Source organism: Paenibacillus sp. BC26 (assembly GCF_900116125.1).
GTDB classification, from domain to species: domain Bacteria; phylum Bacillota; class Bacilli; order Paenibacillales; family Paenibacillaceae; genus Paenibacillus_Z; species Paenibacillus_Z lignilyticus.
The window spans coordinates 2,883,384-2,941,054 of the sequence record NZ_FPAD01000001.1 but is presented as its reverse complement, the minus strand read 5'-3'; the positions used below and the strand labels follow the sequence as shown (position 1 = coordinate 2,941,054).

General features: G+C 35.8%; 67 protein-coding genes and 1 pseudogene. 66 read left to right on the top strand and 2 right to left on the bottom strand.

Annotated elements, in window-relative coordinates; genetic code table 11:
• Window positions 1-71: 71 nt before the first annotated feature.
• From BM412_RS13055 to BM412_RS12710, 64 genes and pseudogenes are all read left to right on the top strand, one after another.
• Entirely contained in the window at window positions 72-356 is a 285-nt protein-coding gene (locus tag BM412_RS13055) for a hypothetical protein (protein ID WP_091218484.1), read from the top strand.
• A gap of 288 nt (window positions 357-644) precedes the next feature.
• Complete coding sequence (locus tag BM412_RS13050; RefSeq protein WP_143111621.1) at window positions 645-1,187, top strand: hypothetical protein; 543 nt, start codon at window positions 645-647, stop codon at window positions 1,185-1,187.
• A 273-nt stretch (window positions 1,188-1,460) separates the two neighbouring features.
• Entirely contained in the window at window positions 1,461-1,934 is a 474-nt protein-coding gene (locus tag BM412_RS13045; RefSeq protein WP_091218479.1) for a hypothetical protein, read from the top strand.
• 688 nt (window positions 1,935-2,622) lie between these two features.
• Window positions 2,623-3,183, top strand: coding sequence for an immunoglobulin-like domain-containing protein (locus BM412_RS13035; protein WP_091218474.1), 561 nt, complete (start codon window positions 2,623-2,625; stop codon window positions 3,181-3,183).
• 201 nt (window positions 3,184-3,384) lie between these two features.
• Window positions 3,385-4,383, top strand: coding sequence for an aminoglycoside phosphotransferase family protein (locus BM412_RS13030; RefSeq protein ID WP_091218471.1), 999 nt, complete (start codon window positions 3,385-3,387; stop codon window positions 4,381-4,383).
• Between the two features lie 199 nt (window positions 4,384-4,582).
• Window positions 4,583-5,398, top strand: a pseudogene (locus BM412_RS13025) (alpha/beta hydrolase).
• A gap of 116 nt (window positions 5,399-5,514) precedes the next feature.
• Window positions 5,515-6,051, top strand: coding sequence for a hypothetical protein (locus tag BM412_RS31855; protein ID WP_177245819.1), 537 nt, complete (start codon window positions 5,515-5,517; stop codon window positions 6,049-6,051).
• Window positions 6,052-6,217: 166 nt separating this feature from the next.
• A complete protein-coding gene (locus tag BM412_RS13015; protein WP_091218466.1) occupies window positions 6,218-6,904 on the top strand; it encodes an HAD family hydrolase in 687 nt (228 codons plus the stop codon).
• Window positions 6,905-7,111: 207 nt separating this feature from the next.
• A complete protein-coding gene (locus BM412_RS13010; protein WP_091218463.1) occupies window positions 7,112-7,825 on the top strand; it encodes a class I SAM-dependent methyltransferase in 714 nt (237 codons plus the stop codon).
• Window positions 7,826-7,932: 107 nt separating this feature from the next.
• Entirely contained in the window at window positions 7,933-8,616 is a 684-nt protein-coding gene (locus BM412_RS13005) for a DUF2711 family protein (RefSeq protein ID WP_091218461.1), read from the top strand.
• A 120-nt stretch (window positions 8,617-8,736) separates the two neighbouring features.
• Window positions 8,737-9,216: a GNAT family N-acetyltransferase gene (locus tag BM412_RS13000; RefSeq protein WP_091218458.1), complete on the top strand. Its 480-nt coding sequence runs from the start codon at window positions 8,737-8,739 to the stop codon at window positions 9,214-9,216.
• A 180-nt stretch (window positions 9,217-9,396) separates the two neighbouring features.
• On the top strand, window positions 9,397-9,963 hold the full coding sequence (locus BM412_RS12995) for a hypothetical protein (RefSeq protein ID WP_091218456.1): 567 nt from the start codon (window positions 9,397-9,399) through the stop codon (window positions 9,961-9,963).
• 296 nt (window positions 9,964-10,259) lie between these two features.
• Complete coding sequence (locus tag BM412_RS12990) at window positions 10,260-10,754, top strand: hypothetical protein (RefSeq protein WP_091218454.1); 495 nt, start codon at window positions 10,260-10,262, stop codon at window positions 10,752-10,754.
• Between the two features lie 402 nt (window positions 10,755-11,156).
• Complete coding sequence (locus BM412_RS12985; protein ID WP_091218450.1) at window positions 11,157-12,668, top strand: peptidoglycan D,D-transpeptidase FtsI family protein; 1,512 nt, start codon at window positions 11,157-11,159, stop codon at window positions 12,666-12,668.
• Complete coding sequence (locus BM412_RS12980; protein WP_177245818.1) at window positions 12,640-13,269, top strand: penicillin-binding transpeptidase domain-containing protein; 630 nt, start codon at window positions 12,640-12,642, stop codon at window positions 13,267-13,269. Before BM412_RS12985 ends, BM412_RS12980 begins: the two co-directional genes overlap by 29 nt.
• A 1,448-nt stretch (window positions 13,270-14,717) precedes the next feature.
• A complete protein-coding gene (locus BM412_RS12965; RefSeq protein WP_177245817.1) occupies window positions 14,718-15,677 on the top strand; it encodes a DUF3221 domain-containing protein in 960 nt (319 codons plus the stop codon).
• Window positions 15,678-16,021: 344 nt separating this feature from the next.
• Complete coding sequence (locus tag BM412_RS12960) at window positions 16,022-16,498, top strand: UPF0158 family protein (RefSeq protein ID WP_091218438.1); 477 nt, start codon at window positions 16,022-16,024, stop codon at window positions 16,496-16,498.
• Between the two features lie 103 nt (window positions 16,499-16,601).
• On the top strand, window positions 16,602-17,087 hold the full coding sequence (locus BM412_RS12955) for a hypothetical protein (protein WP_091218435.1): 486 nt from the start codon (window positions 16,602-16,604) through the stop codon (window positions 17,085-17,087).
• A gap of 296 nt (window positions 17,088-17,383) precedes the next feature.
• Window positions 17,384-17,599 (top strand): hypothetical protein, encoded by a 216-nt coding sequence (locus tag BM412_RS31850; protein WP_143111619.1) that lies wholly within the window; start codon window positions 17,384-17,386, stop codon window positions 17,597-17,599.
• A 241-nt stretch (window positions 17,600-17,840) separates the two neighbouring features.
• Window positions 17,841-18,149 carry a hypothetical protein gene (locus tag BM412_RS12950; protein WP_256256289.1) on the top strand — a complete coding sequence of 103 codons (309 nt, stop codon included), beginning with the start codon at window positions 17,841-17,843 and terminating at the stop codon, window positions 18,147-18,149.
• 788 nt (window positions 18,150-18,937) lie between these two features.
• A complete protein-coding gene (locus BM412_RS32115; RefSeq protein ID WP_177245816.1) occupies window positions 18,938-19,114 on the top strand; it encodes a hypothetical protein in 177 nt (58 codons plus the stop codon).
• Window positions 19,115-19,286: 172 nt separating this feature from the next.
• On the top strand, window positions 19,287-19,745 hold the full coding sequence (locus BM412_RS12940; protein ID WP_091218426.1) for a hypothetical protein: 459 nt from the start codon (window positions 19,287-19,289) through the stop codon (window positions 19,743-19,745).
• 103 nt (window positions 19,746-19,848) lie between these two features.
• A complete protein-coding gene (locus BM412_RS12935; protein WP_091218422.1) occupies window positions 19,849-20,199 on the top strand; it encodes a hypothetical protein in 351 nt (116 codons plus the stop codon).
• A gap of 1,550 nt (window positions 20,200-21,749) precedes the next feature.
• A complete protein-coding gene (locus BM412_RS12925) occupies window positions 21,750-22,754 on the top strand; it encodes a stalk domain-containing protein (protein WP_177245815.1) in 1,005 nt (334 codons plus the stop codon).
• 87 nt (window positions 22,755-22,841) lie between these two features.
• Window positions 22,842-23,363, top strand: coding sequence for a hypothetical protein (locus BM412_RS12920; RefSeq protein WP_091218413.1), 522 nt, complete (start codon window positions 22,842-22,844; stop codon window positions 23,361-23,363).
• 449 nt (window positions 23,364-23,812) lie between these two features.
• Window positions 23,813-24,376, top strand: coding sequence for a hypothetical protein (locus BM412_RS12915; protein ID WP_143111618.1), 564 nt, complete (start codon window positions 23,813-23,815; stop codon window positions 24,374-24,376).
• A 32-nt stretch (window positions 24,377-24,408) separates the two neighbouring features.
• A complete protein-coding gene (locus tag BM412_RS12910; protein ID WP_091218408.1) occupies window positions 24,409-24,663 on the top strand; it encodes a DUF7660 family protein in 255 nt (84 codons plus the stop codon).
• A gap of 175 nt (window positions 24,664-24,838) precedes the next feature.
• Window positions 24,839-25,600 carry a hypothetical protein gene (locus tag BM412_RS12905; RefSeq protein WP_091218405.1) on the top strand — a complete coding sequence of 254 codons (762 nt, stop codon included), beginning with the start codon at window positions 24,839-24,841 and terminating at the stop codon, window positions 25,598-25,600.
• Window positions 25,601-25,714: 114 nt separating this feature from the next.
• Complete coding sequence (locus BM412_RS12900; RefSeq protein ID WP_091218402.1) at window positions 25,715-26,158, top strand: hypothetical protein; 444 nt, start codon at window positions 25,715-25,717, stop codon at window positions 26,156-26,158.
• 424 nt (window positions 26,159-26,582) lie between these two features.
• Window positions 26,583-26,939, top strand: a complete 357-nt coding sequence (locus tag BM412_RS12895; protein ID WP_091218399.1) for an NIPSNAP family protein — start codon at window positions 26,583-26,585, stop codon at window positions 26,937-26,939.
• 304 nt (window positions 26,940-27,243) lie between these two features.
• On the top strand, window positions 27,244-27,699 hold the full coding sequence (locus tag BM412_RS12890) for a hypothetical protein (RefSeq protein ID WP_091218398.1): 456 nt from the start codon (window positions 27,244-27,246) through the stop codon (window positions 27,697-27,699).
• Between the two features lie 177 nt (window positions 27,700-27,876).
• Window positions 27,877-28,257 (top strand): hypothetical protein, encoded by a 381-nt coding sequence (locus BM412_RS12885; RefSeq protein WP_091218396.1) that lies wholly within the window; start codon window positions 27,877-27,879, stop codon window positions 28,255-28,257.
• Between the two features lie 71 nt (window positions 28,258-28,328).
• The gene (locus BM412_RS12880) at window positions 28,329-28,619 is read left to right on the top strand and encodes a hypothetical protein (RefSeq protein ID WP_091218393.1); all 291 of its coding nucleotides are present in this window, start codon (window positions 28,329-28,331) and stop codon (window positions 28,617-28,619) included.
• A gap of 104 nt (window positions 28,620-28,723) precedes the next feature.
• On the top strand, window positions 28,724-29,074 hold the full coding sequence (locus BM412_RS12875) for a hypothetical protein (RefSeq protein ID WP_091218390.1): 351 nt from the start codon (window positions 28,724-28,726) through the stop codon (window positions 29,072-29,074).
• Between the two features lie 567 nt (window positions 29,075-29,641).
• Window positions 29,642-30,283 carry a hypothetical protein gene (locus tag BM412_RS12870; protein WP_177245814.1) on the top strand — a complete coding sequence of 214 codons (642 nt, stop codon included), beginning with the start codon at window positions 29,642-29,644 and terminating at the stop codon, window positions 30,281-30,283.
• 153 nt (window positions 30,284-30,436) lie between these two features.
• Window positions 30,437-30,829 (top strand): hypothetical protein, encoded by a 393-nt coding sequence (locus tag BM412_RS12865; RefSeq protein WP_091218385.1) that lies wholly within the window; start codon window positions 30,437-30,439, stop codon window positions 30,827-30,829.
• A 21-nt stretch (window positions 30,830-30,850) separates the two neighbouring features.
• On the top strand, window positions 30,851-31,603 hold the full coding sequence (locus BM412_RS12860; protein ID WP_091218382.1) for a TolB-like translocation protein: 753 nt from the start codon (window positions 30,851-30,853) through the stop codon (window positions 31,601-31,603).
• 189 nt (window positions 31,604-31,792) lie between these two features.
• A complete protein-coding gene (locus BM412_RS12855; RefSeq protein ID WP_091218380.1) occupies window positions 31,793-32,713 on the top strand; it encodes a copper amine oxidase N-terminal domain-containing protein in 921 nt (306 codons plus the stop codon).
• Window positions 32,714-32,759: 46 nt separating this feature from the next.
• On the top strand, window positions 32,760-32,984 hold the full coding sequence (locus BM412_RS31845; protein ID WP_177245812.1) for a hypothetical protein: 225 nt from the start codon (window positions 32,760-32,762) through the stop codon (window positions 32,982-32,984).
• Window positions 32,985-33,117: 133 nt separating this feature from the next.
• Entirely contained in the window at window positions 33,118-33,816 is a 699-nt protein-coding gene (locus BM412_RS12850) for a hypothetical protein (RefSeq protein ID WP_091218377.1), read from the top strand.
• Window positions 33,817-34,095: 279 nt separating this feature from the next.
• Window positions 34,096-34,461 (top strand): GNAT family N-acetyltransferase, encoded by a 366-nt coding sequence (locus tag BM412_RS12845; protein WP_143111615.1) that lies wholly within the window; start codon window positions 34,096-34,098, stop codon window positions 34,459-34,461.
• 62 nt (window positions 34,462-34,523) lie between these two features.
• Entirely contained in the window at window positions 34,524-35,057 is a 534-nt protein-coding gene (locus tag BM412_RS12840; RefSeq protein ID WP_091218372.1) for a stalk domain-containing protein, read from the top strand.
• A gap of 43 nt (window positions 35,058-35,100) precedes the next feature.
• Window positions 35,101-35,376, top strand: a complete 276-nt coding sequence (locus BM412_RS12835; RefSeq protein ID WP_091218370.1) for a hypothetical protein — start codon at window positions 35,101-35,103, stop codon at window positions 35,374-35,376.
• A 130-nt stretch (window positions 35,377-35,506) separates the two neighbouring features.
• A complete protein-coding gene (locus BM412_RS12830; RefSeq protein ID WP_091218368.1) occupies window positions 35,507-36,376 on the top strand; it encodes a copper amine oxidase N-terminal domain-containing protein in 870 nt (289 codons plus the stop codon).
• A 65-nt stretch (window positions 36,377-36,441) separates the two neighbouring features.
• The gene (locus BM412_RS12825; protein ID WP_177245810.1) at window positions 36,442-36,966 is read left to right on the top strand and encodes a hypothetical protein; all 525 of its coding nucleotides are present in this window, start codon (window positions 36,442-36,444) and stop codon (window positions 36,964-36,966) included.
• A gap of 634 nt (window positions 36,967-37,600) precedes the next feature.
• Window positions 37,601-38,290 carry a hypothetical protein gene (locus tag BM412_RS12815; protein ID WP_091218360.1) on the top strand — a complete coding sequence of 230 codons (690 nt, stop codon included), beginning with the start codon at window positions 37,601-37,603 and terminating at the stop codon, window positions 38,288-38,290.
• 298 nt (window positions 38,291-38,588) lie between these two features.
• Window positions 38,589-39,326 carry a stalk domain-containing protein gene (locus BM412_RS12810; protein WP_091218358.1) on the top strand — a complete coding sequence of 246 codons (738 nt, stop codon included), beginning with the start codon at window positions 38,589-38,591 and terminating at the stop codon, window positions 39,324-39,326.
• Window positions 39,327-39,745: 419 nt separating this feature from the next.
• Window positions 39,746-40,594: a copper amine oxidase N-terminal domain-containing protein gene (locus BM412_RS12805; RefSeq protein WP_091218357.1), complete on the top strand. Its 849-nt coding sequence runs from the start codon at window positions 39,746-39,748 to the stop codon at window positions 40,592-40,594.
• A 466-nt stretch (window positions 40,595-41,060) separates the two neighbouring features.
• Window positions 41,061-41,783 (top strand): stalk domain-containing protein, encoded by a 723-nt coding sequence (locus tag BM412_RS12800; RefSeq protein WP_091218354.1) that lies wholly within the window; start codon window positions 41,061-41,063, stop codon window positions 41,781-41,783.
• Between the two features lie 598 nt (window positions 41,784-42,381).
• Complete coding sequence (locus tag BM412_RS12795; RefSeq protein WP_177245809.1) at window positions 42,382-43,608, top strand: stalk domain-containing protein; 1,227 nt, start codon at window positions 42,382-42,384, stop codon at window positions 43,606-43,608.
• A gap of 198 nt (window positions 43,609-43,806) precedes the next feature.
• Window positions 43,807-44,010: a DUF6199 family natural product biosynthesis protein gene (locus BM412_RS32910; RefSeq protein ID WP_371264776.1), complete on the top strand. Its 204-nt coding sequence runs from the start codon at window positions 43,807-43,809 to the stop codon at window positions 44,008-44,010.
• A 461-nt stretch (window positions 44,011-44,471) separates the two neighbouring features.
• Complete coding sequence (locus tag BM412_RS12785) at window positions 44,472-44,903, top strand: hypothetical protein (protein WP_091218343.1); 432 nt, start codon at window positions 44,472-44,474, stop codon at window positions 44,901-44,903.
• Between the two features lie 149 nt (window positions 44,904-45,052).
• Window positions 45,053-45,322 (top strand): hypothetical protein, encoded by a 270-nt coding sequence (locus tag BM412_RS12780; RefSeq protein ID WP_091218340.1) that lies wholly within the window; start codon window positions 45,053-45,055, stop codon window positions 45,320-45,322.
• Window positions 45,323-45,501: 179 nt separating this feature from the next.
• Window positions 45,502-45,957 carry a hypothetical protein gene (locus BM412_RS12775; RefSeq protein ID WP_091218337.1) on the top strand — a complete coding sequence of 152 codons (456 nt, stop codon included), beginning with the start codon at window positions 45,502-45,504 and terminating at the stop codon, window positions 45,955-45,957.
• A gap of 240 nt (window positions 45,958-46,197) precedes the next feature.
• Window positions 46,198-46,623: a hypothetical protein gene (locus BM412_RS12770; protein ID WP_091218335.1), complete on the top strand. Its 426-nt coding sequence runs from the start codon at window positions 46,198-46,200 to the stop codon at window positions 46,621-46,623.
• Between the two features lie 169 nt (window positions 46,624-46,792).
• Window positions 46,793-46,999, top strand: coding sequence for a hypothetical protein (locus BM412_RS12765; RefSeq protein ID WP_091218332.1), 207 nt, complete (start codon window positions 46,793-46,795; stop codon window positions 46,997-46,999).
• 92 nt (window positions 47,000-47,091) lie between these two features.
• Window positions 47,092-47,661, top strand: a complete 570-nt coding sequence (locus BM412_RS12760) for a hypothetical protein (protein WP_177245808.1) — start codon at window positions 47,092-47,094, stop codon at window positions 47,659-47,661.
• Between the two features lie 149 nt (window positions 47,662-47,810).
• Window positions 47,811-48,497 carry a hypothetical protein gene (locus tag BM412_RS12755; protein WP_091218327.1) on the top strand — a complete coding sequence of 229 codons (687 nt, stop codon included), beginning with the start codon at window positions 47,811-47,813 and terminating at the stop codon, window positions 48,495-48,497.
• A gap of 135 nt (window positions 48,498-48,632) precedes the next feature.
• Complete coding sequence (locus BM412_RS12750) at window positions 48,633-49,049, top strand: hypothetical protein (RefSeq protein WP_256256288.1); 417 nt, start codon at window positions 48,633-48,635, stop codon at window positions 49,047-49,049.
• 1,079 nt (window positions 49,050-50,128) lie between these two features.
• Complete coding sequence (locus tag BM412_RS12740) at window positions 50,129-50,830, top strand: hypothetical protein (RefSeq protein ID WP_091218321.1); 702 nt, start codon at window positions 50,129-50,131, stop codon at window positions 50,828-50,830.
• 197 nt (window positions 50,831-51,027) lie between these two features.
• Window positions 51,028-51,834: a class I SAM-dependent methyltransferase gene (locus BM412_RS12735; RefSeq protein ID WP_091218320.1), complete on the top strand. Its 807-nt coding sequence runs from the start codon at window positions 51,028-51,030 to the stop codon at window positions 51,832-51,834.
• A gap of 195 nt (window positions 51,835-52,029) precedes the next feature.
• Window positions 52,030-52,464, top strand: a complete 435-nt coding sequence (locus BM412_RS12730) for a hypothetical protein (RefSeq protein ID WP_091218317.1) — start codon at window positions 52,030-52,032, stop codon at window positions 52,462-52,464.
• 334 nt (window positions 52,465-52,798) lie between these two features.
• On the top strand, window positions 52,799-53,239 hold the full coding sequence (locus BM412_RS12725) for an NUDIX hydrolase (RefSeq protein ID WP_091218314.1): 441 nt from the start codon (window positions 52,799-52,801) through the stop codon (window positions 53,237-53,239).
• A 1,175-nt stretch (window positions 53,240-54,414) separates the two neighbouring features.
• Complete coding sequence (locus BM412_RS12710) at window positions 54,415-54,777, top strand: hypothetical protein (RefSeq protein WP_091218305.1); 363 nt, start codon at window positions 54,415-54,417, stop codon at window positions 54,775-54,777.
• An 89-nt stretch (window positions 54,778-54,866) separates the two neighbouring features.
• Here BM412_RS12710 and BM412_RS12705 read toward each other — a convergent pair whose 3' ends face one another.
• Window positions 54,867-55,283, bottom strand: a complete 417-nt coding sequence (locus BM412_RS12705) for a DUF3888 domain-containing protein (protein WP_091218302.1) — start codon at window positions 55,281-55,283, stop codon at window positions 54,867-54,869.
• 244 nt (window positions 55,284-55,527) lie between these two features.
• Here BM412_RS12705 and BM412_RS12700 point away from each other — a divergent pair, with 244 nt between their 5' ends.
• A complete protein-coding gene (locus BM412_RS12700) occupies window positions 55,528-56,115 on the top strand; it encodes a hypothetical protein (protein ID WP_091218299.1) in 588 nt (195 codons plus the stop codon).
• Between the two features lie 212 nt (window positions 56,116-56,327).
• On the opposite strand, the gene BM412_RS12695 is transcribed toward BM412_RS12700, so the two are convergent.
• Complete coding sequence (locus tag BM412_RS12695; RefSeq protein WP_091218296.1) at window positions 56,328-56,849, bottom strand: hypothetical protein; 522 nt, start codon at window positions 56,847-56,849, stop codon at window positions 56,328-56,330.
• 273 nt (window positions 56,850-57,122) lie between these two features.
• Between BM412_RS12695 and BM412_RS12690 the strand changes: the two genes are divergently transcribed.
• Entirely contained in the window at window positions 57,123-57,569 is a 447-nt protein-coding gene (locus BM412_RS12690; protein ID WP_371264773.1) for an NUDIX domain-containing protein, read from the top strand.
• The last annotated feature ends 102 nt before the right edge of the window (window positions 57,570-57,671 follow it).

The following is a 57,671-nucleotide window of genomic DNA, read 5'->3' as shown; positions in this document are numbered from 1 at the left end:
TGGATTGCGGGGTTAAGCTAACGGGTACGATAGCTCACCTAAGTCAGGACAAGGAGGAGGACAACTCATAAATGGAAGTAAAACCAATAGAAACGGAACTTGGTATACTCTTGGGTAGAGACTGCATTTTTTTAGATGAGATAAACCATATTTACAATTCTGCTACGATAGAGTTATCAGGTGAAGTCAATGGTAATTTAGCTACTAATGGCAAAAAAGACACATGGATAAAATATAAAATCAAATTAACAGGAATTTATTACTTCAATATGATTGAACTTGATGTAAGTTCTAAATATATCGATAATCAGTATAAATCCGTATCTTCTTTAACCGAGGTTGTTAAATCTGATTAATTGAATAATATCATAGAGACGAGAAATGAATTTCTAAGACATTTTATTATATCGACTTATGATGAGGTTTTCGAAGTAGCAGCAAGGAATATTGAAATAACGTTTGGTCAAGAAAGAAGTCAATAAAGTTAATGAGCTATTCAAAGTTTATGGATCAAACTTACGGGATTCGGTATAACATTTATAACAGGCTGCCGACATAAACGGCAGCCTGTTCAGCTAACGGGCAGTTTAGCGCAACAAATGTCTCCCATTTTCGTCTGTAATTTTAATTAGAAATAATTGGAGGTGTTTGAAATAAAACGATTATGCTCATTGTTACTTGTATTACTATTTATTATTACTGGTTGTGATGTTGAAGTTGAGAAGCATAGTAGCAATAATGCCAATGCTAGGTCTATTAATTCCAATATATCGACACCGCAAATGGAGCTGGGGGATACACCACCAACGCCTATTATTGAAGCAGCTGGCAAAGCCTTGGCTGTCTATCAAAGTTCTTATTGCTGGGATAATAAAACAAAGGGAACGAGCGTTTGCGCAGATTACGCAAGCCCAAACGAAATGCTTAAAGATAAAGTAAAAGAAAAAGTGAAAGCGAATACACCGATTACTTTTAATTTTGATGTGAAAAAACCAACTGATGTTTCATTAACGATTTATGATAACGGAAGCATAAGTCAGGTAAAAGTTACTGGAAACTCTTTTCAAACACCACCTGAAGAGGGGATTTACTATTACAGCCTATCCGCTGTATGGTTGACGGATATAGAAAAAAGAATTTCAGAAGGGTCTTCTGTATACACATTTGCAATTGAGGTAATCAAATAAACGAATACGATTGATTGTCATATTCTGCTAACAGCTTAAGTAACTGCTCCATTTTCTCGTTCAACTAACGGGCACGATAAACTCAAAAAAAACGCCTCGGCGTTCGGTGACGCCCACCGTCACAAATGGTTATGTCGTAGCGAAAGATAATATTGATAAATCCGATAATTGTATGATATTGTTAAATTAAATCGGAAAGCATCCGTCAAAAAAGCCTTCAGGGACTCCTGAGGGCTTCTTTTGTGCGGATATATCGACAAAGGTGGGGTCATTGTGCAAAATGCATTACTTACTTCTTCTTTCACAGTCGTAGGTGGTCTAATTGTTTTCTTTCTCAGTCAAATTATGTTGAAGTATTTAATTGAACCTCTTTCAGATTATAGAAAGCTTAGAGCACAAGTTTCACATCAACTGATATATTACGCGTATTTTTACGCCAATCCAACTGAATTTAATGATGCAAATAGGCAGAACGAGAAACTTGTTACTGATCTAAACGAAGTTTCAAAATCTTTTAGAAAATTAGCAAGTGAATTAATCGGAGTTATAAACGTCATTCCGTTTTTCTCAACGCTCTCCTTTTGCAGATTGATTCCTAAGCGAGCAGATGTTATGGAAGCCTCAAGTCATCTAATTGGATTATCAAACTCAATTTGGAAGTATAGTCCAGACAATGATCAATTGAAAGATAATTTAAAATCTCGAAGTGAAATAATAAGACTATTACAAATCACATCAATTCATTAAGCCCGTAAGTAGGCGCTCGCCCGATATAATTACCTGGCTATTTGTCTCGTAATATTAGAGGCAATTCATCTATTCGGCTCTATCGCCATGTAGGGTTATTAAACTAACGGGCAGGTTAGTGGAACAATTTGCTTATATTTCAAGATACTATTATCGTGTTAAATTAAAGGTACAGAAGGTTTAATGAAGTGGAGAGTAATCGATGAACAAGAAGGAAGTTGTACTTTATTTTATTTCAGGAACATTTGTATATGGTGCGGCAATTTATATACTACATAGTTTGCAGCAAAGTTTAATTTGGTTCTTATTTTTTTTACTATTTATAAGTTTGTTAGTTACTCTTAGGGTAGCAGATTCGAATCGAACCTTTGGTAAACAATTCTTTAGTGTTTGTATTGGTCTTTTCTTTTTTGGGTGGATTGCTGTAATAATTATAGTGTTAGTTAAAGCATTTTCGTTATATTTATATCATTCATTAAACTAACGAACGGGATATCACAACAACAACAGGCTGCCGACATAAATGGCAGCCTATTCAGCTAACGGGCAGTTTAATGGGTGATCTTACCTGTATTAATAGCAAGCATCCAAATGCTAAATTAAAAACAAAACTAACAAAATTAGGAACGTGTAACATGTTTAATAAACGGAGTGTCTATGAAGGATCAAAGAAAAAGGGGAATGAACAGTGAATTTTCGAATTATTGTTATAATCCTTTCTTTTGTACTTGTTACGACTGGTTGCATGAATGAAGAAGAAAATGGAAGTGAAAATCAAGACATTCAAGACATTACATTGATTAATTCAGTGCCGAAGGGAGAAATTCCAAAAAAAATGATTTTGGGTGAAGTAACGCGCTCAATATCTAAATTTCAAAAAGAGCGAGACATTACATTTAATATATCTAAGATGGAACACAATAGCGTTGAATTTCTACAATACACTATAAAAAACAATCTGGATTTTGAAAAATATCTGGATTTTGGAGTTGAAGTTTATGATATTCAAATAGAAATGTTAAAAGAGAAGAAATGGGTTCTTGTGAGTTTTCCCAACGTAAACTACGGTTCTATCTGGTTGGATGATCGTCATTTAAAATCTGGACAAGAGTCTTCTGGAGGCGTGATAGTTCAAGCTAAATGGCTTGGTACTGGAAAATACCGAATCGTAAAGAGAGTTACAATAAGTAACGATGAGAAAATCGACTTAATAAGCGATAGCTTCAATGTTATTAAAGTTATTAAATAATAAATTCCATTAACGTCCCGAGTGTTTTGACTTGTGGATTCAGATACTTGAAATGCTAAATTAACGGGCACTATTGCTCAATACAACACGACGGCAGCTTGCTTAATTGTCAGCTGCCGCTTTTCATTGAACTAACGGGCAGGATACTATGAATGTAAAGCGAATTTTATACTATCGAATATAAGATGGTGGTGTCTACAATTGACTACTGAAATCTTTTTTTCTTCGAATAAATTGGGCGAGGTAACTAATGAACAGTTACAGATGATGCTTAATCGATTTGAGTTAGGGAACCTCATTTCGGCCGAACCAACATTTAGAGGTGTTGGGAAACAAACCATGTTTGTTAGGTCCACTTCAGGTGAGTATGTACTTAAAGGGAATCCACTTTTTAAGGGGCAATTCATTGAAGAAAAATTCTTTCTCGACAATCTGCTAAGACTAACTAAATTGCCAATTCCTAGCCAATACCTTATTGATGAAACTGAAGATATATTCGGTTGGAATTATTCATTAATGTCTCGTCTTCCAGGCAGACATATTATCGAGCAAGAGTTTTCAGCAGGGCTAAGCGAAGAAGATAAAAAACAAATTGCGTTATTATTAGCACAAAGCTTAAACGAGTTACATAATTGGAAAGTCGACCAATACGGTGAGTTCGAACAGTTTACTCGAACTATACAACCGTTTAAAGGGTCTTATAAAACATGGCTTTATAACAGAATTAGATATTGGTTAGAGGATGCTAAAAAATATTCGATAATTACATTTGAAGATACTGAATGGGTCGAAAAAATACTGGCTACCTCTGAAAAAGTATTTGATGATTTACGTTCGCCAACCTTTGTCATGGGTGACTTCAAACCAGACAATTTCCTTGTACAGCATTTGACTAATGGCTGGCATTTGAGCGGCATTTTTGATTTCACAACTGGCTATTTTGCTGATGGAATTGCAGATTTACCGAAAATGTTTTTACAGTACAGCGATAATGGCGAAAATGAACTGGCACAGCAGTTCATCAATGATTACTGTAATCTCTCTGAATCAAATGTAGCCTTCTCAGAACGCTTTAGAGTCCATATGCTCCACCAACTGGTTTTGAATTGGGGATGTGCATATGCAATAAAGAATGTAAATTGGGATAGAGGAATTTCTTTTTCCAAATGGGCGAAAAGATTTATAGAATTGGGCAATTGATGCCTCAACTAACGGGTAAGATACGATAGCACAACGAAGAGTTATTTTTGAGTATTAATTTTAGTCCATTAATCGTAGAATAGTTCATTTCTTACATAATAAAGATTTAGTAGATTCAATATATACGTTGATTTCATACGTCCAAAAAGGCAAGGTCTTATCTTTGGAATGAACCATCCTATGGAGGCGAAGTAAAAATATGACAGTGAAATCATTGACTATTTTTTCTAATGCATTACGCTCCAGAAAAACTTGCTATATATACCTTCCTCCCAGTTATGAGCATTCGGAACAAAGTTATCCTGTAATTTATTTGTTGCATGGGAGTCACGGTTCAGAACTTAATTGGATTGAGTTTGGGCAAGCAGACGTAACATTGGACCAAGTGATCGGCGCAACGGAATTGCGCGAGTGTATTGTCGTGATGCCCAATGACGGCGAATACGCTCACGGTACTTATTATGCGAATTGGTATGTTGGCAGCGGATCTTTTGAACATTACATTATAGATGATTTGGTGCCACAAATTGATGAAGCATAGCGTACGATTTTAAGCGAGAATATGAGATCGGTGGCTGGCCTTTCCATGGGTGGCTACGGAGCTGTTATGCTTGCGCTGCGTAATCCGAATGTGTTCGGGGCAGCAGCCAGTTTATCTGGAGGACTCAGTTCGTTTGGTCGTATAGAGAAAGATGTGTACGATAGTTTGAACTTCCCCCAAATCTTCGGTCCTCATCGGGGTACTTATGCAAACTCATATGATTTACACGTTCTTGCGGATATGCGAAAGGAAGATGCTAGAATAGATATTCCTGACATCTATATCAATTGTGGTAAAGATGATCGCTTATATCAATTTAACGTTGAATTTCACGATTATTTATCTAAAATCAATTACTACCACGAATACGCGGAATTCCATGGCGGTCATACATGGGAATATTGGATTGAGCATTTGAAAGATGTTTTGTTGTTCTTCGAGAGAAGTTTTATTAAGAAAACAGTCTGCCAATGACAACTAAAAACGACTAACCTAAGTATGTGGTTATACTTGAAAGTGCAATAAACTATAAGGATACGATAGGACAAAAGAAGAACAGGCTGCCGATTAATCGGCAGCCTGTTGCGCTAATGGGCAGATTAGTCCCAATTTGTGGTAATATGTGGACATTAAACCATAAAGGGGGGCTTGGAATTCGTTTTATTATTTTCTTACTACTTTGTTGTCCTATAAGTGGATGTAGTGGCGTTAAGCAGACGGATGTCAGAACCAACTCGATGTTTTATGATTTCACTGAACCTTCAAAGTTCCCATTTGAAGTAAATGAGATTCACACTGAAATTGAAATTGATAACCTTCGCCAATTTGTATTCCATTATAAAAATAAGCAGACTGTCCAAGAATTAAGATACATTTTGAGCAAGGTTATTATTGGTGAACCTGATACGTTATCGGATAGCGAAGAAATGCAGTCTATACAACTCGAAAACGGGATACTTGCCTATTATAATGAAGATGAGGATAGTCAGTCGATATGGTGGGAAAGTGAGAATGGATTTATAGCTCGTTTTGTGTATTACATTAACGCCAACGGCCATCTGGAGCCATTAGGAGAAAATAAACTAACTCAAAATGAACTAATAAATTTAGTTAATCAAGTTGAGTAGCAAGTTGGAAAAGACGATTTGGCGTTCAACTAACGGGCACAGTAGTGCAACAACAGGCTGCCGATATGGCGGCCTATCGTGCTAACGGGCAGTTTAGCGGAACTTTCCAATCAATGGAAACGTATAAAATATCACGACGTCTTTGTGCCACTTAGGAGGGGCCTTTATGATTTTCTTTGATATTGACGACACTTTACTTGACCACGACTATGCAGAAAAAATGGGTGCAATTGATTTCTTCCAAAAACATAGAGATGTGTTGACTCTGGAAGAAGAAGAGTTTGTAACTCAATGGAACGCATTATCAAAAAAATACTATGAAAAATATTTAGCAAAAGAAATCTCCTTTCAGGAACAGCGTCGAATGAGGATGAAAGAGATGTTTGCTTATGTAAATGTACAATTACCGCCAGGAGAAGCAGACATGAAGTTTGAAATATATCTTGCTTGTTATCAGAACAACTGGAAGGCATTTGAAGATGTAATTCCTTGCCTGAAAGAACTTCAAGGAAAGCAATTAGGTATCATAAGTAATGGTGACTACGAGCAACAAATTGAAAAGTTAGATAAGATGGGCATTAGACATTATTTTTCTTATGTCATTACTTCTAGCGGAGTAGGCTTCTCTAAACCAGACCAACGAATATTCAAAAAAGCAAGTCAAAAAGCTGGGTGGAATGTGGAACAATGCTATTATGTTGGAGATAGGCTAGATGTTGATGCTAAGGGTAGCAATAATGCTGGAATGAGAGCCATCTGGCTCAATCGCAAAAATGAATCATCTCCGCTTGATTTAAGCGAGGATATAAAAGGTATCCAGAGTCTTAATGAATTAGCAGAATTAATATCGTAATTAAATAAAAAACGGGATTTCATTGGTTGTTCAACAAGAACGCAAAGAACTATTGCGGTGTAACAGGCAGGCTTCATTGCGCTAACGGGGAACGATAGTTGAACGTAAATTGGAGCAGTTTGCCGTGGCAGCTGCTCCTTTGTTTCATGTGAAGTAACGGGCAGAATAGTATTGTTTAATTTACCTATACGTTGGGAGGTTTTATTGATGAAGGAATCAATTTTAAGTTATGATGATGTCTTGAATATGCTAGATACGTTGTTAAAAGAACAATCACGTTTTAATTGGGATAACTTTTATTCTGACAGGGAAAAAGAAGTCCCTTTTTTTGTGAATTTACCTGATGAAAATTTGGTCCAGTATTTTAATCGAGGATATTTAAAGTCAGGAAAGGTGCTGGAGCTGGGTTGTGGTCCTGGGAGAAATGCAATCTATTTTGCTGAACAGGGTTGTAAAGTTGATGCTGTGGACTTATCCCGAGAGGCTCTTGATTGGGCAAAGCAGCGTGCAGAGGAAAAAAATCTCTCAGTTAATTTTATAAACCAAAATATTTTTGAATTAGATATTGAAGAAGGGGTTTATGACATTGTTTACGACTCGGGTTGTTTTCACCATATCGCACCTCATCGTAGGATGAGTTATCTAAAATTATTGAATAAAGCTCTAAAGCCAAATGGTTTATTTGCAATAACTTGCTTTAAGGTTGGTGGAGCACTTGGGGGCTCGGATATATCTGATTGGGAAGTGTATAGACTAAGGAGCCTCAGAGGTGGTTTAGGCTACACGGACGAAAAATTAAGAGAAATATTTAATGGTTTTCAAGTAATTGAATTACGGGACATGCTCGAAAAGGAAGCATCAAATTCAATGTTTGGTGTTTCAGCTTTACTTACTGCTTTGTTTAAAAAAACAAATAACTGATTGAGCTAACGGGTACGATACTTCAACTACACAGGCTGCAAACATTAGGCAGCCTGTTCGGCTATGGCCGTTTAGTTAAAGACTAAAAAGAATTGAGGAAACCTAATTTGGACTACATTTGGCTTGATGACCAATCACCAATATTGAACCAATTACCAGGTGGTTTCCTATCAGCCGCCATATTACTCCATCCATTTGTACAGATGCCTATTGGATGGGAACAGTCCAAACGTCAATCGGAATTTGAACATGTTTATCCTAATAGGGAAGAGATACTAATGTCAGGCAACTCAGTATCTTGGCAAGAGATGATGAGTGATACAGGATTAAGGACATATCACGAAATGGAATTGGCATTGAAAACATCAATTAGTGCTTTGAAATCTGAATATGCAAGACAGGATTTAGCCAATAAACTTAATGCCAACTGGAAAACGAACCGCTACTATCCCACCGATGACAGTATTTCACCTTTTTTTATTGAAAGCATACTCCGTGTTCTGAGTTCTAATGGCGCAAAAAAAATCAATTTCTCAGCTCCGATATTTGATAAAATTGGTTGTTTGGAGAGCGATGACACGGTACCTTTGGACATCTTAGATTTGTCACCTAATGAGTTGATTTTATCTGATGAAAATGCTGAATTTGTGTTCATGAGTGTGTTTGATTCATTTTTCACAGTGTTTTTATATAAAGGTATAAACATTGAAGAACTTGTTATAAGCATGAAATGGGATGCAATTATATGTGACAAGGACACTAGCATCACGTGGTACCATACAGAATGTTAAACTAACGAAGAACGACAGCTCAATCATGACAACAACTGGTCAGCCGACCTCAGAACGTTCGGCTGCCGTCTTTACGCTAATGGGCAGGTTACCTAATTAATAGTGGAATAATTAAGTAGCATGGCTGAGACGAAGATAGTGGTGAGCGTCGTAGAAACCATAAAAGTAATCAAATTTGAATCGACATACAACAAAGAAGTAAAACAACTAATCCTATCTGTTCTAAGTGAATATGGTTTCAGCTTTCATTCTGAATGGGATTCAGATTTGGATAATATTGAAGCTACATATTCAGGTAGAAGCGGTTTTTGGATTGCAGTAGATGGAAGCAAAATTATAGGGACAAGTGCCTTACTCGAGTATCAAAATAACAATGCAATTCTAAAAAGAATGTATCTTTCAAGGACATACAGAGGCAAAGGAATTGGCTACCGACTTCTAGATGAAGCTATCTCTTTTGCAAGAACAAAGATGTATTCAGAAATATTATTGGATACAACACGAACAATGGTTCAAGCACAAAAATTGTATACAGCATTTGGATTCATTAAAACAAAAGAACAAGATGAACTAATTATCTACAAGCTTAAATTGAAATAGAATGAGCAGCTGTGATTCAACTAACGGGAGACGATAGCACAATAGACCATGACGGCAGCTGGATTGATTATCGGCTGCCGTTTTTCATTAAAGTAACGGGCAGGATTGGGCAACAATACAAGGTTTGCTTCGTCTAAGATTACATATGGGGATTTCCACCATTCCGATGAGGTGATCATGATGTGGAAAAGAATAACGAAGGTGTTACTTATTTATTTTATCGTGCTTGGAACATGCTTTGTGGTTAAACCTTTAACTGTCAATGCATGCTCGTGTGCTGCCCCTCCCAGCATTGAAAATCAGTTGAATCGAAAAACAGCAATTTTCTCGGGTAAAGTATTGAGCTTGACAAAACCGACTAAAGGGAAGATTTGGTCTACTTCAGATTCTGTAAAAGTTCAATTCGAAGTAAAAACGGTGTGGAAAGGAGAGTTGAGTTTTCAAACGAGTGTATACACAGCATTGAGTTCAGCTAGTTGTGGATATGAAGGATTCGAAGTGAATGAAGAATATATCGTATTTGCTTACGGTGATCCAGAGCGACTCGAAACAGGACTTTGTGAAGGTAACAAGACACTTGCATCCGCACAAGAAGAATTTAAAGCGTTGGGAGCAGGTTATGAACCCTTAAAGATAACAAACCCTCAAGATGAAAACCAATCTAACATAATAATTATTTTAGTTCTTGCTAGTGCTATTACATTGTTTATTATGCTGCTCTTATCCTTAAGAAGGAGACGCCGATGAAAGCATCTCCTTTACATCCTGAAGTGTTTGGGCGTATCGCAAACGAGGGACAATATCATAACAAAGACCAGGTTGCCGAAATCGGCAGCCTGTTGTACTAACTGGGCAGTATAGCTCAATAAAACAATGGCACACCTAATTTGGCATGCAGGATATGAATGTTAATATTGCTGTGATTGATTCCAATAAAGATTTGAAATGATAGGATGGACCTATGTACGCAATTTCCAGGTATTGGTATCATGAGAGCGAACAGCTAAACCCGAATTTAATAATGAGGAAGGAGGAGTTTAATTATGAGGAATGTAAAGATTCTGCTGCCATGTTCTGTTTTTCTATTTGCTGTTTCTATAATGTTATTAATCGTTACACACCGAGCTGAGGCTATTGAAGCTCCCGCACAAGAGCCTCATGCCGCAGCAACAGCATATTTCAATGCATACATCTCTAAGAGCGTAGAAGGCATGCTCTCTTATTCAGTTGATAAAAACTATCTGGATAATAAAAGTCGAAAAAAAGCTTATCAAGAGAACGCAAAGAGCGATACAATAATTTCATATAAAATTGTCAATTCAAAAAGTATTAGTTCAACCCAGATGGATATTTCAGTACAGCTTACTTATTCCGATATCGGCACGATACCAGCGATTCCATACAGTGTTATTAGATACGATGATGGATGGAAGGTCCTCGTAAAGCCGATAGAGATTAATATGAATAAAAACTCACCTCAATTCGGTGAAATCAAAGATGGAACACCAATGTATCAAATAAAGTATACCGATAACTAAAAAGTGGAATGTCATGTGCTTTAATTTACAAGAAACGGAACAATAACAACAGGCTGCCGATATAATAGGCAGCCTGTTCCGCAAAGGGTCATAGAACATATTACAGATTGTGCTAAAGGACAATGAACAATTTGCTTTCGCAGTGGGCTGCCGAGAATAAATTCATTAAGTTATGTCCAAAAATCATGGTATTGTCCATTTATTATCTAAGGGTACTTAACTATGATTATTTTGGAGAAATCTACCCATGTCTAATCTGGAAATGTAGCATGGGTATTTTTATTGTATTAGAAGGAAGGATATCGCACCTAACGCATGGAATATATTGGATTCTTAAGGTTCTTGATTTTGGCATGCGTTAGGTATAAAGTAACTTGAGTCAATCTGGAGGAAAGAAGAGTAATGAGGAAATTGATAATTCAAAGATCTTTTATTATTGGTACTTTATTAACTCTTGGCTTTCTTGGTATGGTTGTTCGAGTTTTTTATGTTCAGGTAATTGAAGGAGAGTTTTATTTAACTAAAGCGAAAAACGTTTGGAAAAGAGATGAAATATTACCAGCGAACCGTGGGAATATGCTTGACAGAAACAACAGTATTCTTGCAACAAATGTATATGCGTACAATTTATATTTAAATCCAGATGTGATTAATAGCTTAAGGATAAGTGATAGAATAATCGAGGATTTCTCGAGTATTCTAAAAATAGATAAGTTATATTTGAGTGAACTTGTGAACAAGAAGAAAAAAGATGAATTATATTACAAACAAGTTGAAGTAAGAAAAGGTGGATGGTTATTAGAAAGTAATATTAATAGTAAAATAACCGAACTTAAAACAAAATATCAAAAAGAATTAAAGAGTAAAGAAGTAGGTATCACTACAATTAAGGTTGAAAAACGATTTTATCCAAAAAAAGATCTTGCCTCACACGTATTGGGGTATCTAGATTTAGAAGGTTCTCCTGTGCTCGGAATGGAGAAAAGTCTCAACAGCTTCCTCAAAGAATCCGATGGTAGGATTCAATCGTACAAGGATGGTAATTCTATTGAAGTGGAAAATGGAACTATTTCATATATTCCTCCTAAGAATGGGATGGACGTGACATTAACCATTGACAATCATATTCAATATTTTGTTGAGGAAGCTTTAAGTAGAGTGCAAAAAACGTATAGTCCTAAAAGTGCTACTGTTATTGTAGCAAATCCTACAACGATGGAAATCCTTGCGCTTGCGAATATATCAGATTTTGATCCTAATGCATACTGGGAAACTAAAGATTACAGTGCTTTTATTAACCATGCAATTAGCTCTGTGTATGAACCAGGTTCAACATTTAAAATAGTCACATTAGCTGCTTCAGTTGAAGAGAAATTGTTTAACCCTAATGAGAAATATCAGTCTGGTTCAATAAAAGTTCCAGGGCAAATTATTCATGATATTAAGCCCGAAGGATGGGGTTCAATAACTTACCTTGAAGGATTAAAAAGGTCAAGTAATGTCGCGTTCGTAAATCTGGGATACTTTGGACTTCAACCTGAACGATTGGAAAAATACATTAAAAAATTTGGTTTTGGAGCTATTACTGGATTAGAGCTCCCTTTGGAGTCACGTGGTGTAATTAACTTGAAGTATCCAGCTGACTATGCAGCTGCATCCTATGGACAAGGCATGGTACAAGTTACACCTATTCAGCAAATCGCTGCAATAAGTGTAATAGCCAATGGCGGGAAATTAATGAAACCGCACCTCGTTAGTAAGATTGAGAATAATCAGACAGGTTCAGTTCAACTAGTTAAACCAACTTTTGTTCGCCAAGTTATTTCTAAAGAAACAGCAGCAAAAGTAGGTGAATATTTAGAACAAGTAGTTTCAGATAGAGATATTGGATCGGGGGAAGAACGCATATATTGAAGGTTACCGAGTTGCTGGAAAAACAGGAACTGCTAATAAAGTCGAAAATGGAAAATATGCAGAAGGTAAACACGTAGTTTCATTCATTGGTTATGCGCCCGTTGAAAATCCCAAATTAGCAGCTATTGTCATTGTGGACGAACCAAATAGTAATGTTGCTAGTGGTGGGATGGTAGCAGCACCTGTATTTAAAGAGGTAATCGAGAAAAGCTTAAATTATCTAGCAATAATGCCTTCTGATGTTACAGAAGAGGCATTGGTAAACCATTCAGAACACCAATTGAAGGAAGTTCCGAATTATCTCGGACTATCAGTGAACCAAGCTAGAAATAATAATGTCATTGTGGTTGGGACAGGAAGCAAAGTAATGTCCCAATATCCTCTGCAAAATACAAAGATCAATTTTTCTACTCCAACTTATATATTTACGGATAATTTGAACAACGAGTCACCTCCAGATTTAACTGGAATGCCACTAATCGATGTAATCAATATATCTAGAATACTAGATTTTAAGCTTATAGTTAATGGAGAAGGCTACGTTGTGAGCCAGTCTTTTAGTGAAAAAAACAAAAAACTAACCGTGATTTTAAAACCTTAATTAGAGTGATTTCGTCTTATTTGTCCTAATGTTTTTTGTAGCATTTAAAAAGGCTGCCGAGAAATCGGCGGCCTGTTGCTCTAACGATAGGATATTTGAAGTGTATCTGGTACAAATTGTTAGAACTCATGGGCACATTGATTCAGTCTCTACACCAAAACCAACTGAAAAAACGACCTCTTGATAGCTATTTCTCAGGGGCTTGTAATTTCTCTATTCATGACCTTTATTGCAAACTAAAGTAGTTGCTTCGGCCAACAGGTGGATGAAACAGGAATGGTTCAAAACAAGACCGTTATTAGCCAAGGCACTTATTGAATAAAAGGGGGACTATATGCCGATACTTGTAATCATTTTTTACATACTTGTAATCATTTTGAAACCGAATATATGTTGGTTAGCAAGTGCGGTATGGTATGTCGTAAGCTTTTTGGGGAGTTGGTCGAATGGACTGCTTCTACTATTCTTTCCATTCATTCTATGTACGTTCGCTTTGGCTCATAATATTGGTTTGATTAAGAAGCTTACACACGCGGCGGTATCATTAGTTATTGGAATTCTGCTTTGGATAATTAGCATATCCATAATAGATGATTACTGGCTGTTTTATCCCTTTTCTCGATTTTTTGGATAACATGCATCGATTCCGTCTTATAAATTTGAAATTGATTCGAGAAGCTGAAAGTCTCAATATGAACTTCAGTAATTCGAGGTGATTATTTGGAAAATCGCTATCCATGGTGGAGCGTTACCTATATATCCTGCTTCTTGTTTGTAGTTTTATATTTTCTTACATATTTGATCATAGCGACAAGCTATAACCTATTCTCCTCAGTGCCAGCGGACCAGTTCCGAGAGCTCTCCTCGATCTATTACGGTGTTTTATTCTCCATAATACCTTATCTCCCGATGGGAGCCTTAATGTATTCATTTGTAAAACGATGGACACTCCTTCTGGTAATACATTCGACAGCGATTGGATTTCTCCTGGAGAAGGGAGCCTTTGTCTATCTTGGGACACTCTTGGGAACAGGTTATCAGTGGTATGGACGAAATTATCCTTCGAGTGGACATGCTGTACTTTGTGAGGAATTGCCGATGTTCTGTGGTCCTTACATTTCGAACTACTACATTTATGGAACGATCGCAGCACTTGGAGCTTCTTATTTGGGTATCTTTATCCTAATGGTGATAGAGAAATTTGTACAAGAAGAGTTAAAACAGCGGGTACGATAGCATGTTGAGCCAATGGGGATATGAGAGATTTCAAGTGGATAAAAACAATTCAGAAATAGTCGGAAATGGCAGCCATATTTATTGAACGAATAGGCTACTTAGCGCAACTCCTGTAACGCTTATTTCGTCAATCTACTATATAACGGGTATTTTTTACAATTAAAGATTAGAGTAAAACGATGAAGGTTATCTGGTTACGAAAGGAGTTGGTTATGAAAATGAAATTTTCAATTAGGAGTTTATTAATCGTAGGTTTATTGGCCGTTCTGATCTCGGGTTGCGGTGCTCGAATGCAAGCAAGCGGCAGTGGTGGGAATGTCTATAAAGGCAATGGTACATTAAATGCGATGAACGATCCGAACGAGGTTCGCCAATTTCTAGCTGAGAATCATATTGCGAATGGTGATATTTATTTATTAGAGGGCAAAGTTTTTATTAACATTGTAGGTATGAATGATGAAAAAGGTCGTTTACTTGCGAATCGATATAAAGCAGGAACTTATCGAACTGTCAGTGTCGCACATTCGATTGAAGAACTGCAAGCTGTACAGCAAAAGTTGATGGATCTCGATCTTTATAGCAAATTAAATTTGGATTCCTCGGGACTTGATACGATAAATAACAGAATAGTCATAACGATGCCTGATACAAACGAAGAACAAGTTAAATTGGAAATTCAACAGTACATCAATCCAGACTTGCTTTCATTTGTCATTCAAAAAGAAAGCGTAGATCCTGAACTTGTTGGTTATGTTACGAAGATTGAAAATCAAAGAGCATTAGTCGTTACTCCAATAAGCAGAAAAGTAAATGAAACAAGAGAAGAGTTCTATGATGCAGTATGGGTTTCTAATATGCCCCCAAATATAAAGGTAGGGCAAAATGTCCAAGTTTGGTTTAAAGGTAGTATAGCGGCTTCTTACCCAGGTCAGGGAGGGGCGTCGAAGGTCACGATATCCGAAATACAAAAACCTTTAAAAGCAAAACTTACACAAGATGAAATAATACGTAAAGCTTTAATGAATAAGGATATTGCAGATATAAAAATCCTAGTAATAAAAGAAGTGAGATATGATGAAACATCAGCAATGTGGTCTATTCGATACAAAAGCGCAGTTATTACGGATGGTGTCTTGGAAGAACATGTTATACAAATTCCAGACAAAGCATAATGAAAGTGTATGAGTAGCCTTATCCAGCTAATGCGTACAATATGAAGAATATGTTTGCTCATTTTGCCAACGGGACACGATAGCTGAACAATCAAGGAGCAGTTTGTGTTGGTAGCTGCTCCTTATTTTCATTTAATCAGACAGGCAGGTTTACGCAACTTGTTTAACATCATTTCATCTTTAAAATTTAGGAAAAATATGATTTAGACAGATATTCTAAGCTAACGGAGAACGATAGTTCAAGCTAGTAGCGGCAATCTGGAGTTTTTCTCGCCTAGGGTAGTCGTTTATGTTTTTTGGACAAGGTGATTATAAAGAAGTAATTATAAGAGGAGAAATCGAATATGAAGGCTAATAAAGCAGTAAAGTTAATTGATTTAGTTGGTGAAATTGAGATGCAAATAGACGATACTTTTACATATATTAATTCAGCAACAGGAGAAGTTTTTATGCTAACAAGAGAAGAAATTGGAGCGGCTGAAGATGAAAAGCCACTCGAAAAATTTCCTGAATGGCAAAGAGAGAACATCGAAAAAGCAATCCAGATTCTTGAAGATCAAGATGGGATATACATCGACTTTACATTAAGAAACGACTTCAATGAATATGAACTAATGGAAGATTTTATTGAGGCATTAGAGGATGAAAATATTCGAGAAAAACTGTTTGTAGAAATTCAAGGGCGAGGAGCATTCCGAAGATTCAAAGATAACATTATTGAACACGGTGTTGATAAACAATGGTATGACTACAAAGAAAGAAAGATAAAGGAATTAGTAATTGAATGGTGTAAGGGTCGTGATATTGAAATACAGCATTAAGCTAACGGCCAGATTAGTGGGAGGAATTACCTGCCGTAGAATACAGATGCCGCGTGCTATACTTAACCGTAAAACACATTGAAATATAGGGAGCATTATAGAATTGAAACGACGAATTATATATCCAATCATCGTATTTTTATTATTAGCGCTATACGTTGGACAATTAATCTCACAATACACTCAGATGAAAAGTCAGGAGTCTGAGATATATGCAACGGCAAGAAGCTATGTGGAAGGCGCTCATTTTGAATTGCTAAATACTCCTGGCGAGCCTCTTGTTGATACATACGGTCTTATTAGGGAGGGGTCAGGCATGTTTGTCGGGTTTAATATCGCCCATAATTCAGCCAGATTAAACGAAGTAGTAAGGCTTAACAGAGAAATCGAATCTGAATTTTTCACGTTGATGTTGCAAAATAAATTCAACGAAGACCGAGCATTTTTTATTAGCCAATTAGCAGGCGCACTTAATGTCTTACCAGAAAAATCATCCTTGATTGACACCGCTGCGATTAATAAACAGTTGAAACAACTTCACACCAATTTCATGAAGTACATGAGCAAAAAATACGATTATTATAAATAATGACTTATCTGGAGACAAACTATTGGCTAACAGAAGAAATCAAGCTAACTGAGAACGATAGTTCAATAAAAACGAAGAAACGGCAACCACGCATGTAGGCTGCCGTTTTCTCAACTTACGGGTAGGTTAGTTAGAAAACAAATCATCTTAGGAAGTGATTGTGATGAAATTCCGTAAAATAACTTCTATCACGCTTTGGATATGGGTATGATTTCAAATCAAACGATGGATCTTCATATTTCTTTAGAGGTGGAAAATCCATTACCTACATACGAATTCATGATGGGATTGCAGAAGTGATTTGGCAAGCAGTTGATGCAGCTGTGGGTAATGGTTGGAGTAAAGAAGTAGGCGTCCATCAAGAATTAGATGCCTCCATGGTCTCATTCCTGCGCGATCGAAGCGGACTAATTAGTTACGGAACTATTTTTGGGGATTCTAGTTTAAGAAAGAAAATCAAGAATGATGTATATACAGATATCGTGCAACCAATTGAAAGCGAAGAAAATTAGGGTAACGGCATAAACGACATGTTACGCTAACGGGAGATTGGTTTAACCCTTCAATGTTTTAGTAAAGGTGATCCATGTGCTAAAAATAAATACAAATAAATAATCAAATGCGTGGGGGACAATGAACTATCCGAGGAGTGGCATACGAATAAGAACAGAATCGGGAGTGCATCCCGAAGTTAAGCGAGCCTGTCTCGAATTTGCCAAGTGGCTGAGAAGAGAATACAATTTCCCGATACGAGTGGTCGTCTATTTAAAAAGAGATTATCAAATCAAAAACAGATATACAAAAGAGCTTGTATCTGCAACATTCTTTGCACCATATGACAAAAACGAAGAACCCTATATAAGAGTTGCCACAGGGGATTATTTGGAATTGGTTAATGACCGTGGACAAGATAATGCTTTAGTTGCAATTTTGGGTTCAGTTGCACATGAACTGGGTCATTATTATCAATGGCTGGACGACAAAGAGCTTGATGAGGAAATCGCAGATGAGTATCGTGACGAAATAATTGAGGAATATGAGTCTACACGAGATCATCCATAACAGTAATCCGTTGAACAAACGGGTACGACAGCTGAATGAACAAAGAGCAGGGAGCAGTTCGCCAACGGCAGCTGCTCCTTTGTTTTATTGAATGAATTAACGGCTAGTATAGCGAAAATTATCATTGAGTTAATATGTCAGAAATATGGTAAAATTTAAGTGTCCCATTATAACTGAAGTGCTGAATGTTGGTTTAGCCTCTTATAATTAAAAATGGGTATTAGTTATGAAGAGCTTGGCTGAGAGTGACTTGTTGCTTGTTACTTTGAAGGGGCGATGACAGATGACAGTAAAAAAAACGATATATCTTCTCATTATGTTACTCATATTATTTATCTTTTTTTTAATTGTTACGAGTGTTTTACACATCTCTAAATCAGAAGAACTATTTAAAGGAATCATAATGGTAGTAACAATGTCGTTCATTTATATATTTATACGTGAGAGTGAGAGTGAAGTTGGGAGTAAGAGTAAAGGTATGAGTAGGTTCAAGACATTTTTATTCAACTTAATCCCTTTTGGGATAACTTATTTTTTAGTTAGTTCTATCATTTCTATTATCAAAAATCTAATTTGATAGGGCATTGATGTTTCGTTGATTTTGATAACAATGGTCAGAATAGCGAAACTGTATGATGGTCATTAAAGTAAAAATAATCATCCTGTATACGATTTAAACTAGACCTAACCACTTTCCTGTATTTACAAATATACCCTTCAGCCATGGGCATCGTATTCTGTACTATTCTATTTTTTATGCATCACTAACGTTCCAACGGAGGTGTGAATTGAAAGTGGATAATAAAGAACTATTAATTTATCTACACAAGAGATTATCATATTTGAAAAAGAACTTTATCTTGTTTGCTTACACTCGTCATAAAAATGAAGGGAAAATTGAAGAGCTTGAAGACATTATTCGACGTATAGAAACTGGCAATTTTGAGTACCAAGACAATGATTAAACCTTTCGATAAGAATCAAATTAATCAACTTAGGAAGCAGGTAGAAACTATCCCGAGGTTCTTTCTTTGTTCAGCTAACGGGCAGTTTAGTATTAATACAACAATTATTAACTCAGACTCGTAAGTGACAACAAGGGCTACTTAATAAAGGCTTAATCCATAGGAGGCGGAAATGGTCAAGCGAGAACTCAAGATTCTTTCGATAACGGTTATCTTTTTTGCTTTGTGTATTCTTGGTTGGTACAAACTGAACTTAATACATCAAAATGATATTTTGGATGGGAAAGAAATCGTCATCATTAAACTTGAATCTGCGGATGGATGTAAGACAATGAAGACAACACCATTTACAGAAAGTATTGTGACTTATGAGAAAGTTGATGAACTAAGGATATTCAAACGAGCGATCAACATAGCGGTAATAGAGAAAGGTGATATAGACTATTGTGCAATGTTTTTCATGTATCTTTTGCTCGAAGATGGGACACAAATGAAATTCGTGTTAAACGTTGCTGATGAAGCTGGACGTACCGCCTTACTCGTCGATATAGCTGATAGAGGGCAAGGATACGAAATACCAAAAGACCAGACTGCCGAACTAAGAAAGATTATTTATCAAGCTAAATCATAACACTATATTTGTTAAGCTAACGGGCACGATAGTTGAAAAAGTGAAGATTGTAATAACAAGAATTTTCATTTGGAACATTAAACGCCATAATGAGGTGAGAGTTATGGGGAAATTAACTCTTCAACAGATTAATAATTTATTAGTAGGAACACAAATGGTATGTGAGATACCTGCAACAATGGAGAATTGCCGCGCTTTTGTTGTTGCAACTGCTTCAAATCCAACGAAATATATTAACACAGCAGATGGTACGAAAATGAGATTTTGGGTTAGGCGATATGATGTGTCTGAAGAAATCATCAATAGTGGTAGGTATATAACTGATGATGACTTAGTAAATTCGGTACATTACAAAAAAATAGTAGGGATAAAGAAATTAGAAAGTATTTTGGAGGAGTTTCTAGACGATCTAACAAAACTAGATGTATCCTGGAAATTTGATAATCCTATTTGAGTAATTGAAATCGGATCTTATGATAGAATTCAGGATACAATCGTCCGTAATTTTTTTGACATGTCCCTTAGAAGTATCCAGATGAAAAAGTCGCAAAGAACAGGCTGCCGACGTACATCGGCGGCGTGTTCCGCTAACGTGCAGGATAACGCAAAAAAATAGCCAATATAATAGCTTCATTAGTAGCTGTGCATATATTTCTTTTAAAAGGCGGTGATTTATATATGCAAAGACAATTCAAAATCAACTTGAGCATACTACTTATTTCTCTATTTCTAGCCGCTATCATGTTCTTTTTGATCGACCTGTTTACCTTGCGGTACAGGGTCGGTCAAGGAATTTCAGGTAATGGGAATTTAGGTGTACTCTTTATTTATATTGCTGTACCCATCTATTTACTCATGTTGGTATATGTTTATAAAGTCAGTGATGGATATTATCGTAATCGAAAAAACATTGGTGCATTATCTGTGATATTACTGTGTTTAATTTGTTTTTGTGTATATGGTGAATCTTATCAAATTCAGTCTCTCCTCCATCATCTGGGAGGAGGGCCAAATTCACCAGGTTCTGTTATTTACAGATTTGGCTGGTTAAATCAATATACAAATACGTTGTATTTTAACTTCTATTCATTTACTATTGGAGTTCTTATGTCATTATTGATTAGTACGTATGTTGAGATGCTTAGAAGAAGAAAAGTTCGCTCAATCAACAGTCATAATTAGCATTCAATTTATTGAACTTATTTGGGTTTCAAAACGAAATCATATTAAGCTAACGGGCACGTTTCCACAATGACAACAGGCTACCGTTATATAAGCAGCCTGTTGCTTACGGTTATAATGAGTCAAATGTGCTTACTTTTTCAGTTCTTTGAAATATCGCTTTATGAAGAAATATAAATGAATACCTGACACGACAGTACCCAGAAGAAGTATGCAAACCAATAATACAGTAATCGAATTAAGGGATTTATTTATTTCCTCTAATCTTCCGCTAACTTCTCTCAAAGCCCTAACTTCGTTATCACCGTTATTACTAACGTTACCACTAATGTTATTTAACTGTATTTTTAGTTGTTCAATCATTTGCTTTAAGTCATCCAAATGAGTTCACCTCTTTTAGCGTTACAATAAGACATGGGATGCTAATATAATCACACTAGAATATTGAAAGTTAACCCCCAGCAAAATAAGATGTTCGTTCCTTTATTGATATGCGTTCGAACTTACAGATAAGATAAAAGCTTAATAAAGACTCTGTATGGATTTCGCACATTCCGACGCGTTTGTGTTACGGATTTATATACGAATTCAGGTAAAAGACCGAAGAATAGCCTGCAAATCAAAATGGTCCTATACCACTAACGAGCACGATAATTCAACGACAGAAGGAGCAGATTGCCTCGGCAGCTGCTCCTTTGATTTATTTCACTAATGGAAAGCTTTGTGTAGCAATTCTTTGGTTTTGAAGTTGCAACTTAGCATAGGATCTGACGTCTATATGTATGTGTAGTTAATAATTTCAAAAAGTGAGGATTAATGACAATGAAAAGATTAACTTTATCGATAGTGTTAATTTTAATTATGTGTGTAACAATGAGTATTCCTACCAGTGCAAGTAAAGACTTAGAAGACGAAGGAACAATACACTCCTTGGTTGGAGGGGACAAGACGTTTGCAGGGAAGTTGATAAACGGTCATATCTATGTAGATTCAGTAGGTCTTCAGAATTGTTTGCCATTTTTCCTTAATTCTAAAGAAGTCATGTGGGACTCAGATTCGAAGACTGTTTCGTATGATACAGATCTCGGGGATGAAGAAGAACATTTGAAATTCCAAATCGGTAAGGATTATTTTATGGATCATGGAGAAAATGTGCCTCTGAATTCTAGAATACTTCTAATTAAAGATAAAATATATATTCCAATTAAAGCCGTTGCTCTTTACTACGGAAACAATATAGAGTGGAACATTAAGAGTAAGACCCTAACAATAAAACCCAATGTTAAATATGATGTACCAGCGATTGAAGAATATGTTGAACTCGATAATTTGACTGTACTCCATCAGTTTCAAATTGATTTAGACAAGGATGGAATTAATGATGAAATAAGAATAATCACAAGTCATTACGAGAGTAATCCGACTTATTTCAGCGCACCTGTTTATTTAGAATATCGAACTGATAATAATAAAGAGTTTCAACGGATTGCTTTGGATGTAGATCCCATTGATTTGACTAAAGACAATTTCAAGATCCGTATTGGAGATCTGGACGCCGATAATATTGATGAAATAGGTTACTCAATAGACTATCCTCAGCCTGAGCACGTCGAAAGATGGCCACATATTTTGCAGTTTAGAGAAGGTAAGTTTGTAGATATAGATATCACTAAGGAATATGAATTAATTCTAGCAGACTGGGATATAAAAACTTCAAAGACGGGGCGAGTACAATTGGACTTATACGAAAAGAAAGGCGTTTATGACGAGCCTACACTAAAACATTATACGCTCTTAGAAAGCGGAGAACTTGAACCAATATCATAGCTTTCTGAGGACTATTTTTCGTATGGTCAATCCTGATATTGGATATCCTTTACAGAAGGTTTGTACAATAAATTAAGGAGAAGTAACATGTTGAAAATACAAAAAGTTATTGGTTTATTTATTTGGTTATTAATGGTAACGACGATTTCGGGCATCATTAGCAGTTGCACAGTCTCAGCAACCTCCGAGTCTCCTGTAAGGTCAGAGAAAATGTTATCCGTTAAATATGAAGATGTAATTTCATTGCAAGTTGTTGGTTCATTGCATGGAATAAAGGGTTCCCCTATATACCAAACTTCTGATGTAACTGGGAAATTCATGATTACAAAGGTAATTGATTGGATCAATTCTTCAACACCAGTTGGTATTCAACCAGACTATGGCAGGCATGGATATCCAATGGTATTAAAAATTAAAATGAGTGATGGTAATATCATATCTGTTGTACCTGCATATAAATGTGAATCAAATAAATTGGAGAATGGGAACCTTTTAAAAGCATGTTCAAATGTAAATGATGAAATTGTTCTGTATAATAATTCAGGACAAATACGCGCAAAATCACCCGATCTTTATAAATGGTTAACAGGAGATTGGAAAAAGGAATAATATGATACTGATTAAGTCCATCCAATCGTAAATTTAGGAGAACTATTTGTTTTCATTCAAGGCTGTCGATCATAAATCGACAGCCTTTTATTCATTTGCTTAACAAATTGCCGAATTGGGAGATAATTAGCTCAAGGAGTTATGGCCTTGTATGATTAAATTCCTAAGTTCCCACAAAAACGCAAGCCTTTTATAAAGGAAGTTTTGCGATATCGAGGAGATGTAATTAATAAATTGGGATTATCTGGGCATGTTATTCAGGCAGACTAATGAGATTACACGATTTAATGCTAGCAATAAGCTTGCTATTTGGATAAACACAAAACCATGAGGATTAACGCACTCGTTTTTTGTGAAGCTGCCAATCCACGGATATTTGATTGCAATGTATGATGCTAGCCGTTGAGGTGAGTTAAATGATAAAAAAGAAATTGGTGTTTCTATGTGTAATGGTGCTGCTTCAATTATTTACCAATGAATCATTTGCTATGTCCAATATTGAAAATACGACCACGATCAATTCTCAAAGTAATATTGTAGATGGTGAAATAACAGTGAAACAAGCAGTCCGCATTGGAGTAATGAAGGCAAAGGAGTGGGATGACAAAGCGTCACTAGCGCTTGTTACCAGCGTAGATGAGAATCTCGGAGGGTCTAGAGGATTCACAGGGAGACGTTATAATTGGAATCTCATTTTTATAAACCATGATTACACAGAAAGCTTAATACTTTCTATTTCGAAAGGACATATTACAAATTTCGTTCCTATTAAGGGTAGGAATGATTATGATTTTATTAACACTGAAGATGTTAAAGTTGACTCACCAACTTTGGTGGAAATAGCTAAAACTAAATATAAATTGAAACCAGGGACTGAATGGGCCACGGGTTATCATTTCACATTGTCGAATATCGACCATCTACCGTGCTTAAGAGTTGTTGGTCTTGATCGCCAAGGTCGATTCACAAAACTGTATTTCAACGTACGAGATGGGCAAGAGTTATTCAACTAACTAGGCATGGGACCTCAACAAGGAGTATTATAATGCAATTTCATGAGATGGTAAGCAAAGTGAATTCAAAAGAAGATTTGATCAAATTAATTTCAGCACTTAGAAGTAACTTGGCTACACATAGTGAGGAGTGGGAAAATTCAACCCTAGAAAGTTACTTTGAAGCCATGGAAGCGTGGATGGATGACATGGATAGATATTATATTAATACTAACCAAAAGGTCCCCGACAAACCAACATGGAAGGTTTTTGCTGAAATATTATACGCTGCTAAAATTTATGAATGAAATTCGATACTCTATTCTCTCTGGTGTTGAGCTAAATGGTCATTGGTTTTGCAACTTCCCATTAATTGTGGTTATCTCAGCTTTATTATTCAAACGAGATAGCATAAAGCCTGTATATACAATTTCACCTGTTAGAAAACTAAGATATCGCACTTGTCTAAAGGAGAAATATTACATGAAGGAAAGTATTATTCGAATTTCTTTAATTTTGGCTATGAGTATGATTTTTCAATCGGTTTGTAAAGCTCATGAAATCATGCCCCAATCAGATGAACCCTACCGACAGTGTCAGTTAGTTGAATTTTCTTCACCTGACTCCCCAATAATGCATAAAGCAGAACTGTTCGGTACTATTGGCGGGTTTCCAAGGGGCAAATTGTTGAAAATTGATGGTGTGATAGTGGATCAGAATAGATATATTACGAGTAAAATCATGCTTGGAGATGTGATAGGTGACCGAACAGACGAGGTTTTCTTTTATCAATATTCAACTGGAAGCGCAGGAGCGATGGGATTAAACGTGTATAGCCTATACAATAAGAAATGGAAATCAATTTTCAATGACCCAAGTATGACAATAGGGAACGATAGCGAGCGATTTAGTAATGAATATATAGGAAACAGACGACTTCGATTCTATGACAAGCGAACTGATTTATCTGGAGTTCTTGATATGACAGGGTTCCACTTTTCAGGAGATCAGTTGAAAATGATGAGATTCCAAACCGATCCAATTTCTCAATATAACATTCACTATGAGAACATTGGTTGCGGAATTGAAACTATCCAATGGATTTTTGGCTATTCGCATCCACACGCTGTATTTTCATTACATAATTATTACCGATATAAATTTGATGAACATGAATTTTCACTTTATGAAACAAGGGTACAGGATAATGAAGGTGGGATTCTAGCTCGAAAAGTATATTTCTAAGTTTGTTAGGATGACACTACTGCGTATTCTATTCATTGTTATATAGATTAACGATATTTTTCTAAGTAGTATAAGAATAGGCGTAAATTCATTAGTTTCAAAGGAGGCAATGTTATGCAAAATAGATCTGGGGCAGGTATTTATCTTGATGTAAGGAAGAATGAAATTGTAATCATACCCGATGCAAGGCATGAGATAGGATGTTCTACATATCTTGGAACAATTTATTATAAAGTTGTTTCTCCCTTTGATCTTCAAGAGCTGGGGGATTTTATACTTAAGTCACTGGCTGATAGTCTACGTTCGCCCATCGTAACATCAGATATGGAGCTAAGTTATTCAAAGGAATTTAGTAAACTAATTACTTACTCGAAATATAAGAAATACGTAAAAATATCTACTGAGGAAGCAGATTACCTAATCAGTCCTTATAGAAATTACAAAAGAAGCTACGTAACTTATAAAGATGATCCAGAATTCAAAGTAGATTATGGAACAGATGGAGAAGCAATTGCGCAAAAAGTAATTGATAGTTTCGAATTTTGTAAATTACAATGAGCTTCAATCTGATATTAGGCGGAACAATACCAATGGGGTATTTTATGGTCAAATCGATTAGTATAAAGGAAATCCAATTGAACTGGCCTTGTGAGTGTTCAGGATATTAGGGATAAAGATATTACACTTACTATGAAAAAAGGTCCGTGGATGAGGTTCTTTTCAAGAAGAGTCGTGTCTCATTACACTTTCTAGTAAGCGGAGATTGACATTGTGTAGTTAGGATTTCGTATATGTGTAACAGGAAGCTTTATAAAAGCTTACGGAGAACGATAGCACCATAAACATCAACAAGGCTGCCAAAATTAATTAGGCAGCCTTGTTGATGTTATCAGGCAGGATGGTGAAATAATATGGCTTAGAATCGAATAATCCTAAGAAAGAACAGAATTAGAAATATTATAATATGCAGGAGATGATGATCATGATTTACCGTAGAAAGACTTACTTAATTGATCCTCAATTACTTTCTGATTTCAATGATCATTTTAATGAAACACTTTTACCAACTCAACTTAAATACGGTTCCAGATTAGTTGGAAGATGGGTTACAAAGGATATAAATGGGGTATTGGAGGTATTTGCTATTTGGGAGTATGACAGCTTCGATAATTACGAACATATTGAATCCCAAGTCAAAAGTGATGAAGAGCATGTTAAACGAGTACAGGCTTGGTTTGATAAAATTGGACGTGAGAAGTTAAAGTCTTTAATCAAGGGTAGCATAAAAGATGAGTTTATTGAGATGACAACACCACGAGAAAAAACCATTCTCGAATGAAATCATTCCTTGTTCTTGTAAACAGACTTAATATGTAAAGTAGGTAGATGAAGCTAATAGAAAACGAAAGCACAACTAAGAACAGGCTGCCGATTTACGGCAGCCTGTTGAGCTAACGGCTAGATTAACGTAACGAGGATATGGAAATCAATAATGAATAGTTAGTTCGTAGGTGGGTGAGGAATCAGCTCGATGTAGATGATTGTTGGGAAGCCCAAAACGAAAACGATTACCCAAATGAACACATTATTGGGGAACAAAAGGGTCACATTGGCCGTCTTGATAAGTAACTTAGAAATATCACATGGAGGGATTTAAAATAAATATACGAGTCATAATCTTCATTCTATCTGTATGTTTGTTATTATCTAGTTGCACAAGTTTAGAGAAAGGCGAAAACAAATTAAGTCTGGACGATATCATAATAGCAATTCGAGCTGAAGGTCCTGATGTGGTTCCTTCTTCACGTGATGATGAGTCTGAGGCTCCAGACGCTATAAATAAGGTGAGACCCTCTATTTTTACCATCGCGAATGCAACGGAAAATGTAGTAAAACCCGAAAAAATCTATGTGTATCTATTTAACTCAGAGAAGGATATGAATGAAGGAATCAATTTCATTCTACCTTCAATACCTGCTTTTATACCTCCTGTTAAAACATACAAACAAAAGAATGCTTTTGTTGTATATTATGCGTATGGTGGAAAGGTTGAAAAATTTGGCGGTGTAATTCAAGCCGCGATGAATAAGTTAAGTTAAACGAACGAGACAAGGCAGCCAGAGAGGGTGGTTGACTTTGTTTAACTAACGGTTAGGATAGTTCATCGAAAAGGATTATAGGGCGTTGTTACAAGTGGTATATCCTTACTTATGACTGTGGGGAATCTTTTGTATAGAATGGAGAGGAGTGTATTTTTACTTTTATGGAGGCTTAAAATGACCCAGGATAATTTTGATTACTTTACTGATAAAGAAATGGAGTGGACAGGAATTTTAGAGCATTATCAATTCCCCAACTTCAAACATGAAAAGGGAACTATATTCAGTATTGAAATAACTACTGATGTGAATATTGAAGGGATTGAACTCATAGCTATAACTTCACTCGCAAGCGGCTGGACATGGGGTGAAGACAGACGAATCAAAGCTTTCAAATTATTAGAGGAAAGTGTGACTGAGAATCGCTTATATTTTAAATTTCGTACAATTCGAAAAAGCAAGAGATATGACGAGATAAAACTCTTCCTTTTTGATTTAGGTTCTGTATTAGACTTATGGGAATGTAAAATCAAAAGTATCAGTGTTGAAGAAATGTAATGCTAATGGGCAGATTAGTGAACATTTATTTTGTTATTAACTATTTAATTGCTTTAAAGAGAGGGAAATAGATGGAGTATAAGGGTCAAGATTGGACAGAACTAGCAAATGAATTGGGGATTTCAACCAGTGAAAGAAGTGAAGGCGACATTCTTAAAGATTTAGACAAGAGATTGAGTGAATCAATTGGTCTAAACGAGGTCCTGGAGAGCACTGTGATTTATGAAGCAAGGAGCTTTTTGAACTCCTTTACCAAAAATGAGACGTATAAAAAACCTTTGTTTCAAGGTTTGTTAGCCATTAATGATGACCATACCTTCATCAAATATTTTAGAATTTTATTGCCTCATATGTGGGCTTAAAATACTCTATTCAATACACTAACGGGTACGATACTTCAACAGGCTGCCAGCAGATCGGCGGTAAGCACATTGAGCTGATTGTCGGTCTAAGGAGGGAATCCTAGATGACTAAAGACAAAATGATCGGAGCAGAGCTATATTTTGTAACATTTATTAGCGATTATGTTCAGTTTGGTCTTGTTTGCGGTAACGATGATGCAGTTTTAACAGCGTGGGCTCTACCGACTGTAACAGTAAAAGATGTGGAGTATCATTTTGAGAGTATTGGTTTTCGAGATGCCTTGTGTGAATTAATAAATCTAACAGTTGAAGATGTTCATACATTCGATGATGGTTTTAAAATTATTTTTCAAGGAAATGATGAGTTACTTATCAGACCTTCAAATGAAGAGAGAGAATTACTTGCTGAATATGCAATGTTCGTTTGTGGAGATTGGTGGGAGGTGTGGAATTAGCTTTGTCACTTAACTACGATGAAGGAACGGATTAAGATGAAAATAACAACGGGGCAGCCACTTCGGCCAGCTCCATTTTTATTCAACTACGAGGAATGATAGCTCAATAAACAATATGAAGGCTGCCGATTTAGTCATTCGGCAGCCTTCACTACGCTAATGGGCGACATAGATGGGATTTATTATGTTATATAAGTGACTGATTTGTTTGCTTCTAAAGGATGGCAAATTCGCCTTTGCAAAAAGGTTTAAGGATACGGCAATTGCGATATATAAACATAGTCCCCTGTTCATTAGGGGGCTTTTCGGCTATCGACAAACTGCAAGCCATATTGGAGTTTATTGGAAGGTCAACGCAACTTTTGATCTAGATCGAGCGTCTTAATATTGGATGTATCGACCTATAAAACCTACTATTTGGAGTATTACCTGGATATTGGAGGCGGGGTGTGAAAAATGCTTGAATCCTTCCACCCCGACGCTATAAGAGAACAAATAGATAAAAATTGGAGGGTGAAATCCATGATAAAAAGAGTCGCGTTCGGAAGTGTTCTATTAATTATCTTAATGGCATCAACAGTAGCAGCGCAGGGAGTGAAAAACTCAGGATTAATTAAAGTTTTTTGGGGAGATAAAGAACTGACTACATCATTGGATGCCGTTCCGAGAATCATTGACAGTCGTGTTTATATACCTGCCTCGTTGTTACAACAAGCCTATATTCAAGTACAGTTAAACAAAAAAACATTGTCTCTGAATGATACCAAAACCAAGTATGTTAAAAATTTAGAAATCTTGAATAGCTTCCGATTAGGATTTCTAGATTACTTTGACCAACTGGATCAAGAGACAGTGAATGTACTTACACATGTTATTACTAAAGAAGAAGTAGACACGACTCGCCTCTTGGGATTATTAGAGATATTGAAAGAAAATGCAAAACATCCAGGTGTTAATGGACTAGCAATAATCATAGATACACCTGATGGATTTACTCATACTTTAGATTGTGCTGAACAATATAATAATGCGATAAACAGCTTGTTGAATTTTCTCAAAACTGATGATGAAGCTGAATTAAAAGCATTTAATTCAGAGAGAAAGAAGGCAATTGAATCGTATGAGATTTTAAAAAATGAATATGTTAGATATATTAATTTAAGTTTGTCGAAATATAATGAAAAAAGTTTAATTATCAAACTCCCTTAATACTAAAAAACGCAAAAACTTAAGGTTGTCATCTACATGTCATTATTATTGGACAGTAAAGATCGGCAACCTATTTATTTATGATCGAGGTAAAGTGGCAAGATTTGTATTTGTTAGAACGGATGAGCGGTTTGGAGATGGAAAGCGTAAAGGATGATGAATATGAAGAAAAAAAGAGTTAATTTGATTCTTTCTTTAACCCTTACATTTATATTGCTGCTCTCCACGGTGGTATGGACCGTTCAAAAAAATGAATGGGATTTATTCAGAAATACTGAAGGTTTTATTGAAGATCAAAACAGCAGATTGACCCAAATTCCAACTGAGAAAGAAAACAAGGTTGTTGTAAATTCAACTGATCCTGTGGCACGAGAAGAAAATGAGTTAGTTACCTTAAATCCTTTAGAGAAACAAAAAATCGAAAAAAAGATTCTTACTTTGAATATAAATGGAATTAGTAAAGAAATAGAATTCGATATAAGCATTATTAATAACAAACCAATTTTATTGAATAACAATGATCGAGGTTATGTGCTTGTTTCATAGCCGAATACTGACGACATAATTGTGGAGATAGATGGAAATTTATATGACGTAAATGTTTATGAGAATAAGATTGGTAAATTATTAAAAGATCAGATTGGAGATTACGATATTTCCAAGATCAATGAAGAGCAAATTGAAGGTAACTCTGTCGTATGGGGATCTGATGCAAGTGTTAATCCAGACGGGACGAGGTTAGTATTTTTTTCAAACAGGAATTCGTTTACTGCTAAAAACTTGAACGGTCAAATGTGGAAAAAGGATTTGTTAACGGGAATTGAGGAACCTGTTGTTGAAGGTGGCTATCATATTATTGGGTGGGGGAAGAGCAATGAAATATATATAAAACGCTCAGATCAAATATTCAAAGTAGATCTTGATACAAATAAAGAATCAGAAATTATTACGTTCTCTTTAAACGAAGCTATTTCTTTTCCGTATCTTATTCATCAGTCTGATTATGGAAGTGTAAACATTACAAATGTAGACACTATGATAGTAAAGGTACTTAAGATAGAATCATTAAACCAAATAAACTTCATTAGGACAGTGGATGGTAGCTCTTGGGCAATGATATCTTTTAGTCCAGATCGTGCTAAACCTGAAAGCACAATTGCAATTTTGAATATGGAAACAAGCGAAGTAAGGCAATTAGATGAACCTGAAAATTCATTTGTTATCGATGGAAGGTGGCTAAACGAACATCAATTATTAATTAATACAAGAACAAGAGGATCGGATGAAGAAATTACGTATGTTATCGATCAAAATCAATAATAAATTGATTAGAACTCAGATGGGGAAATCACAAGTGGCAACTGTGAAACTGGTGGTGAATATTATTTTTAAACTTTGGGGATTAGGCTGCAACGACAATAGGCTATCGATAATATCGACAGACTGTTGATCTAACGGATTATTACCTCCGAAATTATTCTAGTATAATAAATCACTGGAGGTCTAAAAATGAAAATATACACTTCTCGTCTGTTTCTGTGTCTGATACTTATCTTTGTGATGTCCCCTTTTTCTTCGGCAATTGCTGCGCAAACTGATGTTTATGGGTCTGTTGTATTGAATGGATTAACAATGGATTTGAAGGAAAAACCATTAGTGGTCAATGGCAATACAATGATTCCTTTTCGAACCATTTTTGAAGCATTGGGTTTGAGTGTGAGTTGGGATAACAAGACAAAAAAAGTCACTGGAAGAAAACAAAATCTTGATATTCAGCTAGAACTAGAGAGTAAGTACGGGATTATCAATGATAATCAATATCTCCTAACGCAAAGTCCATTTCTGAGTAGTTCTGGTACCGTGTATGTAAATTTGCGATTTATTAGCGAAGCAACTGGTGCCAACGTGGTCTGGGATAATAAGAAAAAATTAGCCTCGATTAATACCAATCCTCGACTCAACGCTTTGAGTTTACAGGAAATCTTAGATTTTGATCTATTAAGGGATGATTGGTCACAAAAGCAGATGGAGGAGCTCGGGCTAAAAAAAGAGTTATATGATGGGGGAACGATATATTCTAATGAAATTGTTACTTATAAATTCTACAACGATGCTTTGACTCCATCATCAATAGATATACATGGCTCCTACCCAGGACCAAGAGGCATTCATGTTGGTGAGACTTTTGATCATGTCATGTCACTATTCCCACAGCATTCAGATTGGCACAAGAATGGAGAAGGTGTCTTCTATGGCCCGACAAATTATCCTGATAAGCCTTATAATGTAGGTCCAAGAGGCTCGGTAGCTGCTTATGGAAATGGGATTACTGCCATCACACTTTCGACAGGTCACGAACCATTTCTAAGAATTTTTGTTAAAGATGGTATTGTAACAAATTTTACGTTTTATCTCATTGTATCAACGTAATAGTGTTTGTCGTTAAACTAACAGGCTTGATAGTTCAAAAGTTAAATTGGAATATGTAAGGTTTATTGAACCTAAAAATTCATTAATTATGGCTAATGATTTAACTGTAAAAGGTTCAACAAATCATTTGCGGTTTGAAGCCGCAGCGGAATTATTGGTAAAAGTTGATACGGCTTTACGTGCTGGAGATTGGGAAACGATAGACTCATTAAATACTGAAATTGGAGCTAAGCTAGAAGTTTTAAAAAATGTGACTACCATAATTATTTGAGCAGTGCTTTCAATTCGCCGATTCAATATGTTTTTAGTAACTAAAATCAGACGAGAAATAAAATAAAAGCAGGCTAGTAAAATGGGGCAAATGGTTAAAAATTAAAACGGGATAACAAATGGAGGAAAGTTAGATGTTGAAAAAGGTACTACTGGCTTTATTCTGTATCGGAATTATATTTGCGACAGTTGCTGCTATTCCTGTTAATCAATTTCTAAAATTCCCTGGTATAAGGATTTTTTGGCAAGGGAATGAATTGAAGTCAAATCCAGGAGAACCTGCAATTATTATGGATGGGCGAACAATGTTACCTGTTTATCTCTTTAATCAAGCGGGCTTTTATGCCGAAAAAAAGGGAGACAAAGTTGAGGTAATTGATAAACGTACCCCTTACATTAATACCTTACAATCACTTCAGACCTTTAATCAAATGCGCATTCAAAGATTGGATAATATTAGCATCTCGATTACAGGTATACTAGGGCAAATCGAATTAAAAGATAATGAAGTTACATCAAATATTGACAAGCTCGAAGTAGAATTGAAAAATATTAAAACAGCTATTGCCAGTGAAGACCATATCATCTCAAATTTAAGAACTGGTTTAACAGATCGGCCTTCTGCTATTTACCGAACCGATATTGTTTGTGATAATTATATCGATGCATTGGAGCAATTGAAATTATTTATCAGTAGCAACGATGAAAACCAACTCAAAAAATTCACTGAATATAATTCCAGCGCTATTAATGCATTTAATTTGATGAAAAACGATTATAACTCTTTATTTAACTCGGCGATCCTAAAAGTTTATGAAATGAGCCCTAAATAAGAAGATTCTTCTTATTTAAAAACATCGGCAGTCAGTCGAATATGGCTGCCGATGTTTGGGGGAAATGAAAAGCCCAATTCAAATGAAAATATTATAAAGCCACCTTGAATAGGATTTTTTCAATAATAGAGCGGATTAGTGCAGTAAATAATGATTACTATTCTAATCAATTGGAATGAGGTTTGATACCATGCCCCAATCAGAAATAAAAGAGCTATCTTTAGAGCTGCTACCTGAAGCAAGCTATCTATTAGTAAATTATCTTCTCCCAAATGGAGAGTGGGGAAAGATCCAGCAGGAAGAGTGCAAACAAAGTCTAAGACGGTTAATTTTAATAATGCTGATTTTTTTATGGTTAGACGAGAAGCAGTCTTTATGGGGTTTATTGCTTTGAATTGGGGGTTTTCCACAACAAAAGGGCAACCTTTTTTAAGGATTCAAGACCTTTATGTATTACCCCAATTCAGAAAAAAAGGAATTGCAAAGTTGCTTGTTGATAAAGCAATAGAAGTCGCTAGACAAAATAATGCCAATAGGCTGCAACTTAATACAGGTACAAATAATGAAAGTGCCCGAAGTTTATATAAAACATTAGGTTTTGAATGGTTTCCTGAGAAAGTAATATATATGTACTTTTTATGCTAACTGGAACGTAACCACAACGATAATAGGCAGTCGACATTTTATAATAGGAGTTGTTGGCACGAATGAAAAAAATAACGATTTATTGTCTGTCACTATTCTTAATACTATCTTTCTTACCAAATCAGAAAACATATGCCGAGCAGAATTGTTGTCTTAAGATAGTGGGTAATGATAAGGTTTACAACCTGAAAGAAAATGAATTCGAGATTGTTAATGATCAAGTAATGGTTAGTATGCGTCTTGTAAAAGAAATTATGGGAACTTCTTACAATTACATTGTTTGGGATAACAAAAATAAAAAAGTGAAATTAGCAGTTCGTTTCGATAAAAACATGAGCCCAATAATGTTTATGACCTACAATGATATAAATGATACGATTGGATTCGAAACAAAATTAAATGATGGGACAGTTAGAATGGATGAGTCTTTAATGTCTAGTAAGCCATTTATTAAAAATGGTAAATTACTGATTCCACTGAGGAGCACAGTTTTAAATTTATTTGGAAATATATCGTGGGTTAAAGAAACAAAAACAATTGTTATTACTGGAAAAATTGATTTTAGTGTTTTAGATGGTACATCAGGTACATCATAAGGGGAATTTTCATGTCACGAATACGATGTTGTGAGGTTTCCAAATGGACATTGAATGGATTAATGAGAATTACAAGGAAGCCAATATGATATTTGAATCATCCTGGGAGGCTTTTGAATGGACAGATTCACTTTATTCGGACTTTGCAGGTGGACTAAGAGTTAACGTTGGATATGCGACTCCAGATGATAAAGTCTACACACTTTTAGTTGAGCACCTTCCAAAATGGGCAAACAATAACAAAGTAAAGTTAAATGTTAATACTTCACAGGATTTAGTCGACGGCAAGATAATATATAAGATTTGGGTAACACCTTAAATGATCTGATGAGGCTGCTAAAGGACTAGCAGCCTTTGTGTCGTTAAAAAGTGTCTCCGCAACTTTTCTATGCTAGAAACGTCTTAGTTATTGTAAATATATAGAAATAATAACAAGGGATGTGAGTGCAATGAATAAATGGATAAAAGTAAGTTTATGCTTTGCGATAATGGGGGCGCTGTTAACTAGTGCGCCTGCATATGCTTCTTCTACATCAGTCTTTGTCAATGGGAGCCGTCAATACAACGCGATTATGGTAGAAGGGCGAACTTTGGTGAAGTTGCGGGCGCTTACAGATCCTGCATGGCTTGTTTTCGCTTACGATCCTAAGACTCATACGGTGATGTTTCATACTAAAGATAATAGCAAGATTGTCGAGCTTCTTGAAGGAGAAACGACTGCAACAGTTAACGGTAATCAGGTGGATATTGATGTAGCAGTTGTTAACAAGGATGGCTTTACTTTTATCCCACTTAGATTCATAAGTGAAACCCTTGGTGCCTATGTCAATTATAATGCTAAAGACAATCGAGTCATTGTCCGTACACCGACTTTTCAAGACAAATATAAGATGCTTATGCAAGGGGATATTACGGAGGCTCGTCAAATTGCACTTGGGTTAACTAAAATAAATGGAGAAGCGCCGTCATGTGTACCTGGGGAAGGGTACAATTATACTTCTTACACGTTTCCAGAAGGAGAAGCACTGCGTTTTAAAATTAATCATTCTGGTTACTGTTCTCAATATTATGAAGTGAACGAAGAAGGTTATGCAATACTAAAATGGCAGAATGATACCGTGGCCGAACGTGAATGGGGAAAGAAGCCTTCGATGATGAACTTGGTATATTTCTTGAATGAATTTAGGGCTGGTGTGTTTACATATGGTAAATTGGATTCCCAAGGGAATGATACGTTAATTGGGAGGTTCAATCGTGACGATGGAAATAAATTAGTCTTACCAATTGAAGGAGAGAAGCGTATAGACGGGGACAATTAGGAGGATAATCGCCAAGTAAGCTCTTCGGTTAATAGCGAAGGATAGTATCCAGATGATGTGAAAAAGTGATTGGGAGTGATTTCATTAAAATAATAGGCATGTATGTTTCTTTACTATTCATATTAAGCTCTTGTTCAGGTGGAGAAAAGTCAGTCGAGGAGAAATTGATCTTTCAGTCCGAGGGTAAACAATGGAAAGCAACAATTCATAACAATGTTATTGAGCATGATGGAAAGCATTATTTTAATATTATTTATCAGTATAAAGGTGATTTGGAGGATCTTCACGAAGTGGAGAGGATATCTTTTGCACATGGGACAGCGTTAGGAACACAAATAATTAACATATATGATCCGTCTTATAAAGCAAAATTGATAAACAATGGTGAATATCAGGAAGAATATGAGGATCAGTATGGGATTATTATTGATGAAATCAAAATGCGAAAGACGAATGAATTTACAGTCGAATATACCATGATGGAAGCCGACAATGATTATACAACATTAGATGCCATAGAGAAGGATAGAATATCAATCATTATTAACTGGGAAACCCAAGATAAGAAGTATGAAGATGATATTAGTTAAAAATGATCCTTTTGTTACCGTAGAAACCTAGATGGTTATACAGCTTAAGTGTACGTTGGTTTATTACAAATTACAGAAGGCAACCGAGGGGTTCGGTATCTGAAATGACGGGAATACAAATATGCGGGCACTGCCAGAAAGGATCTAAGAAATGGAACCTATATCGTACAAAGCACCAAGGCCGACAAAAGCACCTTCACTTTCGTGGGTTGGCTTCTGGATTGGGATGGCAAGTATTGTACTTTACAAAGCTGGGTTTATCCCTTTATTAGGTCTGATCCTTAATATTATTGCCTACCTCAAACACAATAAGATACGGGCACCAAAGATTTGGCTGCCTATTGCAGGATCTATCCTATGTATCGTGTACTTCTTTGCGTATGTATTTGATTTGTAATGACGTATTCGTAGAGGTATTAATCCGACAGGTAAGATAGCTCTATAAAAAGTAATAGACGGTAGCCAGGATAAGGTTGCCGTTTTCTTAATTAAAGGGCAGTTTTGTTAAACAAGGGTAACCCCATATTCCAACTTTAACGCAACTATCGCATTCATTATTTTTTTTAGTATTGTATCCACTTAATACGAGTGCGTGGAAGACCAGTTGATAACTATACTACAAGAGGTGTGAAAAATGACTAAAAAAATCTTGATTGTACTAATTGTATTCTTGCTTACCTTTATTACAACAGCTTCAGCACAAGGAAATCTTTATAAAGGGTACAATCAAGTGAAAGTTATTTGGGAAAATCACAGTATTGATGCAAGTAAAGATGTACCTGCGATTATTTTTGAAAATCGTACTATGGTACCAATAAATTTATTAAAACAAGTAGGTATTAATGCTTTGAAAACAGGAAATACGGTAACATTAAAAGATAAACGTACAGATTATATTAAAATGATTTCGGTACTTGAAGGTTTTAAACATGAGAATATTGAACAATTACATCGGTTTAATGAGCAAATTTCGAGTCTAACTGAATTAATTATACTCAATGAAGTTGAAAGCGAGCAAATTGACTCATTGGTAAAGTCAATTAATGATTATAGAAATAATCAAAATGAAACTAGCGCTCTTATTAGAACTGTGAAAATTGGATCTGATTTCCCATACGAACTTTATCATACAGTTTCGATATGTGATCTATTGGTTGAGGCCTTAAGCCATTTAAAAACATATATTAATAATCAAGATAAAACCGAGCTTCATCTATTTATCACAACAAAACAGCAAGGTCTTGAAAGTTTAAAGAGTATGGAAGATAAATCGAATACGTTAACCAATATGTTATTCGATAGGATTTCAATATTTAATCATTAATAGATTATTGAATATTTATTGAAGCAACATTACATTAAACGAATAAAGGAATGGCAGTCTTTTTAGATGGACAATAAAAATAAGTAATTGTATATACGCAGACAGGCAGCTGATCAAAAACGATCAGCTGCCTGTCTGCGTATATGATCGCAACCATTCTATTACGTATAAGTTTATGTAAACAATGATTGGATGAGCAGTAATGCTGAATCAGTTAAAACATTTATCTAATGTTATAAAATATGGAAGTTGGATTTCCGATAAATATAAAGGTAAATAAACAACAGGAGGAATAAACATGAGTAAAATAAAGAATATGAAGCTAATTACAGGCGGATTTATTGCAGGAGCTGTATTTTTTAGTGGTGTATCTTATGCTGCTAGTAATTCAATGAAGATAGAAGCATTTTTTGGCGTAAAGTTAATCCAAAATGGGATTGATAAGACTCCAACTGAAAACAAACCTTTTATTTACAATGGCAGTACATATGTGCCACTTCGTACTGCTTCTGATCTATTAGGCGTCCCTGTTAGTTGGGATTCAAAAAACAGCTCAGTAATAATCGGCCAAAAGGTTTCTGGAAGTCCACTTGGTACTCCAGACAATGTGTCGACGGTTGATCCTGGGTATCTTGGTATATCTTCTCCGTCAATTAAAAGTAATCAATCGATGACTGTAAACTCGAAACAATATGGAAATAGTGGGTTTACACTAATTAGCATTCAAAGCACTGGAATGCCTAAAGCTGCTGTACTAATGAAATATACACTTAATAATCAATACAAAAAGTTGAATTTAGCTCTTGGTATTGATGACAACAGTAGAGACGAATCAGATGATGTACTACGGAATATTACCTTTAAAGATCAGGACGGAATAACTCTTAAACAGGTATCCCTCGGTATTGGAACTGTGAAAGAAAATATTGAAATTGATTTGAAAGGTGTTTTAGTTATGACAATTGAAGTAGACGGAAATAATATGAGCAATTTAACTTCAAAGCTTGACTTCATAAACCCTCTCTTAGGGAAATAACCGCGGAGAGCACTTAAAGAATAATAAAGCCAGCCGTATAATCGGCTGGCTTTATTTGACTTGAAGCTATTTAATTTGAAGGATAGGATAATGCAACAATTTCCAAAATTATCCGTCTATATTGATTAGGGAGTCAGTAGGTCGCATGAAGAAAGTAGTGCCTAATACGTTGATCTCACTAACAGGTGCCTTTCTTTGAGTAGCTCGTCACTGTCGTGAATAACCAGGCGTTGAGGAGCAATACTCAGGCCGCCGTTATGTATTGCAGCGGAGATTATGTGGTGACGGTCGATATCGTATTTACCATTGCTTAGGCAGTAATCTGCCGATTGCAATGCCCATTACGTTACTGCCAATGCTCCGCTAGTAGAGGCGCAGTTACTATGAGTTATTAATATTTTATAGAGGAGTGATAGTGGTTGAAAAGAAAACGTTGTATTGGGCTACTCTGCATTTTATTGATTAGCTATTTTGGTTTTAGATCCAATCCTGCTAATGCTGAAATGGTAACTGATCAGTCTGTTAAATTGAAAATCAATAATTCTTATGTTGTTTATTCAAATCAACAACTACCTTACATTGACTCCAATGGCAGAACGCTGCTTCCACTAAGGCTAATTGGTGATCTATTAGGTGCAGATGTATCTTGGAATGTTTCGGAGAAACGGGCAGTCGTATCCTTTGAGAACGATAAAATATCTGTGGTTCAAGGAGAAAATCATGCTGTAATAAATGGAGAAGTCAAGTTGTTGGATACTGAGGTTGTCTTGAAAAACTCCACAATAATGTTACCTATGCGTTTTATTGCTGACGCATTTGAGATTAAAATTGAATATCAAAAGGATATAAAATTAGTACAATTAGCAGATCCCCGCATTATGAGTTCTGAAACTCTTACCCACATTGATGAAATGCAAAGATTAGCCACGTTCTATAAGGGAATTATTCATCCATCGAGCGTGCAATATGTGAAGGATGATACAAACGATGAGAATAATAAGCTTGTTATTAAAGTCATCAATGTTTCCTCTCAAGCCTTAGAAAAAGGACAATTAAACAGAAATATAATATTTTATGCCACCAACACAAAGGTTCGCTTTGTAGGTACGAGAGGTATGATCTCTCCAGACGGTTCAACAGGTATAAATACGGACGAAATTAAAGCAAGTGGAGTCTATAAAGATGAAATTATGTGGGAATCTATTGAAAACATTCAAGGTTCACCAATTCGGTATATACTTTGTAATTATTTTGTGACTGCATCTTGATAAGGTGACCTTACAGTAAAATTGTTTGAACTAACTGGGTAACAATACGTCAAAGTGCTCAACAAGAAACGGCAACGATCAAACCTGGTTGCAGTTATGACTCCATAAACTCTATTTTTTAGTGAAGTAACAAATCGTTAGTAAAAATTAACTTGCGTTTGAGTGTAACACAAAGCGGGCAGATCAAGGGATAGTTTAACCACAAATAAAGGCAACCAATGATTTGGTTGCCTTCTAATCTCTAAAAAAGTGAAGATGTTATACGTACTTCTCCTTTGTAAGTAATAAAAGTTAAAGGAGATGGGAAGGAGAGCTGAGGAAATAGCCATACGGCAGCTCCTATTGTTTTGTTGAAGTACGGATAAAACGATTTGGTGCCTTTTTTACGTTAACGGGAATGTTTAGCGCAACTAAATGACGATAAGACGGTAACGACAATCATCACTTTGTTGAAAGGAAGTTTATTATGAAAAGGTCCAAATTAATAGCGGTAGTAGGACTAAGTTGCTTATTGGGTAGTTCAATGACTTATGCTTCTGAAAATATAGGGATTTTTATCAATGGCGAACGCCAGGAGCTACAAGGGGAGCAACAACAACCTAGAATAATTAATAATCGCGTTTACATCCCATTGAGGGCATTCTCTGAAGAATCTGGATCAGTAGTTGGATTTGATAACACTAATAAATCTGTCTATGTCACAAACAATTATTTACGCGCGATGAAATCAGAAGTTGTTGAGAAAAGCCAAAATGAGGATTTTCAATTAAAACTACTCTCAGGAAAATCCAACTATACATTTGGAGAACCTTTATCGATATGGTCTACTATTACGGCATATGAAAATATAACTGTGTATTCTAGTGGTTCATTTTTAGACTTTTATTTAGAAGATTCCTCTGGTTATCGTATAAGTCTTGGGAAAGCCGCAATGGCTATTGAAAACGCATTTGAGAAAGATGGAGAATATATTCAAGTAATTGCTCAACAACTTGCAATTATGTACAACATGGAGAAAAATAACATCATTAATTATGATCAATACATGCAAATAACTCCGCAGCCGTCCGCACTTCCCGAAGGAGACTATACGGTAGGTGTAATTGCTGATTATAGTAAAACATTGAAGTTTTCAGATAGGACAATATTAAAAAATAAGATTTCAATTCACATTTCTAAGAAAAATTAGTAGTGGAGTAATCATTCTTAACCTTTATGCTGCTTCTGCTCTTTACCTTCGGTTTATCAGAAGGAATTAGGGAAGCGAATTTATCAGACGACATGGACTGAACTGCTCCTGTTTGTCTATGTGTAACAGGCAGGGAATGGGAATATCTTGAAGAATTATAAAAGGTAGGGGGATAGTAGACGCAAGATTTCAAAACTGAATATAGCTGATTAGAAAAAATATCTTCATAAATAAGGCGAATTTCACTCAGTTACTCTGAAGTCGGTCATCCATCACAGAAAACATTTGGACTTTGCTTACTGTTTTTTTGAATATAGATGCTCGAAGGGAGTTTATTAATTTGCTAAGAAGACTAATGTTATTATCTCTAATATTCATCGTATCGATTTCTTGTGTGCCAACGGTTATGGCCGAGACTAATTCCACGAACATTCAATATTATAATTCTAATTCATTAATTAAGAGTGACGGTTCATACTGGGTGTGGGGTAGGGACCAATTAGTCCCCACTCATGTGCAAGGCATTTCAGACGTTAAGATTAGTTTTGGCAATTTTTTTGTGAAGAATGATAATACAGTGTGGTTTTGGAAACAAACCATGTTTAATTATAATAGCGCTGATTTAATTCAAGTTAAAGAATTGGACGGTGGTTATGCACAATCAGAGGGTTCTGGTGGGATGGCCATTCGTGATTTAAATGGTAATGTCTTCTTTGTTCCATGGGTTGATAACGACATTTTTGGCTACGATTTTCGGATTGTAAAGAAGATAGATGTCGATCATATTACGGATCTTACAAATTTTGATAAGCCCGCATCCTATATGCCTGGTAGGAATTGGGTATTTTTGAAGGATAATGGAACTGTGTGGGCGTATAGTGGTTTTATGCCACGCCCAGTGTCTGCTGTTAAAGGATTGGATGACATTATAGATATTTACCGTAATCATGCGTTAAAGAGCGACGGAACTGTTTGGTATTGGACTGGTGAACCAAATGAATCTGCTACACAAGTAAAAGGTTTAGTCAAAATCAAGTCCATTCTACCAGATTTCTTCTCCAGAATGTTTCTCGACGACCAATCAAGACTTTGGTACGGTGGATCTTATATAAATAGCTCCAATGAGGAACTGACAAAACAGCAAACACCAGTAATGATTACATCCATTGGTGAAGTGAAGGACGCTGTAACCATTAGAGACTCTTTAATTGTTTTGACACATAGCGGAGATTTATTCGAAACTCCTATTACCCAAAGCAAAATGTCGAAAGCTCCTAAATTTAAACGACTATCAACTAACGTAATGAATATCAAAGCAGCTGGAAGTCACATTATCATGCAAAAGGATGATGGTACCTTGTGGGGATGGGGAACAAATACCAATGCAGAACTTGGAGCAGGTCAAAATATTTCTCTTTCAATAACCCCAGTACCTGTTGGTCAACCAATATCGTTAGAGGTCAATGGTGAAGACGTATTATTAACCAGTGGCGTTATCATGCGGAACAACCAATCGTTTATACCACTTCGAACTCTACTGGTAATGCTTAATGCAAACATAAGTTATGAAAATAATAGCAAGGTTCTTATTGTCGGAAGTAAAGAAGGAAGTTCTCCTTCAATACGCGTATCAATAAACTTCAAAAATGGAGAGATCCTCTTAAATGAAAAGTCGATTGGATCACAAACTAAAGCCTTTCTGCTTGGCGGTACGTCGTATATACCTTTGAGATTTATCAGTGAACAACTTGGCGCAGATGTTTCGTGGACTAAGAAAGATAACAAAATATCGATATTATACGGAGCTGTGGCCGATGTAGAGTAGTAGTATGCGGCTCAATTTATTATCTCTATTAAGTTGTAATAGAACACGACGGTAGCTGCATTGATTAACGGCTGCCGTTTGTAATTGAAGTAACGGGCAGTTATGCTTTTGTTCGTCCCAGAATATAAATAGGCGTATTATTAATAAACACATTTATGGGAGGCAATCGGGAGTGCCACCAGAAGTGAACATTTTAACTTGGTTTATTTTATATTCCTATGCCTATGGACTGGAATTGCATTGTTTGCAACGATAAATCCTTATCATATCTGGAAAATAACAAAAAGCTGGCAAGCCTTAAGAGAACCGCCAAAGTCTTATTTCATTATTCAAAGGATCATCTCAGGAGTATTTGCCCTTATTGGATTATCATTATTGTTACTACCACATTTATTGCGCTAACAGGGAAGATTGCTGACTGACATATGAAGGCAGGAAGTCGCGGAAACGATCTGCTGCCTTAATTACACTAACGGGCAGGTTAGTAATAAATACTCTTTCCACTAAGCCCAAATAAGTTAATCTTAAGTTCGTGATGGTTTGTTCCATTGAATCCTACACAAATATTAAACTGATGATAAGGAGTAACTTTTATGGCTCGCTTTGCTATTTTTGCTTGTTGGATTCTTGTTCTACTTATTGAAATTCTGTTTCTTTATAATACAATTCATGTAGTGCATGGACCTGAGGACACTTTGTTTAATATTGTTCTCATTACAATCACGTTAGTGGTAGGCGCGGTCGGTACAACAGTAACTAGGAATAGTTGGACCAAATCTTAAAGTGCCATTTGGGAAAGTTCATTGAGCAAACGGGTACGATAGCAAAATATGAAGAAGCGGCGAAAAGGAAGAACTTAGGTTATGACTAATTTAAGATTTAGAGATAAAGGTGAAAGAATTTATGATTTTTTATTTAAATATGACATTCTCATTGAGTGTCCACATTGTATGAAATGTGCCAAAGGATTAAGGAGAAAAGATGGGAAATTTGGTTATATTATGCAATGTAAACGTTGTGGAGTTTTGACTAATCCTTTAGTTGGTACTTGGGGAAATGGAACCTTTATGGGGTTGAGACTATGGTTAAGGACAAATTGTTGTGGGAAGTTGCTTTGGGCTTATAATAAAGAACATCTAGATTTTATGGATGGTTATATTAATGCTACTTTGCGCGAGACACTCCCAAATATGAATCAGAGTCTGGCAAGCAGACTTCCCATTTGGATAAAGAGTGGAAAGAATCGTGACGAACTTATTAAAGGAATCATAAAATTAAGGAATAAGCTTGAATAATGTAATCGAAAAGAACGATCTTATAATAAGTATCAATGATACCATTCAGCTAATAAGACACGATAATTAAAAACATTAAAAGAGTCCGCCAACATAAGAACGGCAGCCTTCGTTACGCTAACGGGCAGTTTAGTGTAGGGGGATAAAAATTGGGACAAAATTACGTACTTATAAATAACAGTAAAAAAGAACTGATTGGGTTAGCACATCTCCCAGCAAGCAAAGCTAGGGAACTAATAGGAAATCCCGTAACAGCAGCTATTACCACGTGGTATTTGTTACAGAACAGCGGTGATAATATCCTGTTTGTTGAAGAGGAACGTGTTGAAGAGGGCTTTATCGATGTTACCAACAATGATATTGAAACCTTAATTCAAAAAGGGATAATTCATGACCATGGCATCGAAGTTTTAGATTAGGATGAGCCTGACTCCGTTTACATAAGAAAATTAGAGAATGTTTGGATGAAATGATTGAACTAATGGGGCAGAATGGTGTAATCAATTCGCGAATAACTATATCATGGGGACTTTACGAAGTTCACAAAATTAAACGTTAAATGAAACCAGAAAAATGCAAAAGGAACGAGGGATGGTCAATGAAGAATCGTTTTATGTCACTGGTTGTTATTTTAATATTTGTGTTCTTCCTTTCGGCTTGTAGTTCGGATAGCCCAAAACCGTTCACTCCAGAAGATAGTGACAAAATTACATTGGAAGTAACCAATAGAACGGAAGATCTAAATGGTGTCTATTACACAATAAAGTTAACTAATAAATCGAGCCATATAATTAAGCAAAACATCGTATTTATTAGTTATCCATTCAAAACCGACAGTGGATCGAAAGGAAATGTATTCAAGGTGGAAGCCAAAAACAATAAGCTTGATATAAAGCCGAAGGAAGAAGTAATATTGAATGCTATTACACCAAAGAAAGAGTTTGAAGATAATAAAAACATATTAGTTAATGAATGTTATCTTGAAATCAAAGGATATATAGACCAAGTAAAAGATGAAAATCATTTTGAAAAAACAATTGGCAAGCAATTTTAATTGTGAATTTAAGGCTTTAGAGTGTCTAGCATCATATAACACCACATTCACACTTTGGGCATTCGCTCCTCATTACTAGAGTGTACGGATAGCACAGCGATATCAGGCTGCCACCATCTGTCGCCCTGTTCCGCTAACGGGCAGGATTGTACAGTGGTTCCGCGAATAATACATAGTAATGGTAGCCATTCTATGAGTTCAAAATAACTTTCCGAAAATCATGGTTAAAGGGAGCATGACATGAGATTTCGAATGCTCAGATCTGGTTCAGGTTGTATGCATTTCTTTTTGATGTTTTGTTTATTTCTAAGCTTGTCTTTTTATAAAGACTTATTTCGCGTTCAATCTAAGTGGCTTGCTATGGGGATAGCAACAATTGTGTTTGTTGGCATTTGGGGTGTCGGTGTACGGCTTTGGAATCTTATACACCCGTATTATTTGACGCTTGAAGATTCAGGTATGAAGATTGGCACGGCCCATTATCAAATTCATGAAATAGAATCCCTTTCAATTTCTAAGCTAAACTATCGTACAATTATTATCAGTTTAAGAAGGCATTCAATCGAAATAGATATTACCCTTTGGAAATCAGAACGCCCTAGAATCGCAGATGCTTTGAAGCTATGGGCGAATAACCATGGCATCTCATATTATGAATATTCATGAGAATTAATCGAAAAACGCTCAGCCGTAGTTATGATCTTCAATAAACCGTAATGAATCATGGAGCAGTTTGCGGTTCGCAGCTGCTCCTATTTCATTGCGCTAACAGGCAGTTTAGCTGAAGAAAGTTCTTTTTAATTAGGATATTATTATGGTTAAGGGGGATTCCAAGATGGAGAGAATAAAGGCGTTTTTAAGAAGGGACTCAAATATATTAAGGAACTTTATTTTACTTCTTATTGCTTCAATTTCTGGTGCTTATAAACTAATTACTGATCATCGTGTACTCTCTGTCTTTCTTGGAATAATTTTGATAACAGGTTCAATCGTCATACTTTTAGAAATAATTAATGAACTTAAACGATTAAATCGTGATTAAGCTAACGGGCACGAGAGCACAACGATAACAGGCTGCCGAATAATTGGCGGCCTGTTCCGCTAACGGGGCAGATTAGCGCAACTTTCCAATCTATGGAACCGTTAAAATTAATGATACGTGCACTTAGGATAGGGGGAGTCAATTTGCGTTTAATATATTGGGTCATTTTTGTTATCATTGTGATTTCACTTGTGGTAACTGGATGTACAAAGAATAACGAATCCATTATAGAAAAAATTCAAAGAGAGTTCCCCGCAGATTTCAAAAATGAAGGGATTATACATGCTGAGATAATGGGGAATGGTTTGCTTATCTTCTTTAAAAGCAATAACGGTGTAGGTGCTGGATTTTTTAAACAACAATCGGATAATTGGGATTGGGTGACAGGTACAGGATACGCATCTTTTAGTCCAGATGCTGGTTTATCCATAAGTCACTCTAATAGTGATGAGAACTCTTTATATTTTTCATATGGTGTTATTACTAATCCAGATATTTTCGAGGTTCAGTCTATGGGAGACAGAGCGAAAATCGTCCAAATGTCGATTGGGACCAGAATATGGTTTATTACTTATGAAAAATCAATTGGTCAAGCTGGCTTCCTTCCTCAAATAAGAGGCTTATCAAAAGAAGGGGAACAAATTGTAACTATTCCTGATTAAGCTGGCTGTGTTATGTGGAAACAGTATCTTAAAAATTGAAAATATAGTTTCAGCAAGAATACTTGCATCTATGTTTTAAGCTAACGGGCACGAGAGTTCAACAATGGCCCGAAATTGTAATAACAATGGAAGGGATCGGAGGATTAGGAGTGCCCATCTTAAAAGAGTTCGATTTAGATATACCATATATAAGTACAGCAGGGACAAAAGAGGACTATGAAGCAACGTGGAAAGAAAAAAGATTTCAATTTCGGGATCAAATCCGCTGTATTGTTTCGTTATACGAGAGATCTTTTGACAAACTAAAAACCACAGATTCATGGAAAGTGCTAATTGACTGTGTAGATGAAATCACTGATGAAAAAGTAAAAGACTTTTCTGGTGTTTGCTCGGTTCAGGTTCAATTTAACGTAGATTCATTTTTCACCAAGGATGATCACCAAAAGAAAGAAGTAACAATTGAAATATTAAGAAAAGGGCTTGATAAGGTTATTACTGAAAAAGGATGGGATCAAGTTCCATTCGGACAAGCATTTGAAAAAGTGATTGAAGTAAATATGAAAAACGAGTGGTTTTGGAGAAAGCCAATTTCAAGTCCTGATAGAAGATTTAAAGCTAGGCTATATATCGTGCACGAAGTAACAGTTGTAATAGGTTACTTGATTGTCTTTAATAATACAAATCAAGAGATACTTCGCACTGAGGCTTTTCGGGATCGTCCAAACGAATGGGCTTATGTTCAATATCTTGGAGACATACAATGGTTATCTTCGAATGAAGTTGCTCTATTTAGTAAAGGCAATGAGTTAGTCCGCCAAGTATCGTTTATCGGGTAGCGTTAGTTCAACGACATTAGGAGCAGATTGCCGTGGCAGCTGCTCCTATTGATTTATTAAGCTAACAGGGCTGGTTAGCGCAACAATTGCTTATATTTTACGTCCTAATTTATGGGAGAGAGGTGAGGTGTGTGCGTGAGAAATGTAATGTTTGTTGTTTTGTTTATTTGCTTCTTCATTATGACAGGATGCAAAAAAGAAGATGTGAAAATTACGTCAGAGCAGATTAAAGCTTCTTTCGAGTCGAAAGATATTCTGTTATCAGAACCACAAGAATTAAGTCCAGAGAATGTATTTATTAGGTCTTTAAGTAATGTTAAACCTGAATTTTTTGCAATAAATGCAAATCAGCTAATTAGCTTTTATGTCTATTCCTCCCGCCAAAAAGCTGAAAAAGGGCTAAAGGATTTCGAAGAGAGTACAGCAGCAACTGAGTTGTATAGGCACAGCGAATATCAAGTAGCAAATGTTATATTATTTTACGAATACGCAGGTTCTGCAAAGGATGGACGGGTTGAAGAAATAATGAAGGGATTTCAGGTTACGAAGTAATCTACATTCAATCCTTGTCATTAAGCTATCGGGTACTTTGGCTTAATTCAGACAAAACGGCAGCCTTCCAACTATCGGCAGCCGTTTTTATTGAGCTCAAGAGGCAGGATTAATAAATTACCTTCACGAATAATTCAAGATTGGAATTTTGTGGTTTCGTTAAATTGTCAAGTTAGGACGAAACTTCTTAATCACTTTTTGAAAAGGATTGATAATAATAAATAATATTAGAATAACAGATCGGCACATTATATTTCTTTCAACAATTCTCTTTGTGAATATTATCATTTTTTACTATTTCCCTTTGCATCTACTAGATGGAAATAATGAATGGCTTAATGGAGTGAGTTTTGTGATTTTTTGCTCAGTAGGAAACTACATCAAATTAAAGAAGAATGGTTATGTATCAAACTCATTTGACAGCTTATTTTTTGTTAAGAATTGGAAGTTTAGTGCAATTATTACTTTAGGACTGACGATCTTTCTATATTTATTAGAAGGAATCAAATCAATTTGGGAAGGTCCTATATTTAGCATACTTATAATGATTGGCATAACATTTCACTTTTGGATTGAGTATAAATTTATTATTAAAAACTATGGACATGATTGAACTAAAACCTAATCGTGGAGTTCGTTCCAGAAGGTAACAATCAGTCTAGTTATTTTTTTGGTCTTATTGAAGAACTGCCTGGATGTCACGCTATTGGTTCATCTTATGTTGAAATGTTAAAGACAATGGAGTCCGTAAAAGTTTTACTTTGAATTAAGGCTAGATAGGTCTGAATTTATACCCGAGCCTGGCGACATTAGTCTTCGCCGCCCATTACCTAGTGAGAAAGTTCGAGTTCAGATCAGGGGTATTGTTATTAATGAAACAGAAGACAAGTGAGATTCTTTCATTGAGCTATCGGGGTAGATTAGCGCAACAATTGATTTCAATTTGCGTCTATGATTTCAGTTGGAAATGTTTATACATAACATTAGCAAAATCATCTGTAACGAATAGTTGACTATTGGTCTTAGATTCTGAGGCTTCGTTGTCCCTTATGCCTAACTGATATTCAGGAGGGAAATTGATGTTGAAAGTAATATCATTACTCACGTTAAGTTTGGCACTATTTCTTGTTGGTGGTTGTAAGAGTAAAGAGACTGCTATCAAAGAATACATCTCAAAAGACATTGGACAATTTACTTTAGTAGTCTTTGCTGAAGCTAAAGATACAGAAGAAATTAAAAAAAAAGTTAATGACTTTTCAGTAACGGTAGCAGTATTATCACCTATTGTTTACGATGTCTCTACGGATGATGGAAATAAGAAGGCACAGTCCTTGAAAATAAAAAAGTTCCCCTCTTTTTTACTTTTCGATGATAAAACTTTAGTTGCTGAAAAACATAATCTTGCCGACATTTCTGATGTTTTTTCAGAGAAAGTTCAAGAACAAAACCGAAAGAGTGAAAAAGAGAGTTCACCTATCACACACGATGGACACACAACACAATTTCAATGGTCATTATCTAAATCTCCTAAGCACTGGAAAGTTTCAATAACTCCAAGTAGTAAAACTAATGAATACAAAATTGATTTTGATTATTTAGGTGAATCAGAAGCAGTAAGTCCTTCACTTACACTTAAAGGTAGCTTATCTGTTTCTACAAGCTTGATACAGCCAAATACTAACGGATTTACTCTTAACAACGTTCACTTCGAAGTAAAAATATCACTCACGAATACGTACTTAAATGGGTGCAGGACAAGAAGGAATACGAAGATTCAGTAATAGTTAATATTACAACCCAATAATTGCTAAGCTAACTGGGACGATAGCACAAAACGAAAAATAGCCTGCCGAATGTGGTGGCCTGTTCCGCTAACGAGGCAGTTTTGTTCAAAAAACGTTTACAATAGAACGGGAATCTGTTAAAGTGTTTTGGCTTCGTGGAAACCAATCCCATTCATTGAAAAAGAGGTGGCATAATGCAAGAAAAGCAATCTAAAGTAAACAGACTAGCTTGGAATACTAAGGCATACGATGCTTGGATGAATCACTTTGGTACTCCGATTGAGCAGGCGGAGAAACTAAAAAGAGATCCAAAATATCCACTTCGAAGATGGTTAAAGTATATGGGAGAATTAAAAGGTCTACGAATTATTAATCTTTTAGGCTCAACGGGGAGTAAAGCAATACCTTTAGCGATACTCGGTGCTGAAGTAACTATTGTTGATATATCTGAGGAAAATAAGCGTTATGCCCAGGATGTTGCTAGAGCAGCAGGTGTTAAAGTCAATTACATAAACTCAGATGTTCTTAATATCTCTAATGAAGAAGAGTTAAGGAATTTCGATATTGTTTTGATGGAATTCGGTATTTTGCATTATTTCTCCGATTTAAATCAGATTTTTTCAGTCGTTGCTCGCATGTTGAAACCAAATGGTCGCTTCATTCTGACAGACTTTCACCCTTTTGCACATAAATTATTGAATGATGATGGAAATGGCATTGTTTTAAAAGACAACGGTGATTATTTCGATACAGAGCTTCGAGAAGATGATATTGCTTATACCTCTTTTGTTCCTGAGAATGAACGTTCTAGTTTGCATAAAGTATTGTTGAGGAAGTGGACACTAGGAGAAATCTTGTCCGCGATAGCCAATCAAGGATTATACATAAGAATTTTAGAAGAAGAGCCTAATCATCTATATAAGAAATTCCCTGCATTCTATACTGTTGTAGCAGATAAGATTACGGCGAGCTCACCAATAATTCCATTGTCAATTCAATAGAAGTTTCTTTTGTTCTTATTCTAAGGCGCCTATTGCTGAACTAACGGGCACAATAGCTCAATGGAGACACAAAGGCAGTTGACTAAGGTCAGCTGCCTTTGCTCAAATAAAGAGCAGTGATACTGCATTCCTAATTGTCTTCGAAACAATTTACCTTAATACTAATAATTACCAAATATTGAAAGTGGGGGTTCAATGAAGAAACAAGTTATCTTTGGTGCATTTTGTTTACTAGTATCCTTCCTAATTGCTGGCTGCCAAAATGATAACAGTGCGGAGAGGAGTAGTAAACTTCAACACGCAGCAAATAACAATGAGTCTAATGTCAGTGAAAACACGGCATCCGTCCAGAATGAATTTTCAAAAAAACAAAATTCTCTTCATCTTTCAGAATACTCAGGTGAAGACTCAAAAACAATTTTGATTCATGGTAAAGAAGAAAAGGGCAAGTGGCTTTACGACGGTAACAGTAGTTTTGGGTTCTATTTCCCCCCTCAAATAAAAATTGTAAAGCTTAGAGAAGACAACGATTATAAAACATTAAATGACGATGGCAGAATTGCAATGATTGATGAAAATTATTCAAATATACCAGATGGTCTCCTTCAGGACCCAGCCTTACCACAATAAGTGAATATCTAGGCAGCAAAAAAAATGTAAATACACAAACCCAATACGACTATTTCATTTTAAAATATAACGATTCGACAGCAATTGTTGAGTTCAAATATCTTCTTACAAAACAAAAAGATATTCGGCAACTGTTCTTAGATATTATGAAATATATTTCCTATGTCCCAGAGGAATACCGAGGAGTTGTTTAATATTATTAAAAAAACAACTCAGAGCAGAGCTATGAAATTATAGAAATTTCTAGGAATCAAAACTGTTCTATTAAATTAAATTCGTTCAACTAACGGGTAGGATTGCCTAATTAGATATAGAGGTTAAGGAGGAATAATACATGCCAATCATTACCTTTGGTGTAAAAGAAGAAGGTAAGGAATACATATGGAGACCTGCCGCGTATATTTTGATGTTGAACAAAGAGAAAGATAATATCGCAGTTATTCAAACAGCTGATGGCAAGTATTTTCTTCCAGGTGGCGGAATAGAAAACAATGAATCTCATGAAGAGTGTTTAATAAGGGAAGCTCTAGAAGAGATGGGGATGCAGATTCAAGTAGGTCGTTATATTGGGTGTGCTCAAAGATATTTTTACTCCACAAACGAATACAAATATTTTCTAAGTGAAGGTCACTTTTATCAATGTGAAATAGGTGAGCAAACAGGTAATCCAACAGAAGAAGACCATTTTTTGCGATGGATTGAACCTGCAAAAGCAATTGAGAGCTTATTCCATGAACATCAAAGCTGGGCAGTTGTGAAATCATTACACGATTGAACTAACGGGCACAAGAGCACAACGACAGTAGGCTACCAGCATCTTGGCGGCCTGTTTCGCTAACAGGCAGATTACATCAACTAATGAAGTGTAAAATACGTTAATAATATGGGCATACTTCCGAAAGTAGAAACTTTTCTTGTTATCACAATCGTTATCGGAGGAGGCAAAACGTGAAATACTCAAGGGAGGGCTTGCTATCAACTTCACTAATCTCCGAATTATCGGTGCGTTAACAGTATTCCAGGGATTAATGTACTTCCCTCCAATATTAGAATACCTTTGGGGCTGGAGGTCAGCACCAATAGGTTTATTTTGGTGTTTGGTGCAGATTTTCTTCGGGGTTGCCTTATGCTCGAAGGAATGGATGGCAGAAAGGGTAATACTTAAAACCATCCTACTTAGTAATTTGATTTATCAACTGATGTGGAGTTTTTTGATGATGGACCACATTCTAAGGGTTCATTATATATTACCAGGTTACATTCCTTATTTAATGCATTTTTTGCTGGTCATAATCACTGGTTTCTATTTTCTCAAATTACAGATTAAACACACACCGCCATTGAACTAACGGGCACGATAGCGCAAATTCGACAGGCTGCTGAACAATCGGCGGCCTGTTCTGCTAACGGGCAGATTAGTTTAATAGCTGCCCCGTATATTTACCAATTAATAAACGTGCAATTTTAAGATAAAATGATTCTTATTAACTACGGAATTAGGGTGATAATTATACTTCTTAGAGCTTCACTGCATAAGGAACCTGGGCCTGGGGTTGAAATAGACCCAATGACTATTGGAATGTCTTCGATCCCACTTATATTAGTTGGTCTCTTTTTATTTTGTTTTCCTGACTTGGTTTTCAGGTTTTTTACATTTAGCGCTTTTAGATCAATGAAACCAAATCATGAGTTTGAAGAGAATATTCAATACAAAGAGCCGCGTAAATTAACTTTAAGGTTAATCAAAATAATTGGATTACTCTTATTCCTTTTTGGAATATACCTCTTTTGGTTTGCAGAGGACTTTTATAACTATTGGTATAACTAAAGATGAAGACGGCTAGTGAAATCTCGATTCATTGTATGAAGTCATTGAACTAACGGGTACGATAGTTCAAGAAAGACAAGTGGAGAATACTAAGAACAGAGTTGTAAATACGGGGGATTTATATGTATAAATGTATTTATTGGCATGCCTTTTTCAAAGTGAACAGAGAGGAAAAAGTACATAAGCTACTCACAAAAATTAATGAAGTATGTGAAATGAATGGTACTCTAATTTCGTGCGAACGTTATTGGAAGGACTCCTTCCTATTTGATGTTGTTTTTAGTACACCTTTAAATATGCATAAAATTGCTGATGCTATTTTCGCAGTTTTAACAAGCTCTCACAAGTTAGCTTATCAATGGGAGGTTACTGGACCCTACATTACTGAACCAGGGACGTGGGAATTTCGAGGATTGACCACTAAAACCAATGTCACGGGAATTGAATGGATTGAGTTTAGAGTAGAGTCTGAGACAAATGATTGAACTAACGGGTAAGAGAGCACAATGATGAACAGGATGCCGATCAGCGGCTTGATGTGCATCCAGATTAGTTTGATGAATTTTTTTTGTAATTATTCTGGAGGATATGTATATGTGGCTAAATGAGTGTGATTAATTAATTTGACCCTCGGTCCATAAGAGATTTCATAGGTCATTCGGTCCTTCCCTATTGGGACCCAGTGTCCACCATCGGTAGGTTCGATTTCAAATGTAATTTCAAATATAAAACCACGGAAACCATTTACTCTTTTTGTTTCAATGACTTCGATTTTCCATGGAGCGACAGCAGGTGAGAAAGTACTAAAAATCTTCGGATAATAATAGTTATTCAAATCTTTTCCAATATAAGGAGAAAGGAAGCTCATAAGCATATCCTGTAATCGAAGCTCTTCGGAGTCCTGAGTTGGTTTTTCTAATGCAAAGGTTGTTGTTTGAAGACATGTAATAAGAACAAGGGATAGGATAAAAGTGTTTGCTATCTTTTTCATTTAATACACCTTTCTCTTTACGACTTTATCTATTTAATTGTATTGTTACCTTTTCTGAATAAGGTATGTGCTTATTGAACTCACAGGAATTTTAGTTTGAACGCACCATGGAGCAGTTTGCCAACGGCAGTTGCTCCTTTTTTAGTTACGCTAAAGGGAAGAAAGGTTCCAATGTATGGTAATATGTTGGTGTGTGTATTAATCTGAGCAATTTTCAATTAATTAAACCATTGGAGGTAAAAGAATGAATTCTGAGCTGGAAGCACTCAATACATTAATTAAAACAGAAGCAGATGGACTCCTATACTTAAATGGTTTAACTCAAGTTTTGGAAAAGTACGGTGGTGTATTTATTAGCGGCAGTTACTTCCTGGACTTAATGACATGGAGAGATTTAGATATATATCTAGCAAACGATAAAATGAATGAAGAAACATTTTTTGAATTAGGTAAGGAAATTTCATTATGTATTAAACCATCAAAAATGAATTATCGTAATGAGTTTATTGGGCAGACAGAACACTTACCGAAGGGGTACTATTGGGGCTGTTATGCAACTTTTAATTCAAATGATTGGAAGATAGATGTCTGGGCGATTTCTTCCAAGAAATTTGAACAAAAACAGCAAAAGATTGAGGAATTGAAATCCCAGATTAATGCGGTACAACGATTGGCTATTTTGAAGTTGAAAAACAGTTTATTCAATCATCCGTTATACCGTAAAAAATTCTTTAGTGTAGACATTTATAATGCTGTTATTGAAGATAACATAAATTCTGAAGAGAATTTCAAGAATTGGTTAGAAGCTAAAAGAGGAGTATCGTTGAACTAACGGCCATGAAAGCATAACAATGTACAAGTTGCCTATCAAATGGCAGCCTGTACATTGTTAACTCACCTCCCAAAGCATTGATTTAGGGGGCCACTTTATAGTTTTTTCAGGGATGCAACCAATTTTCCTGGTGTGTAGGTTTCAAGCATATACTACAATGAATTCCAACAATAGGCTATGGCACATCTACTCCTGTTAATGTGAGCGATTGATTAATCAATCAATGCGATTTTCCATACTTGTGTTTTATCTGGTTTGAAGTAATACGTTATGGTGTTATCTTCAATTATATCGTTTCTTAATATTTGGACTGACAAGGAAATCATAACGCTTTTAGCTTTAGCATCGTATTTGGAATAAGATATTTCTAAAAACCTATATTGGTTTGTGTCATTAACATAAGACATATTACCTGGCGTATCATGCTCTTCGAGTAATTCTTCTTTGAATTTATTGGCATCTTTATTTACAAGAGCGTCCAAGTTTTCCTTTAGTTTTTGAACAATGCCATCTGGAATAGACTGATCCATATTTTTCGAAAAGTCTACATAAACTCCTTTTTCAAATGATTGATCTTGAGGTGGAACATCTGAAGAAGTTTCTGATTGTGATGGTGTTGAAGTGTTTCCCTTATTAGCTTCTGAAGCTAGATTGCCATTATTATTTTCTTTATCGTGAGAACATCCAGTTAATATAGATATCAGTAGCAAGCCTAGTTGAAATAATTCCTTCATCATTCACCTCTCCCTTAATAATGAAGACGCATGAAATTGGAAAATGTTTCAGCTTTCAATTCATTATTACAACCCATGAGGGCCAGTGGAATTTTAAATGCTTTTTCATTTAGCTCCCCTGGAGGTATGTAATTGTAATGCCATTATCAGTGGAGAAACGCTTGCACTGCATGTGTTGCTAACGGGCAGATTATCTTTATCTAATTTTCCAGTTTTATGAATTAGAAGGGTTTTAGCTTCAAATCCAAAATTCACAACCAAAAACTTAAAAGGGTGATTGTCTTGAAACGAGTTGATGTAGCTTCTGCTTTAATTGAAGACAACAGTGGAAATATTTTAATAGTTAAAAATAAAAAGGGAGACTCATTTTATTGGGGCCTTCCAGGAGGGGCAGTTGAGCGAGGAGAAACACTAGAGCAAGCTGTAATCCGTGAAGTTAAAGAGGAAACGGGGTTTAATATTGTCGTTACTGGCTTAAATTCAGTAAGAGAAATGTACTTTTCGGAAACAGAACACCATGCCGTTATAGTTACTTTTATTGCAAAAGTTGTCAGTGGAACAATTGATATCTTAAATGACCCAGATAATGATATAGCCGAAGTAAAATGGGCTAATATTGAAACAGTGAAGCAGCTAATGCCGTCCTTATTTGACATGCTTAAAATAAACTCTGAGGCTAACAAAACACTTGCATTTTATGCTTTCGAAGGAGTCAAATGATACAACAAATACCAATCGCAACGGTGAGCTGTACCGTGGTTTCAGACTGCCATTAGAACGGCAGCTTATTCTGTTAATGGTCAGTAACCAATTTAGGTGAAT

Coding starts and splice junctions, on each gene's coding strand:
- BM412_RS13055 (WP_091218484.1), top strand. CDS start 72: ATGGAAGTAAAACCAATAGAAACGGAACTTGGTATACTCTTGGGTAGA.
- BM412_RS31855 (WP_177245819.1), top strand. CDS start 5,515: ATGGGCAGATTAGTCCCAATTTGTGGTAATATGTGGACATTAAACCAT.
- BM412_RS13015 (WP_091218466.1), top strand. CDS start 6,218: ATGATTTTCTTTGATATTGACGACACTTTACTTGACCACGACTATGCA.
- BM412_RS13010 (WP_091218463.1), top strand. CDS start 7,112: ATGAAGGAATCAATTTTAAGTTATGATGATGTCTTGAATATGCTAGAT.
- BM412_RS13000 (WP_091218458.1), top strand. CDS start 8,737: ATGGCTGAGACGAAGATAGTGGTGAGCGTCGTAGAAACCATAAAAGTA.
- BM412_RS12995 (WP_091218456.1), top strand. CDS start 9,397: ATGTGGAAAAGAATAACGAAGGTGTTACTTATTTATTTTATCGTGCTT.
- BM412_RS12990 (WP_091218454.1), top strand. CDS start 10,260: ATGAGGAATGTAAAGATTCTGCTGCCATGTTCTGTTTTTCTATTTGCT.
- BM412_RS12985 (WP_091218450.1), top strand. CDS start 11,157: ATGAGGAAATTGATAATTCAAAGATCTTTTATTATTGGTACTTTATTA.
- BM412_RS12965 (WP_177245817.1), top strand. CDS start 14,718: ATGAAAATGAAATTTTCAATTAGGAGTTTATTAATCGTAGGTTTATTG.
- BM412_RS12960 (WP_091218438.1), top strand. CDS start 16,022: ATGAAGGCTAATAAAGCAGTAAAGTTAATTGATTTAGTTGGTGAAATT.
- BM412_RS12940 (WP_091218426.1), top strand. CDS start 19,287: ATGGTCAAGCGAGAACTCAAGATTCTTTCGATAACGGTTATCTTTTTT.
- BM412_RS12935 (WP_091218422.1), top strand. CDS start 19,849: ATGGGGAAATTAACTCTTCAACAGATTAATAATTTATTAGTAGGAACA.
- BM412_RS12925 (WP_177245815.1), top strand. CDS start 21,750: ATGAAAAGATTAACTTTATCGATAGTGTTAATTTTAATTATGTGTGTA.
- BM412_RS12920 (WP_091218413.1), top strand. CDS start 22,842: ATGTTGAAAATACAAAAAGTTATTGGTTTATTTATTTGGTTATTAATG.
- BM412_RS12915 (WP_143111618.1), top strand. CDS start 23,813: ATGGTGCTGCTTCAATTATTTACCAATGAATCATTTGCTATGTCCAAT.
- BM412_RS12910 (WP_091218408.1), top strand. CDS start 24,409: ATGCAATTTCATGAGATGGTAAGCAAAGTGAATTCAAAAGAAGATTTG.
- BM412_RS12905 (WP_091218405.1), top strand. CDS start 24,839: ATGAAGGAAAGTATTATTCGAATTTCTTTAATTTTGGCTATGAGTATG.
- BM412_RS12900 (WP_091218402.1), top strand. CDS start 25,715: ATGCAAAATAGATCTGGGGCAGGTATTTATCTTGATGTAAGGAAGAAT.
- BM412_RS12895 (WP_091218399.1), top strand. CDS start 26,583: ATGATTTACCGTAGAAAGACTTACTTAATTGATCCTCAATTACTTTCT.
- BM412_RS12890 (WP_091218398.1), top strand. CDS start 27,244: ATGGAGGGATTTAAAATAAATATACGAGTCATAATCTTCATTCTATCT.
- BM412_RS12885 (WP_091218396.1), top strand. CDS start 27,877: ATGACCCAGGATAATTTTGATTACTTTACTGATAAAGAAATGGAGTGG.
- BM412_RS12880 (WP_091218393.1), top strand. CDS start 28,329: ATGGAGTATAAGGGTCAAGATTGGACAGAACTAGCAAATGAATTGGGG.
- BM412_RS12875 (WP_091218390.1), top strand. CDS start 28,724: ATGACTAAAGACAAAATGATCGGAGCAGAGCTATATTTTGTAACATTT.
- BM412_RS12870 (WP_177245814.1), top strand. CDS start 29,642: ATGGCATCAACAGTAGCAGCGCAGGGAGTGAAAAACTCAGGATTAATT.
- BM412_RS12865 (WP_091218385.1), top strand. CDS start 30,437: ATGATGAATATGAAGAAAAAAAGAGTTAATTTGATTCTTTCTTTAACC.
- BM412_RS12855 (WP_091218380.1), top strand. CDS start 31,793: ATGAAAATATACACTTCTCGTCTGTTTCTGTGTCTGATACTTATCTTT.
- BM412_RS12850 (WP_091218377.1), top strand. CDS start 33,118: ATGTTGAAAAAGGTACTACTGGCTTTATTCTGTATCGGAATTATATTT.
- BM412_RS12840 (WP_091218372.1), top strand. CDS start 34,524: ATGAAAAAAATAACGATTTATTGTCTGTCACTATTCTTAATACTATCT.
- BM412_RS12835 (WP_091218370.1), top strand. CDS start 35,101: ATGGACATTGAATGGATTAATGAGAATTACAAGGAAGCCAATATGATA.
- BM412_RS12830 (WP_091218368.1), top strand. CDS start 35,507: ATGAATAAATGGATAAAAGTAAGTTTATGCTTTGCGATAATGGGGGCG.
- BM412_RS12815 (WP_091218360.1), top strand. CDS start 37,601: ATGACTAAAAAAATCTTGATTGTACTAATTGTATTCTTGCTTACCTTT.
- BM412_RS12810 (WP_091218358.1), top strand. CDS start 38,589: ATGAGTAAAATAAAGAATATGAAGCTAATTACAGGCGGATTTATTGCA.
- BM412_RS12800 (WP_091218354.1), top strand. CDS start 41,061: ATGAAAAGGTCCAAATTAATAGCGGTAGTAGGACTAAGTTGCTTATTG.
- BM412_RS12795 (WP_177245809.1), top strand. CDS start 42,382: ATGTTTAATTATAATAGCGCTGATTTAATTCAAGTTAAAGAATTGGAC.
- BM412_RS12785 (WP_091218343.1), top strand. CDS start 44,472: ATGACTAATTTAAGATTTAGAGATAAAGGTGAAAGAATTTATGATTTT.
- BM412_RS12775 (WP_091218337.1), top strand. CDS start 45,502: ATGAAGAATCGTTTTATGTCACTGGTTGTTATTTTAATATTTGTGTTC.
- BM412_RS12770 (WP_091218335.1), top strand. CDS start 46,198: ATGAGATTTCGAATGCTCAGATCTGGTTCAGGTTGTATGCATTTCTTT.
- BM412_RS12765 (WP_091218332.1), top strand. CDS start 46,793: ATGGAGAGAATAAAGGCGTTTTTAAGAAGGGACTCAAATATATTAAGG.
- BM412_RS12760 (WP_177245808.1), top strand. CDS start 47,092: ATGGAACCGTTAAAATTAATGATACGTGCACTTAGGATAGGGGGAGTC.
- BM412_RS12740 (WP_091218321.1), top strand. CDS start 50,129: ATGTTGAAAGTAATATCATTACTCACGTTAAGTTTGGCACTATTTCTT.
- BM412_RS12735 (WP_091218320.1), top strand. CDS start 51,028: ATGCAAGAAAAGCAATCTAAAGTAAACAGACTAGCTTGGAATACTAAG.
- BM412_RS12730 (WP_091218317.1), top strand. CDS start 52,030: ATGAAGAAACAAGTTATCTTTGGTGCATTTTGTTTACTAGTATCCTTC.
- BM412_RS12725 (WP_091218314.1), top strand. CDS start 52,799: ATGCCAATCATTACCTTTGGTGTAAAAGAAGAAGGTAAGGAATACATA.
- BM412_RS12710 (WP_091218305.1), top strand. CDS start 54,415: ATGTATAAATGTATTTATTGGCATGCCTTTTTCAAAGTGAACAGAGAG.
- BM412_RS12705 (WP_091218302.1), bottom strand. CDS start 55,283: ATGAAAAAGATAGCAAACACTTTTATCCTATCCCTTGTTCTTATTACA.
- BM412_RS12700 (WP_091218299.1), top strand. CDS start 55,528: ATGAATTCTGAGCTGGAAGCACTCAATACATTAATTAAAACAGAAGCA.
- BM412_RS12695 (WP_091218296.1), bottom strand. CDS start 56,849: ATGAAGGAATTATTTCAACTAGGCTTGCTACTGATATCTATATTAACT.